At 38.1% G+C, this 57,671-nt stretch carries 51 protein-coding genes, 1 tRNA gene, 3 pseudogenes and 1 riboswitch (1 of these 56 only partly in view); of the genes and pseudogenes, 50 read left to right on the top strand and 5 right to left on the bottom strand.

Annotation, left to right across the window (positions count from 1 at the left end):
- The 20 genes and pseudogenes from ADH02_RS03815 to ADH02_RS03720 form a co-directional block, all read left to right on the top strand.
- Positions 1 to 699, top strand: the end of a protein-coding gene (locus tag ADH02_RS03815) for a phosphoketolase family protein (RefSeq protein ID WP_048782712.1). The gene continues 1,671 nt to the left of window position 1, outside the view; 699 of the gene's 2,370 nt are visible here — the last part of the coding sequence; its start codon lies off the left edge, out of view; its stop codon occupies positions 697 to 699.
- 853 nt (positions 700 to 1,552) lie between these two features.
- A riboswitch (Lysine riboswitch) is annotated at positions 1,553 to 1,696 on the top strand.
- 152 nt (positions 1,697 to 1,848) lie between these two features.
- A pseudogene (locus ADH02_RS03810) lies at positions 1,849 to 2,631 on the top strand (transporter substrate-binding domain-containing protein); the annotation flags it as partial.
- A gap of 314 nt (positions 2,632 to 2,945) precedes the next feature.
- Positions 2,946 to 3,710, top strand: a pseudogene (locus ADH02_RS03805) (amino acid ABC transporter permease); the annotation flags it as partial.
- Positions 3,710 to 4,447 carry an amino acid ABC transporter ATP-binding protein gene (locus ADH02_RS03800; protein WP_048782707.1) on the top strand — a complete coding sequence of 246 codons (738 nt, stop codon included), beginning with the start codon at positions 3,710 to 3,712 and terminating at the stop codon, positions 4,445 to 4,447. The pseudogene ADH02_RS03805 and the gene ADH02_RS03800, both read left to right, overlap by 1 nt.
- A gap of 87 nt (positions 4,448 to 4,534) precedes the next feature.
- The gene (gene tsaE, locus ADH02_RS03795) at positions 4,535 to 5,008 is read left to right on the top strand and encodes a tRNA (adenosine(37)-N6)-threonylcarbamoyltransferase complex ATPase subunit type 1 TsaE (RefSeq protein WP_048782706.1); all 474 of its coding nucleotides are present in this window, start codon (positions 4,535 to 4,537) and stop codon (positions 5,006 to 5,008) included.
- Positions 5,001 to 5,525 (top strand): GNAT family N-acetyltransferase, encoded by a 525-nt coding sequence (locus ADH02_RS03790; protein ID WP_048782705.1) that lies wholly within the window; start codon positions 5,001 to 5,003, stop codon positions 5,523 to 5,525. Before tsaE ends, ADH02_RS03790 begins: the two co-directional genes overlap by 8 nt.
- Positions 5,526 to 5,540: 15 nt before the next feature.
- A complete protein-coding gene (locus tag ADH02_RS03785) occupies positions 5,541 to 6,239 on the top strand; it encodes a 5'-methylthioadenosine/adenosylhomocysteine nucleosidase (protein ID WP_048782704.1) in 699 nt (232 codons plus the stop codon).
- A gap of 91 nt (positions 6,240 to 6,330) precedes the next feature.
- Complete coding sequence (murB, locus tag ADH02_RS03780; protein WP_048782703.1) at positions 6,331 to 7,242, top strand: UDP-N-acetylmuramate dehydrogenase; 912 nt, start codon at positions 6,331 to 6,333, stop codon at positions 7,240 to 7,242.
- A 16-nt stretch (positions 7,243 to 7,258) separates the two neighbouring features.
- Positions 7,259 to 7,798: an ECF-type riboflavin transporter substrate-binding protein gene (locus ADH02_RS03775; protein ID WP_048782702.1), complete on the top strand. Its 540-nt coding sequence runs from the start codon at positions 7,259 to 7,261 to the stop codon at positions 7,796 to 7,798.
- Between the two features lie 1,081 nt (positions 7,799 to 8,879).
- Complete coding sequence (locus ADH02_RS03770) at positions 8,880 to 9,707, top strand: HAD family hydrolase (RefSeq protein WP_065427009.1); 828 nt, start codon at positions 8,880 to 8,882, stop codon at positions 9,705 to 9,707.
- A gap of 19 nt (positions 9,708 to 9,726) precedes the next feature.
- The gene (locus ADH02_RS03765; RefSeq protein ID WP_048782700.1) at positions 9,727 to 11,196 is read left to right on the top strand and encodes an MFS transporter; all 1,470 of its coding nucleotides are present in this window, start codon (positions 9,727 to 9,729) and stop codon (positions 11,194 to 11,196) included.
- 58 nt (positions 11,197 to 11,254) lie between these two features.
- Positions 11,255 to 12,979, top strand: a complete 1,725-nt coding sequence (locus ADH02_RS03760; protein WP_048782699.1) for a glycoside hydrolase family 3 protein — start codon at positions 11,255 to 11,257, stop codon at positions 12,977 to 12,979.
- 15 nt (positions 12,980 to 12,994) lie between these two features.
- Positions 12,995 to 14,797, top strand: coding sequence for a beta-glucuronidase (uidA, locus tag ADH02_RS03755; RefSeq protein ID WP_048782698.1), 1,803 nt, complete (start codon positions 12,995 to 12,997; stop codon positions 14,795 to 14,797).
- Positions 14,798 to 14,888: 91 nt separating this feature from the next.
- Positions 14,889 to 15,569, top strand: coding sequence for a FadR/GntR family transcriptional regulator (locus ADH02_RS03750; protein ID WP_048782697.1), 681 nt, complete (start codon positions 14,889 to 14,891; stop codon positions 15,567 to 15,569).
- Positions 15,570 to 15,687: 118 nt separating this feature from the next.
- Positions 15,688 to 16,317 carry a bifunctional 4-hydroxy-2-oxoglutarate aldolase/2-dehydro-3-deoxy-phosphogluconate aldolase gene (locus ADH02_RS03745; RefSeq protein WP_048782696.1) on the top strand — a complete coding sequence of 210 codons (630 nt, stop codon included), beginning with the start codon at positions 15,688 to 15,690 and terminating at the stop codon, positions 16,315 to 16,317.
- Between the two features lie 2 nt (positions 16,318 to 16,319).
- The gene (gene uxaC, locus ADH02_RS03740) at positions 16,320 to 17,723 is read left to right on the top strand and encodes a glucuronate isomerase (protein ID WP_048782695.1); all 1,404 of its coding nucleotides are present in this window, start codon (positions 16,320 to 16,322) and stop codon (positions 17,721 to 17,723) included.
- Between the two features lie 13 nt (positions 17,724 to 17,736).
- Positions 17,737 to 18,789 (top strand): mannonate dehydratase, encoded by a 1,053-nt coding sequence (gene uxuA, locus ADH02_RS03735; protein ID WP_048782693.1) that lies wholly within the window; start codon positions 17,737 to 17,739, stop codon positions 18,787 to 18,789.
- A 10-nt stretch (positions 18,790 to 18,799) separates the two neighbouring features.
- Entirely contained in the window at positions 18,800 to 19,639 is an 840-nt protein-coding gene (locus ADH02_RS03730; protein WP_048782692.1) for an SDR family oxidoreductase, read from the top strand.
- Positions 19,640 to 19,717: 78 nt separating this feature from the next.
- Positions 19,718 to 20,722: a sugar kinase gene (locus tag ADH02_RS03725; RefSeq protein WP_048782691.1), complete on the top strand. Its 1,005-nt coding sequence runs from the start codon at positions 19,718 to 19,720 to the stop codon at positions 20,720 to 20,722.
- Positions 20,723 to 20,840: 118 nt separating this feature from the next.
- Entirely contained in the window at positions 20,841 to 21,548 is a 708-nt protein-coding gene (locus tag ADH02_RS03720) for an alpha/beta hydrolase (protein ID WP_048782690.1), read from the top strand.
- Positions 21,549 to 21,591: 43 nt separating this feature from the next.
- Here ADH02_RS03720 and ADH02_RS03715 read toward each other — a convergent pair.
- The 3 genes from ADH02_RS03715 to ADH02_RS03705 all read right to left on the bottom strand — a co-directional run bounded on the left by ADH02_RS03715 (position 21,592) and on the right by ADH02_RS03705 (position 23,319).
- Positions 21,592 to 21,665 (bottom strand) — tRNA-Arg (locus ADH02_RS03715).
- 443 nt (positions 21,666 to 22,108) lie between these two features.
- Positions 22,109 to 22,552 carry a threonine/serine exporter family protein gene (locus ADH02_RS03710; protein WP_048782689.1) on the bottom strand — a complete coding sequence of 148 codons (444 nt, stop codon included), beginning with the start codon at positions 22,550 to 22,552 and terminating at the stop codon, positions 22,109 to 22,111.
- Complete coding sequence (locus ADH02_RS03705; RefSeq protein WP_048712138.1) at positions 22,549 to 23,319, bottom strand: threonine/serine ThrE exporter family protein; 771 nt, start codon at positions 23,317 to 23,319, stop codon at positions 22,549 to 22,551. The genes ADH02_RS03710 and ADH02_RS03705 overlap by 4 nt, the downstream gene beginning before the upstream one ends.
- A 209-nt stretch (positions 23,320 to 23,528) precedes the next feature.
- Between ADH02_RS03705 and pta the strand changes: the two genes are divergently transcribed.
- From pta to queA, 5 genes are all read left to right on the top strand, one after another.
- Positions 23,529 to 24,518, top strand: coding sequence for a phosphate acetyltransferase (gene pta / locus ADH02_RS03700; protein ID WP_048782688.1), 990 nt, complete (start codon positions 23,529 to 23,531; stop codon positions 24,516 to 24,518).
- A gap of 550 nt (positions 24,519 to 25,068) precedes the next feature.
- Positions 25,069 to 25,608, top strand: coding sequence for an NADPH-dependent FMN reductase (locus tag ADH02_RS03695; RefSeq protein WP_048782687.1), 540 nt, complete (start codon positions 25,069 to 25,071; stop codon positions 25,606 to 25,608).
- A 142-nt stretch (positions 25,609 to 25,750) separates the two neighbouring features.
- Complete coding sequence (gene ruvA / locus ADH02_RS03690) at positions 25,751 to 26,338, top strand: Holliday junction branch migration protein RuvA (protein ID WP_048782686.1); 588 nt, start codon at positions 25,751 to 25,753, stop codon at positions 26,336 to 26,338.
- Between the two features lie 12 nt (positions 26,339 to 26,350).
- Entirely contained in the window at positions 26,351 to 27,358 is a 1,008-nt protein-coding gene (gene ruvB, locus ADH02_RS03685) for a Holliday junction branch migration DNA helicase RuvB (RefSeq protein WP_048782685.1), read from the top strand.
- 14 nt (positions 27,359 to 27,372) lie between these two features.
- On the top strand, positions 27,373 to 28,410 hold the full coding sequence (queA, locus tag ADH02_RS03680; RefSeq protein ID WP_048782684.1) for a tRNA preQ1(34) S-adenosylmethionine ribosyltransferase-isomerase QueA: 1,038 nt from the start codon (positions 27,373 to 27,375) through the stop codon (positions 28,408 to 28,410).
- 1,028 nt (positions 28,411 to 29,438) lie between these two features.
- On the opposite strand, the gene ADH02_RS03670 is transcribed toward queA, so the two are convergent.
- Positions 29,439 to 29,621, bottom strand: a complete 183-nt coding sequence (locus tag ADH02_RS03670; protein WP_048710128.1) for a YjzD family protein — start codon at positions 29,619 to 29,621, stop codon at positions 29,439 to 29,441.
- Positions 29,622 to 29,760: 139 nt separating this feature from the next.
- Between ADH02_RS03670 and ADH02_RS03665 the strand changes: the two genes are divergently transcribed.
- The 12 genes and pseudogenes from ADH02_RS03665 (at position 29,761) to ADH02_RS03610 (ending at position 42,547) form a co-directional block, all read left to right on the top strand.
- Complete coding sequence (locus ADH02_RS03665; protein WP_048782682.1) at positions 29,761 to 33,114, top strand: DNA polymerase III subunit alpha; 3,354 nt, start codon at positions 29,761 to 29,763, stop codon at positions 33,112 to 33,114.
- Between the two features lie 98 nt (positions 33,115 to 33,212).
- A complete protein-coding gene (pfkA, locus tag ADH02_RS03660) occupies positions 33,213 to 34,178 on the top strand; it encodes a 6-phosphofructokinase (RefSeq protein ID WP_048782681.1) in 966 nt (321 codons plus the stop codon).
- 24 nt (positions 34,179 to 34,202) lie between these two features.
- Positions 34,203 to 35,618, top strand: a pseudogene (gene pyk, locus ADH02_RS03655) (pyruvate kinase); the annotation flags it as partial.
- Positions 35,619 to 35,799: 181 nt separating this feature from the next.
- Complete coding sequence (locus tag ADH02_RS03650) at positions 35,800 to 36,663, top strand: CvfB family protein (protein ID WP_048782679.1); 864 nt, start codon at positions 35,800 to 35,802, stop codon at positions 36,661 to 36,663.
- 18 nt (positions 36,664 to 36,681) lie between these two features.
- Positions 36,682 to 37,131 (top strand): Fur family transcriptional regulator, encoded by a 450-nt coding sequence (locus ADH02_RS03645; protein ID WP_048710112.1) that lies wholly within the window; start codon positions 36,682 to 36,684, stop codon positions 37,129 to 37,131.
- A 3-nt stretch (positions 37,132 to 37,134) separates the two neighbouring features.
- Positions 37,135 to 38,019, top strand: coding sequence for a site-specific tyrosine recombinase XerD (xerD, locus tag ADH02_RS03640; protein ID WP_048782678.1), 885 nt, complete (start codon positions 37,135 to 37,137; stop codon positions 38,017 to 38,019).
- Positions 38,020 to 38,042: 23 nt separating this feature from the next.
- Positions 38,043 to 39,212: a phosphopentomutase gene (gene deoB, locus ADH02_RS03635; RefSeq protein ID WP_152903889.1), complete on the top strand. Its 1,170-nt coding sequence runs from the start codon at positions 38,043 to 38,045 to the stop codon at positions 39,210 to 39,212.
- 19 nt (positions 39,213 to 39,231) lie between these two features.
- Positions 39,232 to 40,047 carry a purine-nucleoside phosphorylase gene (locus ADH02_RS03630; protein WP_048782676.1) on the top strand — a complete coding sequence of 272 codons (816 nt, stop codon included), beginning with the start codon at positions 39,232 to 39,234 and terminating at the stop codon, positions 40,045 to 40,047.
- A 20-nt stretch (positions 40,048 to 40,067) separates the two neighbouring features.
- Positions 40,068 to 40,451, top strand: coding sequence for a GNAT family N-acetyltransferase (locus ADH02_RS03625; protein ID WP_239681729.1), 384 nt, complete (start codon positions 40,068 to 40,070; stop codon positions 40,449 to 40,451).
- Complete coding sequence (locus ADH02_RS03620; RefSeq protein ID WP_048782675.1) at positions 40,439 to 41,200, top strand: segregation and condensation protein A; 762 nt, start codon at positions 40,439 to 40,441, stop codon at positions 41,198 to 41,200. Before ADH02_RS03625 ends, ADH02_RS03620 begins: the two co-directional genes overlap by 13 nt.
- Positions 41,193 to 41,813: an SMC-Scp complex subunit ScpB gene (scpB, locus tag ADH02_RS03615; protein ID WP_048782674.1), complete on the top strand. Its 621-nt coding sequence runs from the start codon at positions 41,193 to 41,195 to the stop codon at positions 41,811 to 41,813. The genes ADH02_RS03620 and scpB overlap by 8 nt, the downstream gene beginning before the upstream one ends.
- 8 nt (positions 41,814 to 41,821) lie before the next feature.
- Positions 41,822 to 42,547: a pseudouridine synthase gene (locus tag ADH02_RS03610; RefSeq protein WP_048710091.1), complete on the top strand. Its 726-nt coding sequence runs from the start codon at positions 41,822 to 41,824 to the stop codon at positions 42,545 to 42,547.
- 66 nt (positions 42,548 to 42,613) lie between these two features.
- On the opposite strand, the gene ADH02_RS03605 is transcribed toward ADH02_RS03610, so the two are convergent.
- Complete coding sequence (locus ADH02_RS03605; protein WP_048782673.1) at positions 42,614 to 42,868, bottom strand: ferredoxin; 255 nt, start codon at positions 42,866 to 42,868, stop codon at positions 42,614 to 42,616.
- Positions 42,869 to 42,971: 103 nt separating this feature from the next.
- Between ADH02_RS03605 and ADH02_RS03600 the strand changes: the two genes are divergently transcribed.
- From ADH02_RS03600 to ADH02_RS03540, 13 genes are all read left to right on the top strand, one after another.
- Positions 42,972 to 43,934: a helix-turn-helix domain-containing protein gene (locus ADH02_RS03600; protein WP_160312860.1), complete on the top strand. Its 963-nt coding sequence runs from the start codon at positions 42,972 to 42,974 to the stop codon at positions 43,932 to 43,934.
- A 1-nt stretch (position 43,935) separates the two neighbouring features.
- Positions 43,936 to 45,309 (top strand): RecQ family ATP-dependent DNA helicase, encoded by a 1,374-nt coding sequence (locus ADH02_RS03595; protein WP_048782671.1) that lies wholly within the window; start codon positions 43,936 to 43,938, stop codon positions 45,307 to 45,309.
- A gap of 135 nt (positions 45,310 to 45,444) precedes the next feature.
- Positions 45,445 to 46,017 (top strand): SAG1386/EF1546 family surface-associated protein, encoded by a 573-nt coding sequence (locus tag ADH02_RS03590; RefSeq protein ID WP_048782670.1) that lies wholly within the window; start codon positions 45,445 to 45,447, stop codon positions 46,015 to 46,017.
- Between the two features lie 71 nt (positions 46,018 to 46,088).
- Positions 46,089 to 46,754: a (d)CMP kinase gene (gene cmk / locus ADH02_RS03585; protein WP_048782669.1), complete on the top strand. Its 666-nt coding sequence runs from the start codon at positions 46,089 to 46,091 to the stop codon at positions 46,752 to 46,754.
- Positions 46,755 to 46,885: 131 nt separating this feature from the next.
- A complete protein-coding gene (gene rpsA, locus ADH02_RS03580) occupies positions 46,886 to 48,079 on the top strand; it encodes a 30S ribosomal protein S1 (RefSeq protein WP_048782668.1) in 1,194 nt (397 codons plus the stop codon).
- Between the two features lie 84 nt (positions 48,080 to 48,163).
- Entirely contained in the window at positions 48,164 to 49,477 is a 1,314-nt protein-coding gene (gene der, locus ADH02_RS03575; RefSeq protein WP_048782667.1) for a ribosome biogenesis GTPase Der, read from the top strand.
- A gap of 163 nt (positions 49,478 to 49,640) precedes the next feature.
- Complete coding sequence (locus ADH02_RS03570; RefSeq protein WP_005605703.1) at positions 49,641 to 49,919, top strand: HU family DNA-binding protein; 279 nt, start codon at positions 49,641 to 49,643, stop codon at positions 49,917 to 49,919.
- A 141-nt stretch (positions 49,920 to 50,060) separates the two neighbouring features.
- Positions 50,061 to 51,332 (top strand): tetratricopeptide repeat protein, encoded by a 1,272-nt coding sequence (locus ADH02_RS03565; protein WP_048782666.1) that lies wholly within the window; start codon positions 50,061 to 50,063, stop codon positions 51,330 to 51,332.
- A 10-nt stretch (positions 51,333 to 51,342) separates the two neighbouring features.
- Positions 51,343 to 51,873 carry a YpiB family protein gene (locus ADH02_RS03560; RefSeq protein ID WP_065427008.1) on the top strand — a complete coding sequence of 177 codons (531 nt, stop codon included), beginning with the start codon at positions 51,343 to 51,345 and terminating at the stop codon, positions 51,871 to 51,873.
- The gene (locus ADH02_RS03555; protein ID WP_048782664.1) at positions 51,866 to 53,098 is read left to right on the top strand and encodes a CCA tRNA nucleotidyltransferase; all 1,233 of its coding nucleotides are present in this window, start codon (positions 51,866 to 51,868) and stop codon (positions 53,096 to 53,098) included. Before ADH02_RS03560 ends, ADH02_RS03555 begins: the two co-directional genes overlap by 8 nt.
- A 124-nt stretch (positions 53,099 to 53,222) precedes the next feature.
- Positions 53,223 to 53,696, top strand: a complete 474-nt coding sequence (locus tag ADH02_RS03550; protein ID WP_048711494.1) for a hypothetical protein — start codon at positions 53,223 to 53,225, stop codon at positions 53,694 to 53,696.
- 135 nt (positions 53,697 to 53,831) lie between these two features.
- The gene (gene glgA, locus ADH02_RS03545) at positions 53,832 to 55,250 is read left to right on the top strand and encodes a glycogen synthase GlgA (RefSeq protein WP_048782662.1); all 1,419 of its coding nucleotides are present in this window, start codon (positions 53,832 to 53,834) and stop codon (positions 55,248 to 55,250) included.
- Positions 55,251 to 55,267: 17 nt separating this feature from the next.
- Positions 55,268 to 57,664, top strand: coding sequence for a glycogen/starch/alpha-glucan phosphorylase (locus ADH02_RS03540; RefSeq protein WP_048782661.1), 2,397 nt, complete (start codon positions 55,268 to 55,270; stop codon positions 57,662 to 57,664).
- Positions 57,665 to 57,671: the final 7 nt, after the last annotated feature.

Here is a 57,671-nt window from a genome sequence, read left to right as displayed (position 1 = left end):
CCAGCGGATACAAACAGCTTGATGGCTGTTATGGCTGAAGCTTTAAGTTCAGAAGATAAAATTAACTTAATCGTTTCTTCAAAACACCCACGTCCACAATTCTACTCAGTAGAAGAAGCTAAACAATTAGTACGTGAAGGTTACAAAGTAATTGATTGGGCTTCAACAGTGAAAGAAGGAGAAGAACCAGACGTAGTTATCGCTGCTGCAGGTACTGAACCTAACTTAGAAGCATTAGCAGGTATTTCAATCTTGCACAAACAATTCCCAGAATTGAAGATTCGCTTCATTAACGTAGTAGATATCTTGAAATTACGTTCTCCAAAAGTGGACCCTCGTGGTTTATCTGATGAAGAATTCGACAAACTATTTACTACTGACAAACCAGTTGTATTCTGCTTCCACGGTTATGAAGGTATGATTCGTGACTTATTCTTCGATCGTCACAACCATAACGTTCATATCCACGGATACCGTGAAAACGGAGATATCACAACTCCATTCGATATGCGTGTATTATCTGAAATGGACCGCTTCCACGTTGCTAAAGACGCTGCAGTTGCTGTATACGGCGACAAAGCTAGCGAATTTGCTGCGAAAATGGACGAAACTGTGGAATTCCACCACAGCTACATCCGTGAACACGGGGAAGATATTCCTGAAGTTGTGAACTGGCAATGGGAAAACGTGAATAAATAATTCATCTAACAGGGTGCCTCAGAAATGAGGCACTCTTTTTGTGCTTAAAAGATAATTAAAGATAATTAATGATTACTTCGGAACCTTCGGTTTCTGAATAATCGCTGTAGTGGGGTACCGGTTCGAGCCTGAAGTCTCTCACCTTCAAAGCCTCAAAGTAGGAGTATGGAATAAATTCCTAACTCCTACTAATTCGCATTTGATACGATTCCCCACCACTGCGATTATAGAAACTCGAAGGTCCTTCGTAATCATTTATTTTTTAGTGCAGAAAAATGATCATTTCTAAGGCAACCTGGTAGTGGAGGAGGAAAGGAGAAAGTAATTACTCCAAATCCTTGCGGATTTTTTTATAATAGCTGTAATGTTGTACCGGCTCGAGCCTCTATGAGTCTCTCGCCTTTAAAGCCTCAAAGTAGAAGTAAGGAATAAATTCCTAACTTCTACTAATTCGCATTTAATACTAGTCACATTACTGCTATTATAAAATCCGCAAGTTTTTCCGTAATTAATATATCTATTGCTTCATCGACTCATATATAATGCTTTTCTGAGGCATAATGTTAGAGAATGTGGAGGGGGAAAAAGGGAGTAAGACAGAAGGAAAAATTGACTCACAGTGCGAGTCAATATAACTTCGTAGTCTTACCCCCGCAAGGCTGATTAGGATAAAGCAAATCACGAGTGATGAGGCTTTATCCAATCAGCTACTGCGTATAAGTCTATAAGCGAGTTTCGTTTGAAATATAATATTAATTATATTTTTGTTAGTCATTTTCAAAAAAATGAAAATATATGGGTTGACTTTCAAAAAAATATGTGTTAATTTATTTTTATCAATTAAATCAAATGGTTATTGAACTGAGGTGCGAATGACAAGAGTACAGGAAACTGGAAAGGGGATTTCGCCGAAACGTGAAAACGTTGGGGGCTGGTCATAATAGGTCAGTCACTGTCATGATATCTGCCCAGATACTCATGAAGTGCAATCAATTACCGGGCAAAAGAATGACTACTTATGACTTTTTATGGGGAATCACGGCTTTTGTTCGTGGTTCCTTTTTTGTGTGTTATGAGTGAACCAGTTTGATAATCGAGAAGGAGAGAAAGAAAATGAAAAAAATTTTAGGCGCAATTGCAGCTTTAGCAATGACAGTAGGTTTAGCAGCGTGTGGAACACCTGTTAGCCAAGGGACAGCAAACCAAAACCAATTAGTGGTTGGGATGGAAGCAGGTTACCCACCATTTAACTGGACTCAAAAAGATGACTCAAACGGTGCTGTGAAAATTCAAGGAACTGACCAATACGCTGGCGGTTACGACGTTGAAATCGCGAAACGTGTGGCTAAACAATTAGGAAAAGAATTAGTAATTGTAAAAACTGAGTGGGATGGCTTAACACCAGCGCTTGTTTCAGGTAAAATAGATGCGATCATTGCTGGTATGAGTCCTACAGAAGAACGTAAAGCAACAATCGACTTTACAGATTCTTACTATGATTCACAATTAGTATTAGTAGTTAAAAAAGGTTCTAAATACGCAAACGCTACTTCATTAGCAGATTTTGCTGGTGCAAAAGTAACAGCTCAATTAAATACTTTCCACTACTCAGTAATCGACCAAATTACAGGTGTTGACAAACAAGCTGCTATGGATAACTTCCCAGCAATGCGTGTAGCACTACAAGCAGGAACAATCGACGCTTACGTTTCTGAATTACCAGAAGCAATTTCTGCTCAATCAGCAAACAGCGACTTCGTAATGGTTAAATTAACAGATGGCTTCAAAACATCACCAGAAGACACACAAACAGCTGTTGGTGTTAAAAAAGATAGCACATTAACAAAACAAATCAACGAAGCATTAAAAACAATCTCTAGCGAAGAACGTCAACAAATCATGCAAGAAGCAATTAAAAATCAACCTGCAGCGGAATAACAAGGATACGAGGGCGAACGCTCAGGACTGAATCACTGGACCGAAACGACGGAAGGAACGTGAAACGTTCTGCGTACGTTTCGGGAAGTGGATGTCAGTCCTGTGAGCCCGAGTTCAACTACAGGATGTGAGACATCGCGTTTAGCCAATATTCACAGTGTGAATGTTGGGTGACGGAGAGCTCAACTTCACCACTGCGCAGGGGCACTCGCTAAATACAGAAAGCAAACATAACACACCGCCACCTCGTGTGGCGTATACATACACATTAAATACAGAAAGTAGGAAAATAAATGAGTATTGATTGGATTGTAAAAATCATTCAACAGAACTGGCAAATGTTCTTAACAGGTGCCTGGATTACACTATATATTTCAATTATTGGTACAATTATCGGAACATTAATCGGAATGTTCATCGGATTTGTTAAAACAATTCCACTACCAGAAAAAGGACCTAAACGTATCCTTTTAAAAATTGCAGTTATCATTTTAAACTGCTATACAGAATTCTTCCGTGGAACACCGATGATCGTACAAGCGATGGTAATTTACTACGGAACAGCATTAATGTTTGGAATCAACTTAGATGTAACATTCGCTGCAATCTTCATCGTATCGATTAACACAGGGGCTTATATGTCAGAAATCGTTCGTGGTGGGATTATTTCTATTGACCAAGGACAATTTGAAGCCAGCCAAGCTATCGGGATGACTCACTGGCAAACAATGCGTTATGTTGTTTTCCCACAAGTACTCCGTAACATCCTTCCAGCAGTAGGGAACGAGTTCGTTATCAACATCAAAGATACTTCTGTATTGAACGTAATTTCAGTATCAGAATTGTACTTTGCGACAAAAACAGTTGCGGGACAAAACTTCCGTTACTTCGATACATTCTTTGTAACATTAATTTTATACTTCATCATGACATTCACAGTGACTCGTATTTTACGATACTTCGAGCGTAAATTAGATGGTCCAGATAACTATGAAGTGATTTATTCAGATCCATTGAACTCAAACTCAATGTCAGCAGTCGAAGAAAAAACTAGACAGAAAGGAAATGCATAATGAGCGAAGCAGTAATTTCCATTCAAAACTTAAGTAAAACTTTCGGTACTAATGAAGTTCTTAAAGATATTTCTTTTGAAGTAAAACGAGGGGAAGTAGTAACGATTATCGGTTCCAGTGGTTCTGGTAAATCAACACTTTTACGTTGTGTGAACTTACTTGAAAAACCAACTTCAGGCGAAATCTACTACGATGACCAAAATATTCTTGAACATGACAAGAGCATTTACGAATATCGTACTCACGTAGGAATGGTGTTCCAACAATTTAACTTATTTAACAACTTGAACGTGTTAGAAAACTGTATTGTTGGACCGATGAAAGTGTTGAAACAATCAAAAGAGGAAGCAGAAAAAATCGCAAAAGAATTCCTTGAAAAAGTAGGAATGGCTGCGTACATCAATGCAAAACCTCGTCAATTATCAGGTGGTCAAAAACAACGTGTGGCTATTGCTCGTGCATTATCAATGCAACCAGATGTATTGCTATTTGACGAACCAACGTCAGCACTTGACCCAGAAATGGTAAATGAAGTGTTAGAAACAATGAAGAGCTTAGCGCATACAGGGCTAACAATGATCGTTGTAACGCACGAAATGGGATTTGCCAAAGAAGTGAGTGACCGTGTTGTCTTCATGGATAAAGGAGTTATCGCTGAAGAAGGAACTCCAGAACAAATCTTTGAAAACCCACAAGTAGACCGTACAAAAGAATTCTTAGGACGCGTTCTAAAATAAGCAAAATATGCTATAATGAGCTAAGACAGTTTGTCTTGGCTCTTTTTTTATGCCAGACAACAGAAACAAGTTTGAAGGAGTAGCATCATGTTTGTTAGACATACATCATCACAAGAGGAGACAATGGCGCTAGGACAGCGTTTAGGTGAAGCGTTATTTGAAAATAGCTGCGTCATTCTAGAAGGCGATTTAGGCGCTGGAAAGACGACTCTTACAAAAGGAATCGCTGTTGGTTTAGGCATCGACCGTGTCATTAAGAGTCCAACGTATACATTGATTCGTGAATACCGTAAAGGCCGCCTTCCGCTATTTCATATGGACATGTATCGTATTGAAGAAAGTGGCGGCGCCAGCGAAGTAGGCCTCGAAGAGTACTTCTATGCGGGTGGTGTGTGCGTCGTTGAATGGGCGCAGTATATCGAAGATGAACTTCCTTCGACTTTCTTAAAAGTACAAATCGACCGTGTAGGGGACGGAGAGTCTGAACGTGTGATTCGTTTAGTTCCACACGGAAAAGAGTACGAAGAATTTATCAAACAATTGGAGGCAACAGATGAGTAAAGAACGAGAAATTACATTTGCACTTCCAGTCAAAGACGATGCTAAAGCGTTATTAGATTATAGTAAAAAAGTAGGGAGCGAAACCGATTTTCTTTCTTTTGGACCAGAAGGATTGAAGTATTCTGTGGCTCAAGAAGAATTGTTTATTGAATCGCTCTACGAGAACGAAAACCAATATATGTTACTGGCAAAAGATGGAGATGAAATTATTGCCGTTGGTTCCATTGCAGGTAGCTTACATCCTAAATTCTCACACCGAGGAGAGTTAGGAATTAGCGTATTGAAGTCCTATTGGGGGCAAGGCATTGCGACCGTAATGATGGAAGAAATGCTGGATTGGGTCGCGGAATACTCAACGCTTAGTCGTGTTGAACTTGAGGTCGTAGCTGTGAATAAGAAAGCACGCCGACTTTATGAGAAGTGTGGATTTGAAGAAGAAGGCCGCCTTAAAAACGGTGTAAAAATCGGTAACGGATACGAAGATATCGTCTTGATGGCGAAACAGATTGAACGATAATAAAGAGGTGAAAGAATGAAATTTGGAATTATTGCTGCAATGGAAGAAGAGAAACGTCTGCTCGAAGAAGAGATGACGATTGAAAAAAGAACAACTGTTGCCAACTGGGAATTTATTGAAGGTACCCTTGTAGGAAAGACGATTGTCCTTGTCCAATCAGGAATCGGAAAAGTGATGTCTGCACTAGCTGCAGGAATCTTAATCGACCGTTTCGGAGTAGACTTGGTCATTAATACGGGTTCTGCTGGTGGCTTTGGCACTTCTCTTGAAATCGGAGATATTGTCATTGGAACAGAACTTGCGTATTGTGATGCTGACGTGACAGCCTTTAATTACGTTTACGGGCAAATGCCAGGCATGCCAGCGCGTTTTGCCATGAATCAAGACTTTTTACCGTCTATTGAACAAGCAATTGCTAAGGTGGATTTAAAGAGCCATACGGGCCTGATCGTTTCTTCAGACAGTTTTATTCATACAAGTGAGCAAAGAAGCCATATTTTAAAACACTTCCCAGATGTGATGGCTTCAGAAATGGAAGGGGCAGCGATTGCCCAAGCGTGTCACGCGTTTGGAGTTCCATTTATCGTGATTCGTGCCATCTCAGATATTCCAGAACGCGGAACATCTGCAGTTGATTTTGATACGTTTATCGTTCAAGCTGGGAAACGTTCTGCGCAAATGGTACACCAACTATTGCAAGAGTGGGAAGCGTAGCTAAAGGAGTCCTAGTGTAAGGGCTAGCTTTCATTTGACGTAATCGTGTTAGAATAGTAGTATTAAAAGCATTACGAATAAGGAGAATAATATGGATTATACTGTATTTTCAACAGAGTTTCCGGATGTAAAAGTTTTTTACAACGAACCACTTAAAAATTATACATTTACAAAAACAGGTGGCCGTGCTGCCATTCTGATTTTTCCAAAAGATAAAAAAGAAGCAAGCGCAGCGATGCATTGGCTTCGCGAAAATAATATTCCGACGACGATTTTAGGAAACGCATCAAACGTTATTATTAAAGATGGCGGTATTAGTGGTGCTGTGATTATGTTAAACGATATGTCTCATTTAACCGTATCGGGTACACAAATCGTTGCTGAAGGCGGAGTAGCTTTAATTGATGTGTCAAAAGCAGCAGCTGAAAATGGATTGACAGGCTTAGAATTTGCTTGTGGCATTCCAGGAAGTGTCGGCGGAGCGATTTTCATGAACGCTGGGGCATACGGCGGTGAAGTGAGTGAAGTCGTTGAGTACGTGGAAGTGATTACTCCGGATGGGGAATTCAAAACATACACAAACGAAGACTTAAACTTCAGCTACCGTCATAGCCATGTTCAAAAAACAGGCGATCTTGTGATTGAAGTTGGGTTCCGACTAACTAAAGGCGTACAAGAAGAGATTGACCAAAAAGTAGCGGAATTAACGCATTTACGCCAAAGTAAACAACCGCTTGAGTACCCTTCTTGCGGCAGCGTGTTTAAACGTCCCCAAGGGCATTTTACAGGAAAACTAATCCAAGACGCTGGACTTCAAGGCTATCAAATCGGTGGCGTGCAAGTCTCTAAAAAGCATGCTGGATTTATGGTGAATATTGATAACGGAACAGCAACGGACTATATGGATTTAATCCGTTATGTTCAAAAAGTGATTTTAGAAAAGAACGACGTTGCTCTAGAACCAGAAGTACGTATTATTGGAGAAGAGCCAACATCGAATTAGGCAAAGGAGGGGTATTGTGAAAGACGGACTGTTTAAAACAATTCTCTATACCATTCTTGGGATTGGAATTATGACAGCGTTAATGACATTAACGTCGATTACAACACCAATTGAGGGAGTATATATACAATTGGCATATGGCTACCTTGCGCTCTTTGCAGGTGTTGCAGGCGCGATTCCAGCGGCCATTGTCGGTTTTACAGGACATGTATTGTTTGATTTGATCTATACGGATCACTTGTGGCTTTCTTGGGCACTCAGTACGGGTGCGCTAGGGTTTGTATTTGGATTTGCGATTCGTCGTAAAAGCTTACGCCAAGGAGTATTTTCACAACACGATATGATTCGATTTAATGTCGTACAAGCGGTAGTCAATATTGCCATTTTCGGATTGATTGCGCCAACGCTCGATGTATTGTTCTATCAACAATCCACAACGATTGTGTTTACACAAGGCTGGATTGCAAGTATCGTCAACTTACTTACAGTCGCTGTGTTTGGAACGATTACGTTAAAACTATATGCAAACTACAAATTGAAACAAAATAAACAGTAAAAATACGAAATCCCGAAATTCACTTATAAGTGAATTTCGGGATTTTTGTTTTTAAGATAAAAATGTTGATATATCAACGAAAATCGGTGTTTTTATGTAAAAAAGGGGCTAAAAAAATTAAAAATAAGTTTTCTGAAAGAAATAAGAATAATTCCCGTTGTTGAACTTTTCGAATATAAATAACAGAGTTTCTATATAAAAAAGATTGTAACGATTAAACCAAATAGGGGAGTTCTATTCTTTTGAATTTTGAAAAGTACTGTAAGTGATAGATCATTATAAGTGTTGGTTTGACGCGAATTTTAGAAAAGTAGAATCGGTTTGACGCAATAATTTATGACTAAAAATATATATTTTTCAATGACGTTATTCACTATTTGAATAGCGTTTTTTTAGTGCAATTTTTTTTGAAAAAAAAGTAAAAAGTAGCATATATGTTACAGTAACAAATTTGTTACTTTTGGAAATTTAAATTACAACTATTTAATAGAGAAATATTTAGAATTTAATCCAATTTGACAGTTTTTACACCGAACTTTGCCAGAAAGTTCACTGTTCCCTCTTAATAAAGTGCCACAATAAAATGAGAAACTTCCACAATGTTCTGGAAAAAAGTTGGTTTAATATTTGTTTCCAATAAAAATATAATGAGATTGTGGAAATAGATGGAGGGGATACAGTGAATAAGAGACAATCGGATATACTGAATTGTTTAATTCATGAAGACATACTTTTAAAGAGATTATTTCTCTGAACAATATATATTTATCAATCAACAGATGACTTTAAAAAGTCGTCTGTTGATTTTTTATTTCCTTATTATATTTAATAAAACCTTTATTTAAAGGGAAATAAAGTTATTTAAAAAAGTTTGAAAAATTTTTAATTTAGGTATTTATTTTTTGATTCATATCTGATACAATGAATACATCAGATGAATTCACTGCAAAACATCACATCATTTCTAAAAGAAGAGATGATTTTATTTTTAAGCACTAATGTAAGCGAGTGCATAGAAAGTCATCTAACAAAATCATCTGCAGACTTTAGAAAATGATTATATTTTATGAAAGGAGAGCATATGGCTTTAACAGATGAAAGTCCATTCGTGGTATGCATCGACTCTGATGGCTGTGCAATGGACACAATGGATATTAAGCACATTCGATTCTTTGGACCGATAGCTGCAAAGTTCTTCGAGATTCAAAATCAAGAAGTCTACTTAAAAGAATGGAATCGTGTCAACTTATTCTCTGAAACGAGGGGAATTAATCGCTTCAAAGGATTGCTACTTAGTCTCGAGTTTGCTAAAGAACATGGCGAATCAATTGAAGACTTTACAGTATTTGCTAACTGGTGCAATCATACAACTTCTCTTTCGAATCAATCACTGGAAGAGGAGATTACAAAGCGTAATGATCCTGTTCTAGTGAAGGCGCTCGAGTGGAGCAAAGCTGTAAATCATGGCATTGAAACAGAACTTGTTGGCGAAGACAAACCTTTTGAAGGAGTGAAAAGTGCTTTAGAAGAAATTAGTAAAGTAGCACAGATTGCGATTGTTTCTTCTGCCAATAGCGAAGCGGTTAATAGCGAATGGAAACGTCATGGGTTAATGCCATTTGTTTCAGAATTCTTCGGACAAGAACGGGGAAGTAAAGCGGCAGCGATTAAAGAAATCAAGTCTCTCGGATTCGAAAAAGAGAAAATCTTAATGGTTGGAGATGCACCTGGAGATTTAGACGCTGCAAAAGTTAATGAAGTACATTTCTATCCAATTTTATTTGGAAAAGAAAAAGAGTCGTGGGAAACGTTAGTTGCAAAAATTCTTCCAGAATTTATCGGCGGACATTACAACGACATAGAGTATCAAGCAATTTATCATAATCATTTATCACAATTTAAGTCATAAAAAATAAGGAGTTATTAACATGGAAAACACAGGAATTCATAGAGCGAAAACGTGGCAAATGGCGTTATTTGCTTTAAATAATACATCAACAAACTTATGGCTAGTTCTATTGAACTTCGTTGCTTACTATTTAACAGGTTATGTTGGGGTAGCGGTAGTAATGGCTACTTCTGTAATGACATTCATGCGTATTTGGGACGCGGTTACAGACCCAATCGTTGGTTATATTGTAGACAAAACAGATGGAAAATTTGGTAAAAACCGTCCGTTTATGGCAGCTGGTAACATCGTGTTACTAATCACTACTTTCTTAATGTTCTTTACAACTCACCATTTACCAGAACAATATAGATTCATTTATTTCTTAGTGATTTATTTAATCTACATTATCGGTTATACCTTACAAACAGTAGTAACAAAATCAGCTCAAAGCTGTTTAACAAACGATCCTAAACAACGTCCAACATTTGGTATCTACGATGGTATCTATAACGCTACATTATTCGCATTAGTACCAGGGTTTGTTGCTCAACACTTAGTGCCAAAATATGGTGGCTTTACTGCTGAATTATTCCAAGAGTTATGGTTGTATATCGCTCCTGTAACATTTATCTTCACTTGGTTAGCAATCTTCGCGCTTAAAGATAAAGACCGTACAGAGTTCTTCGGTACTGGTGAACCTGTTAAAGTTACTTTCAGAGACTACTGGGATGTATTAAAAAATAACCGAGCTATCCAAATGCTAGTAGTATCTGCATCAACAGATAAATTAGCAGCTTTGGTTACTACTAATGCTACAGTATCGGTTATTATCTTTGGTATTATTTGTGGAAACTATAAATTACTTAATACATTTAACCAATATACATTAATTCCTAAGATTTTAATCATGATTCTTGGAGTTAAATTTATTGCACAAAAACTTGGACAAAGAAAAGCATTATTATTAGGTTCATGGGCTGGTATTATTCTTTATGGATTACTATTTGGGTTATTCTACGTAGCAGATCCTTCAACGTTCTCACTACCAGGAGCTGAAGGGTTCACAGGATTATCATTCTTCACAATTGCGTTCTTAACATTATTTATCTTAGCTCAAGGTGCGAATGGTTTAGCAGGGACAATGGTAATTCCTATGACAGCTGACTGTGCGGACTACGAAGTATATCGTTCAGGGCGTTACGTTCCTGGTTTGATGGGAACTTTATTCAGTGCAGTTGATAAAATTGTTTCTTCATTCGGTTCTGCATTTGTAGGTATCCTATGTGCGTCTATCGGTTTTACTGAACAATTACCTCAAGTCGATACACCATTAACACCAGAATTGAAATTTATCGGTTTAGTGATGTTCTGTGGATTCGTTATATTTGGATACATCTGTAACATTATCGCAATGAAATTCTACCCATTAAACAAAGAGAAAATGGAAGAAATTCAAAGTGAAATTGCTCGTATCAAAGCTGAAACATTAGCAAAACAAAAAGCATAATTAATCAACGCTCCGTAAGCTAAAGAGTTTACGGAGCTTCATTATAGGAGGAAGTAAAATGGCAAGATTAGTAGATTTATCAAAAAAACCTTACAACTTGAACCCGAATCAAATTGAATGGGTTGAGTCAACAATTAAAGGCATGACAGATGAAGAAAAAGTGGGACAATTATTTACAAACTTATTTTTCTTTGGAGGAGATGCTTTTAGTGGAAACAACTTAAGCAACAAAGAAATTCTTGAAAAATATCATATCGGTGGCGTCCGATATATGAACGGTAGTCCAGAAGATGTTCAGGGATTGATTAATAATCTTCAATCTCAAACAAAAATTCCATTATTAGTGGCTGCAAACTGCGATTCAGGTGGTGACGGTGCCGTTAAGGGCGGTACTTATATTTCTTCTGGTGCGCAATCCGAAGCAAGTCGTGACACATGGGTTCCTTATCATGCAGGACTTGTATCTGCTCGTGAAGAAACGGCTCTTGGTGTAAATGTTAACTTTGACCCATGTGTAGATATTTTACAAAACTGGAGAAATACAATCGTTAATACTCGTGCGTACGGTACAACTGCTGAAGATGTAATTAAATATACAAACGCATATGTAGAAGGATTAAAAGCGGAACGAGAAGTCGTTTGCTGTGTGAAGCACTTCCCTGGAGATGGAACTGAAGAACGTGACCAACACTTAATATTAGGTGTGAATGAACTTTCAGTAGAAGAGTGGGAAAATTCTTTTGGCAAAGTATATCGCAACCATATCGAAAATGGTGTTGAAATGATTATGGCTGGACATATTGCATTGCCTGAATATCAAAAAGCGCTTCGTCCAGGCCTTGAAGATAAAGATGTAATGCCAGCAACACTTGCTGAAGAATTAATTCAAGACTTGCTAAAAGAAAAATTAGACTTCAACGGAATGGTGATTACAGATGCCAGTCACATGTTAGGGATGACAAGTGCGATGCGTCGTGAGGATTATGTTCCAGGAGCTATTGCTGCAGGCTGTGACATGTTCTTGTTCTTCAACAATATGGAAGAAGACTTTAACTTCATGTTAAAAGGATATCACGATGGAGTCATTACTGAAGAACGTATGACGGATGCATTACGACGTATTTTAGGATTGAAAGCAAAATTAAATCTCCCTGAAAAACAAGCAAATGGTACATTGTTGAAAGATAAGAAAGAGTTAGAAGTCATTGGTTGCGCTGAACACCTAGAATGGCAAAAAGAAGCAGCTGACCGTGGAATTACTCTTGTTAAAGACACACAACAGAACTTACCAATTAATCCTGTAGATCATAAACGTGTACGCTTGTATTACTTAGATGGTGAAAAAGGTGGAATCATGGCTAATGATGATTCAGTTTTAAACCGTTTCGTAGATGAATTAACAAGTCGTGGATATAAAGTAACCGTTAATGATGGAAATAGTCGTATCAAAGGTCGTACACTAGAGTATAGAGATACAGTTGATTTAGCATTAGTAGTTGCAAATGTGATTGGGTATGGTGCACAAAATAATTACCGCATCCAATGGAAGACAGCAATGTCGAATGAGGTTCCTTGGTATGTACATGAAGCACCAACTGTATTTGTGTCTACAAACTTTACAACTCATTTACATGATGCAACAATGGTTAAAACATTTATTAATGCTTACCACGGTAATGAGAATACAGTTAAAGTTGTAATTGACAAACTTGAAGGGAAATCTGAATTCAAAGGAACTCCTAATGAGTTAGTGTGGACAGAAAAATGGCAAGCTAGATTATAGAAAGAGGGATGATACATGTTATATCCAGTTTTAAATGCAAAGAGAAAACGTTATTCGTTAGATGGAATTTGGAACTTTAAGCAAGGTGAATACGTTCCAGGGGTGGATGCGCGCCTTTCTGCTGAAGACTTAATGGTGGTACCAAGTTCATTTAATGATGTAGCAGTGGAATCTGAAAAAAGATATTTTATTGGAGATAACTGGTATGAGCGTACTTTTAGAGTACCTTCTTTCGAATCAGATGAAGAATTAGTGCTTCGTTTTGGTTCTGTAACACATCAAGCAAGAGTATATGTGAACGGTCAATTATTAGGAGAACATATCGGTGGTTTTACGCCATTTGAAGTTCGTATTCCTGAGGAATTGACAATTGAAAAAGAACTATTGATTAGTGTTTGTGCTAATAACATTTTAGATCATACTACTTTACCAGTCGGTAACTACTCTGAAGAATTATTGCCGGATGGTTCTGTGAAAAAGAAAGTTTCAGAAAACTTCGACTTCTTTAACTATGCAGGGATTCAACGTCCGGTTCAATTATTAGTCCTTCCTAAAGCGCGTATCGAAGATATTGTAGTAACTTACGATATTCATGGAAATGATGCGACTGTAAAGGTAGCGGTAGAGAATACTGCTAATGGAGGAAATGCAACAGTAACAATTTTAGACGAAAATGGTGAAGTTGTGGCAAAAGGTGAGGCAGGAGCTGAACTAGAAATTGCTAATGTTCGTCGCTGGGAAGTATTAGATGCGTATCTCTATACAGCAAAAGTTGAATTGTTTGCTGGAGAAGAATTAGTAGATGAATACGAAGAACTATTTGGAGTTCGTACCATTCGTGTTGAAAAAGGTCAATTCCTAGTAAATGACAAACCGGTATATTTCAAAGGGTTTGGAAAACATGAAGATAGTTATGTTAATGGTCGTGGTTTTAACGAAGCTGTAAACTTGATGGACTTGAATTTAATGAAAAACATGGGGGCAAATTCATACCGAACAGCCCACTATCCATATTCAGAAGAGATGATGCGTTTATCAGACCGTATGGGATTCTTAGTCATTGATGAAGTTCCAGCTGTTGGTTTATTTGCAAACTTTACGGCTGCTTTAAGCATGAATAGAGGGGAATCTAAACCGATTAAGACATGGGAATATTATGAAACCATGGAAAACCATAAACGTGCACTTAAGGAACTTGTTGCTCGTGATAAGAACCATGCGTGCGTAGTCTTATGGAGTGTAGCGAACGAGCCAGATGGTGCTGGAGAAGGTGCCGATAAATACTTCGAACCTTTAGTCAAATATGTGAAAGAGTTAGATCCGCAAAACCGTCCAACAACGGTAGTGAATATTATGATGGCAACTCCAGAACGTGATTTAATTTCACCATTGATTGATGTGCTTTGCTTAAATCGTTATTACGGTTGGTATGTCAACCATGGGGATATTGAAGGAGCACGCGAGGGTCTTCGTAAAGAGTTGCTTAAATGGCAAGAAAAATATCCAGATAAACCAATCATTATGACGGAGTACGGTGCAGATACATTACCTGGATATCATTCAAATTGGGATGTTCCGTATACTGAAGAGTATCAAGAACGATTCCATCAGATGAGTCATGAAGTATTTGATGAACTCCAAAACTTTGTAGGTGAACATGTTTGGAACTTTGCTGACTTTGAAACAAATAGTTATGCGTTAATTCGTATCCAAGGAAACCACAAAGGATTATTCACAAGGAATAGAAATCCAAAATCAATCGTTAAATTGTTTAGAAACCGTTGGAACGCTATTCCAAACTATCATTACAAAAAATAGTGAGTACTTTTCGAATGCTATTCTAATGGTTTGAGCTATAGTGTGAGAACTGTTAGAATAGGTTCGAAAAAGTGTCGAATGGGGAATAGAGATGAAAGAGAAAACAGTTTCTTTAGTGGAACAAACCGCAAATCGAATTATTGAATATTTTGAAAAGAATGATTTAAATGTTGGGGATAAGTTGCCAAATGAATATACATTGGCTCAAGACTTAGAAGTGGGACGCAGTACGTTACGTGAAGCAGTGAAAATGCTAGTTTCAAAAAATATATTGGAAGTTCGCCAGGGGTCAGGTACTTATATCACTAGTCTAACAGAGACAATCAAAGATCCTTTAGGTTTTGGTGAGATTGATAATCATATGAAACTAACTCAAGACTTGTTTGAGGTTCGTTTCTTAATCGAGCCACAAATGGCAAGCCTTGCAGCACAGCATATTACGGATGAAGAGGTAGCTGTTTTAGAAAGACTTGAAAAGGCATTGGAAAAAGAAATTCATTCAGAAGGAGATATCCATTTTAGATTGGATATTCAATTTCATAGTGCCATTGCGGAAGCTAGTAGAAATGTAGCGATGCAACAACTGATTCCAATTATTATTCAATCGATTAAATTATATAATGATTTCTTTACAAGTGAGCAGAGCAAAGCGAACACAATTCGTGCTCATAGAGAGATTGTAAAAGCGATAAAGAAACGCGATGCAGTCGGAGCTAGAGATGCAATGTTATTACACTTAGCGGATAATCGTCGTACCTTATCTTATAACTAAGTCATCTGACGAAAGTGATGCTTAAAAACAGAATATTGTCATTGACACTAAAAGTCATCTGATGTATCATAGAGATAACAGATGACTTTTATTTTTTTACTAGAAGGAGAAAAAGCTTATGTCAAGTGTATTAGATCAATTAAAACAAAACTATATTTTTGCAGTTATACGCGGGAAATCATCAGATGATGCAATTGAAATTTCAAAGCACTCAGTATTGGGTGGTATTAAAAATATTGAAGTAACTTATACAACACCTGATGCTTCAAAAGCTATTTCAGAATTAAAAGCATTCTATGCGAATGAAACAGAAGTAGTGATTGGTGCTGGAACGATTATGACAGTAGAATTAGCTAAAGAGGCGATTGCTGCAGGAGCAGAGTTTTTAGTAAGCCCTCATTATGATGCGCATATTCAAAAAGTCGCTCATGAAGCTCATATCGATTACTTCCCAGGATGTGCAACAACAACTGAAATCGTACAAGCGATGAATGGTGGAGCAAAAATTATTAAATTATTCCCTGGTGGAGTTTTAGGACCTTCATTTATTAAAGATATTCATGGTCCAATCCCAAGTGTGAATTTAATGCCTTCGGGTGGAGTTTCTCTTACAAATATTAAAGAGTGGAAAGAAAAAGGTGCGGTTGCTGTCGGTGTCGGAAGTGCGCTTGGAGCAAAAGTGGCAACTGAAGGCTATGAAAGTGTAACACGCATTGCTAAAGAATTCGTCTCTGCGTTGGAGGACTAATCATGACATTTAATCGAAAAAATTTTTTACTACAAAGTAAAGTGGCGGAAGATTTGTACCGATTGGTTGAAAAACTTCCAATTGAAGATTTCCACTGTCACTTATCACCTCAAGAAATTTTTGAGGATAACCCATTTGAAAATGCTGTACAAGTATGGCTGGGTGGTGATCATTATAAATGGCGTTTAATGCGTGCAAATGGCGTGAATGAACGTTTGATTACAGGAGATGCAACTCCTGAAGAAAAATTTGAAGCATGGGCCAAAACGTTGGCTAAAGCTTTTGGAAATCCTTTATATCACTGGAGCCATTTGGAACTAAAACAAGTTTTTGGCATTGATGAGTATGTCACTCCTGATAATTGGAAAATGATTTATGATCGTATGAATCAAACAATTGCAGAGGAAGAGTTGAGTCCAAGAAAATTGATTAAACGTGCAAATGTAGAATTTATTGGAACAACTGACCATCCTCTTGATTCGTTAGAATGGCATAAAAAGATTGCAGAAGATGCATCTTTTGACACAATTGTTGCACCAACATTCCGCCCTGACGAAGCCTTTGTGTCACATCCAAAATTTGCTAGCTTTGTGACTAGACTACAAGAAGTAACTAACGTAGAAGTTCGTTCGTTTGATAGCTTTGTGGAAGCTTTAGAACAACGTATCGAATTCTTTGTAGCAAACGGATGTAAAGCAAGTGATATTAGCTTTGGAGAAATCTTGTACAAGAGAGCTTCAAAAGAAGAATTAGATGCAATTTTTGCTAAAGTGATTCGTGGGGAAGTGCCTACTCTTGAAGAAATTCAACAATGGCAAACAGAAGTGTTTATTGCCTTATGTGGGTTATACAAGAAACACAATCTAGTGACACAAGTTCACTTTGGTGCAGTCCGAGATACAAACCGTAAGTACTTTGAAAAAATTGGTGTAGATGCAGGTTTTGACTCAACAGGAGATCAAACGCATCTAGCACTGGCTTTAAACCAATTATTAAATGCATTAGAAGAATCGAATCGTCTTCCAAAATGTATTTTCTATAACTTAAATCCTTCGTACAACGATATTTTGGCCAATACACTAGCCAACTTCCAAGCAAACGAAGAAGGGATTAAAGGTCGTTTACAATTTGGTGCAGCTTGGTGGTTCTCTGATACTGAAAAAGGAATGAGAGAACAAATGCTAGTCTTAGCGAACCAAAGTTTATTATGGAATTTTGTAGGCATGCTGACTGATTCAAGAAGCTTCTTATCGTATCAAAGACATGATTACTTCCGTCGTATTTTAGTGTCACTTGTGACTGAATGGATTGAAAGTGGTCGAATCCCTTATGACGAAAAATTAATTACAGAGTTCTTAGAAGCAATTTGTTATAAAAACGCTAAAGAATTTTTTGAATTGAACTAAAGGAGGAATAAAAATGGAAATGACATTCCGTTGGTATGGACATGATGATCAGGTAACTCTAGAGAATATTAGACAAATCCCTGGTATGAAAGGTATTGTAACAGCAATTTATGATGTGCCAGTTGGGGAAGTATGGAGTCGTGAACGTATTCGTCAATTAAAACAAGACGTTGAAGCTTCAGGATTAAAATTGTCTGTCATTGAAAGTGTTCCAGTTCATGAAGATATTAAACTTGGAAAACCAACAAGAGATCATTTGATTGATAACTATATTCAAACTATCAAAAACTTAGGAGCTGAAGGTGTTAACATTGTATGTTATAACTTCATGCCAGTATTTGACTGGACACGAACTGATTTAGCATATGATCTTCCAGATGGGTCTAATGCATTAATCTTCGATGAAGAAGTGGCTAAGAAAATGGACCCTGTAAAAGGGGAATTATCTCTGCCAGGTTGGGATTCAAGTTATACAAAAGATGAAATGAAAGCTATCATGGATGAGTATTCTAAAGTAGACGAAGAAAAACTTTGGGAACATTTAGAGTACTTCATTAAACGTGTTATTCCAGCAGCAGAAGAAGCTGGTGTGAAAATGGCAATCCATCCTGATGACCCACCTTATAGCATCTTTGGATTACCTCGTATCATTACTTGCAAAGAAAACCTTGTAAGATTTGTGGAATTATATGATAGCCCAAATAATGGGGTAACCGTTTGTGTAGGATCATATGCTTCTGATCCAAACAATGATGCTGTTGAAATGTTAAAAGAAATGTTGAAACGTAATCGTGTAAACTTTATGCATGCTCGTAACATTCGCTTAACAGGAAAAGGTAAATCATTTGAAGAATCAGCACACCCAACAGAATACGGTTCAATTGATATGTATGAAGTGGTTAAAGCTCTTCATGATGCAAATTGGGAAGGACCAATCCGTCCAGATCATGGCCGTATGATTTGGGGAGAAACAGGTCGCCCAGGATATGGATTATTTGACCGTGCTCTAGGAGCTACTTACCTTCATGGATTAGCTGAAGCAGTAGCAAAAAATGCAAAACAATAGGAGAAAACCCATGACACAATTTTTTGATTTTACAAATAAAGTCGTAGTAATTACAGGTGCCGGCGGAGTGATTTGCGGAGAACTCGCAAAGAACTTTGGTAAACAAGGTGCAAAGGTAGCTTTACTAGATTTAAATGAAGAAGCTGCACAAAAATTTGCAGATGAAATTATTGCTGAGGGCGGTATCGCAAAAGCATATAAAGCAAACGTACTTGAAAAAGAATCATTAGAAGCTGTTCGCGAAGCCGTGAATAATGATCTTGGTACAGTAGATGTTTTAGTAAACGGTGCTGGAGGAAATAACCCTCGTGCGACAACAGATAATGAATTTCATGAAGTAGGATTAAGTGCGGAGACAAAAACATTCTTTGACTTAGATAAAGCGGGAATTGAATTTGTATTCAACTTAAACTATTTAGGTACATTATTACCAACACAAGTCTTTGCACAAGATATGGTTGGAAAAGAAGGAGCGAACATCATCAATATTTCTAGTATGAATGCTTTCACTCCTTTAACAAAAATTCCAGCATACTCGGGGGCGAAAGCAGCCATTAGTAACTTTACTCAATGGTTAGCGGTTCACTTCTCTAAAGTGGGAATTCGTTGTAATGCAATTGCACCAGGATTCTTAGTGACAGCTCAAAATGAGCGATTACTATTTGATGAACATGGTAATCCAACTCCACGTGCGGATAAAATTTTACGTAATACACCAATGGGACGCTTTGGTGAATCAAATGAATTAGTAGGGGGAGTATTCTTCTTAGCTGATTCAACTCTTTCAAGCTTTGTAAATGGCGTTGTTTTACCAATTGATGGTGGTTTTGCAGCCTATTCTGGAGTATAATTTAAGAATATAAGAAGAATCGGAGTGAAAGCTTCGATTCTTTATCTATCATTGAAAAATTGGAGAAGAGATACAGAGATGAAAGTTATAACTCTTGGTGAAATTTTGTTAAGATTATCGACCGCAGATGATGTACGATTAAAGAGTGCAAAAGAGTTTAGAGTCTGCTATGGTGGAGCTGAAGCAAATGTAGGGATTTCCTTAGCGCACTTTGGCCATGATGTTTCTGTTGCAACGGTTCTACCACAAGATAATCCTTTAAACGATGCTGTAAGTTCAAGATTACGGATGAATGGAATCAATACGAATTTAGTAGCGACAGAATATGGAAGATTAGGAACATACTTTTTAGAACAGGGGAATGCAGGGCGTGCTACTCGTGTTACATATGATCGATTATATTCTAGTATTTCAGTGCTAGAAACCCTCTGCTGGGATTTGGATGAAATCTTTAAAGGTGTCGATTTATTGCATATCTCGGGGATTTTACCAGCACTTTCGAAAAAATGGCAAGAATGGACTGTTGAAGTCGTTCGTAAAGCAAAAGAATACGGATGTCGTGTCAGTTTTGATATGAACTATCGTAGTAAGTTATGGAGTTATGAGGAAGCTTATTCTTGTTTCCAACAAATCTTGTCATATGTGGATATTCTTTCTGCTGGTAGATTAGATGCGATTCATTTCTTGAAAGTAGTATCAGAAGACGAAGATATTTCACTAGAAGAGATTTACAAGCGAGTTCAAGCAAAATATCCAAATATTAAAGTGTTGTATTCAACAAAACGCAATGTATTTTCAACGAACCATAATGAATTACAAGGATTCTTTGTAGGTGAAGATGGAGTATTTGTAGAATCAAAACTCTATGATATTAATCCAATTATCGACCGAGTTGGTGGAGGCGATGCTTTCGCAGCTGGGATTTTAAACGGCGTTCTAAAAGGTTGGGACAGCCAACAAATAGTCGACTTTGGAACTGCAAGTTCTGTCTTAAAACATACCGTCTTTGGTGACTGGAACCCATTCAATGAAGAAGAAGTCTTTGAATTTATGAATCAAAAATCAGGACAGATTGTCCGTTAAATTTATTTAACAAATATTAGACGTCAGTGTTTATCTCTGTCGTCTTTTAATTTGGGCTTATCAAGCGCTAGGAAAACTGTTAAAATAGTGGAGAATAAGCAGTAGAAAGGAAAGCACCATGGTTAAAAATTATGTATGGCTCTTACAAGAAATTTGTGGAGTAAAATTATATATTTATCGTTCCAACGTCCAAAACGCTACGACCATTTATTTTTTAGATGGGGATCAATTTGAAGAAGCCTTCAATCATTGGATTACCAATCATCAAGCAGCGCTCAATTTTGTACTCATAGCTTCTAATAATAGAACAGCCGATTATACACCTTGGCCTCTCCAGGCGTCTGAAACCATGCCGATAGATTTCGGGGGAAAAGCGGAAGAACATCTTTCTTTTATCACGACGCATGTGATTCCATTTTGTGAGAGTGAATATGGTTTTGCTTCAAGCACAGAAAAGAGAGTTATGGGTGGTTATTCGCTAGGTGGATTATTCAGCCTGTATGCAGCGGTGAACACTGATTTTTTCGGAACTGTCCTTAGTTGTTCTTCTTCGCTTTGGTATCCGGGTTTTCTGGACTATTTAAAAGAACATCCCTTTAAAGCTGCTCATCCAAAATTGTACATGAGTGTGGGGGATCAAGAAGGAACGACTGCGAAGAATTTAACAGCAGACCAAACTCTAAATACGCTAGCATTAAAAGACTGGATTGAGTCGAAATTTCAAGCAGGTGATTTCCAGTTTACGTTGGAAGAGGGAAATCATGGAAATAATATCTCTAGACGTGTCGAACGTGCTGTTGAATGGGTAGAAGAGAATTGTAAATAATCAACAAAAAATCCACTGGTTGAACCAGTGGATTTTTTTCTAGCGGTGCCAAAGGGTCTCGAACCCCCGACCTAGCGTTTAGGAAACGCTTGCTCTATCCAACTGAGCTATGACACCCTGATACATTTATTGAACCACAGAACCCGCTATCTGTCCATACGAAGTTACATAATCTTAAATTAAATGAGCAGTAGCAATCTTCATCATAGCAGCAGATTTAAATAATAAAAATACAATATTTTTTGGTCTACTCAGAAGGTTTAGAGAAAACCGATTCTATGAAAGAAGATGGAGTCCCTTAGGATTCTATGGTAGGAGTAAGAGCGAGAGGTAACTGATGCGAATATGAGACTCTAGGAATTTATTCCGTAGAGACTCATTGAGGCTCAGTAGGTGAGAAACTTCGGCTCGAACCGGTACAGCTCTTATCCCTACCATGAAGATATCCCAAAGGGACGGAATCTAAAGTTTTTAATAGCAATGAATTTAATCTCAAAACCTTCGATTTAAGTATAAAAAAACCACCAAAGAAAATCTTTGGCAGTTTCGAGTTCATTTATTTAGTTTGCTGATTGACGGCGTGAAGATTGCCAATGCGAATACAGACGGAAAATCGAATCGACCGTAAAGATAGCGAGTGCAATCATCCCGGCGGTAATCATTGTTTGACCGAAGAAGAATTTTCCTTTTTCAACATCTCCTACAAAGAAGGCATATACGGTACGATACATGCCTGCACCAGGAACGAGTGGGAAAAATCCAGGGATAAAGAATACCGTTACGGGAGCTTTAAAATAGCGTGCTGCTAAGTGCGATAAAAATGCAATTGTAAGGCCGCTATAGTAAGTAGCTAGTTGTAATCCAGAGCTGTCCAAGAAGAAGAGATATAGAAACCAACCAATGCCTCCAATAATCGAAATATGAATGAGGAGTCGTTTTGGTGCTTCAAAAACAATACAACTGAAGTAGACAGCGATGAGAGCACTAATCACTTGATAAATCATAAGGGGTTTGCACCTCCTGCTAAGACGAGTCCCAAAGCAACAGCAATTGCGACGGAAAGAGCCGTCACAAACGCTTCAATTGCCCGAGCTGCTCCTGAGTTGTAGTCTCCGCGTAATGTATCGCGAATGGCATTTGTAATGGCGGTTCCAGGAACGGCCGGCATGATTAATCCTACAATGGAGATACCGATTCGAGCGTCCGGAACGAAATGTTTCTGAATCAAAATAATAATGACAATCGCTGGAATAATCGAGATGAGGTTCAACACGAATGTTCCTAATTTAAATTTCGGATCTAACTTATAAACAAATGGCATGATAATCGCTGCTACTGATGCAATGACGAGTTCAATTGGCGTTGCTCCAAATAGAGCAGCGTAGAACCCACACATCAGAATAAGGCCTAAGTCTTTTAACCACTGTGGATATTCGGATTCTTTTAAATCTTGTAATCGTTGATAAGCTGTATCGAGGTCAATTTCTTTTGTCACTAATTGACGAGAGATTGCGTTGACTTTATAAATACGGTTTAAGTTTGTGTCTCGATTTGGAACACGGCGGATTTCTGTAATAGAATCGATGCAGTCATCATCGAGCGTTGCAAAGATTCCAGTCGCCATTGCGAAGGCTTCGCAAGTTTCAAAGTTAGATGTGGAGAGAATATAGTTCATCGTTTCTTCCACGCGATACGATTCCGCATTGCATTCGAGCATGATTTGACCAGCAAGAATAGCGGTATCCATTAATTTTTTTGCATATGATCGCACAAAGCCTTCCTCCTTACTAAAATACTCTCTAAGTATAGCATACTAGCGGTGTTTTGCTAAGTAGAAATTTTTATGAAATGAAACTGTACTATTTTCATATTGCTTACAAATTAGTACAGCTGTTTTTTTGATGATTGTTTTAACATTGTACTGTTTTTTTAAAAGTATTTAGTGTATTATTAAGATAACAAATTTTTGGAGGGATATCCGTGGAATTATTTGAAGAATTATCACTTAAAGTGAAAGGGAAAGACGTTAAAATCGTATTTCCAGAAGGAGATGAACCAAGAATTATTGGTGCAGCTGTTCGTTTATTAGCAGATGGACTTTGCAAACCAATCTTACTTGGGAATGTAGACCAAATTAACGAAGTAGCAAATGCTCGTGGATTTAACATTTCTCATTTAGAAATTATCGATCCTGAAACTTATGCAGACGATAAATATGCAGAAATGGTAGCAAGCTTTGTAGCACGTCGTAACGGTAAAGTATCTGAAGAAGATGCTCAAAAATTATTACGTGACGTAACTTACTTCGGAACAATGATGGTATACATGGGCTTAGCAGACGGTTTAGTATCTGGTGCGGTTCACTCAACAGGGGACACTGTACGTCCAGCATTACAAATCATCAAAACAAAACCAGGTGTCTCTCGTACAAGTGGTGCGTTCATCATGATCAACAGCGACAAATCTAAGAAATACTTATTCTCAGACTGCGCAATCAACATCAACCCTAACGCACAAGAATTAGCTGAAATCGCAGTTGAATCTGCTAAAACAGCTGAATTATTCGGTATCGAACCAAACGTTGCAATGTTAAGTTTCTCCACAAAAGGTTCTGCTAAATCTGAAGAAGCATTAAAAGTAGCTGAAGCAACTAAAATAGCTCAAGAATTAGCTCCAAACTACAACATCGATGGAGAATTACAATTCGATGCTGCCTTCGTACCAAGCGTTGGTAAACAAAAAGCTCCAGACTCACCAGTAGCTGGACAAGCAACAGTATTCGTATTCCCAGAAATCCAATCAGGAAACATCGGATACAAAATTGCACAACGTTTCGGTAACTTCGAAGCAATCGGGCCAATCCTACAAGGATTAAACAAACCAATCTCTGACTTATCACGTGGATGTAACGAAGAAGACGTCTACAAATTAGCGATTATTACAGCTAACCAAGCATTGATGGAAAACTAGGGAGAAAGACAGAAGACAAAAAATGACTCGCAGTGCGAGTCATTTTTGCTTCGTCGTCTTTCCCCCTCAAGGCTTATTAGATGTTCTTGAATCACGAGTGATGAAAAGAACATCAATAAGCTACTGAGCGATGCGAGACTTCGCGATTTCTGCGATGGCGAACTCAACTACAAAAAAACGACTCCTAGTGAGTCGTTTTTCAATTTATATAGGCTGATTAGGTGCGAGAGGGACGAGTCCGGATATTCTGGGAAGCAAAACTTCTCAGTGCGAAGTTTTGGGCCTGCGATGGCAAAGTCAACCAAACTTTTGGAATTCTATTTTACTCAAAATTTTTATCATTATAACGTATACATTATAATGATTTATTTATTTTTGCTTTTAGAACATTGTAATATCAACGATTGTAGGACTTTTTTATTAAAGTAGAATAAAATTTTTTTGTGAGCAGATAAATTGCTTTAACGTTTAAGTGATGATAATCTAATGACAGTTCCAAGAGAGAAGACGTCACTTTCTTGGCTGAAAAAGATGAAAAGAGGATATGAATATGAAAAACATTTTATTTGTTGTAGGTAGCTTACGTAAAGGTAGCTTCAACCACCAAATGGCTGAAAAAGCGGAACGTATTTTAGAAGGAAAAGCAACAGTCACTTACTTAGATTACTCAAACCTTCCATTAATGAACCAAGACTTAGAAACTCCAGTATTACCTGAAGTACAAGCAGCAAGAGACGCATTCGGTAAAGCAGATGCTGTATGGATCTTCTCGCCAGCGTATAACTTCGCAATTCCTGGAACAGTGAAGAACTTATTAGACTGGATGAGCCGTGCGTTAGATTTATCAGATACACATGGACCATCTATTTTACAAGATAAAGTTGTAACTGTATCAGCAATGGCAAATGCAGGACATGAACCGTTATTTGCGGCTTATAACGCATTATTATCATTCATCCGTATGCAAGTAGTTGGTGATTTCACATCTGCTACAATTAATCCTGAAGCTTGGGGAACAGGCGTTGTTACATTAAGCGAAGAAGTAGTAGCAGGACTTGAAAAACAAGCAGAAGCATTATTAAATGCATAATGAAAACTAAAAACTTAACTTTGAAAAGCAGTCTCTTTCGAAAAGGGGCTGCTTTTTTGAACAATATACGAACAGACATTTGCCCTAGACCTTCTTGTTATGCTAAAATTGTTCTGATATAGACAAAAAAGGAGCATCATTCATGTATGAATATTTAAATGGAGAGTTAGCGCATATCTTACCAACAGCCATTGTTGTCGATGTGCATGGCGTAGGGTATCAAGTGGTCTTTGCCAACCCATACCGCCTACAAGATTCTCTAAAAAAACAAATTAAAGTATTAGTGCAACAAGTGGTTCGTGAAGATTCCATTACATTATATGGATTTATCTCAAGCGAAGAACGCGAATTATTCCAACGTTTAATTAGCGTTTCTGGTATTGGACCAAAGAGTGCGATGAGTATTTTAGCCAATGACGATACAGAAGGATTCGTGAATGCTGTAGAAAGTGGCAATGTCACTTATTTAACAAAATTCCCAGGTGTTGGTAAGAAAACAGCACAACAAATTATTTTGGACTTGAAAGGGAAGTTTGAAGCTGTCCCAGAAGAAACGACGAAAGCTGTTGTTTCAACAAACCAAGCAACACTGGAAGAAGCGAAAGAAGCCTTACTGGGCCTTGGTTATTCTGCAAAAGAAATTACGAAGATTTGGAAGTCGCTGGAAGCAGCTGCTCCAAGTACGACGCAAAAGGCATTAAAAGTAGCCTTTAAACTATTGATGAAATAATGGAGGATTATCGTGGAGGAAGAACGTTTTATTGACGGAAACCCGTTGGACGAAGGGGAAGTACAAGCCGAATTATCACTGCGCCCACAGACGTTGCAACAATATATCGGTCAACAAAAAGTAAAAGAAGAGCTTGCCGTCTATATTCAAGCGGCTCGCAGTCGTTCCGAAGCCTTGGATCACGTGTTACTATACGGACCTCCAGGACTTGGGAAGACGACACTTGCGATGGTGATTGCTAACGAATTAGAAGTCGGCATTAAGACGACAAGTGGACCAGCGATTGAACGTCCAGGAGACTTAGTGGCGCTTTTAAATGACTTACAAGCAGGGGATGTCTTATTTATCGACGAGATTCACCGTTTACCACGAGTTGTGGAAGAGATGCTGTATTCAGCGATGGAAGATTTCTTCGTGGATATCGTGGTCGGACAAGGACCAACTGCGCATCCGGTGCATTTCCCATTGCCGCCGTTTACGTTAATTGGTGCGACGACTCGTGCAGGGGCTCTTTCTGCACCGCTTCGTGACCGTTTCGGGATTGTGGAACATATGGAGTATTACGATGAGTCATCTCTAGCTGAGATTGTTAAACGAAGTGCGAATGTTTTTGATAGTGAAATTAAAGAGGAAGCCGCTCTTGAGATTGCGCTTCGTTCTCGTGGGACACCGCGTATTGCCAACCGTCTCTTGAAGCGTGTACGTGACTTTTCTCAAGTATACGAAGAAGGCATGATTTCAAAAGAAATTACGCAGCAAGCTCTAAAAGTCTTGCGAGTAGACGCTAAAGGGTTAGACCATATCGACCGTAAACTATTGACGGCAATGATTGATTTATATGATGGCGGTCCAGTTGGACTTGGAGCCATTGCGGCGAATATTTCAGAAGACGCCGAAACTATCGAAGATATGTATGAACCATATTTATTACAAATTGGATTTTTAAAACGTACATCACGCGGTCGTGTGGTGACGCCTGAAGGATATGCTCACTTAGGACGCTTATATCCCATGTCGTAAGGAAGGAAATAGAAATGAACTATACAACGAAAGATTTTGACTTCGATTTACCCGAAGAATTAATCGCTCAAACACCATTGAAAGACCGTACGTCTTCACGTTTATTAGTGGTGGATAAAACAACACATAGCATTGAAGATAAACATTTTTCTGATTTACTAGATGAATTAGAAGAAGGAGATACACTTGTTGTGAATAACACGCGTGTACTCCCAGCACGTCTTTATGGAACGAAAGAAGAAACAGGAGCTCATATTGAAGTCTTACTATTAACGAATACAGAAGGCGACAAGTGGGAAACACTTGTGAAACCTGCCAAACGTATAAAAGTTGGTAGTGTGGTTTCTTTTGGAGATGGTCGACTTAAAGCAACAGTTGTCGAAGAATTAGAACAAGGTGGACGTATCATCGAGTTTTCATACGAAGGAGTATTCCTAGAAGTTTTGGAATCTCTTGGTGAAATGCCATTGCCACCATATATCAAAGAACGTTTAGAAGATAAAGAACGTTACCAAACCGTTTATGCGAAAGAAAATGGATCTGCAGCAGCACCTACAGCTGGATTGCACTTTACGGAAGAATTAATGCAAAAAATCCGTGAGAAGGGCGTGAATATTGTTCCAGTTACATTACATGTTGGTCTTGGAACCTTTAGACCTGTTTCTGTGGATTCGCTAGAAGACCACAAGATGCATTCAGAGTATTATAATGTGTCAAAAGAAACTGCAGACATGATTGAAGCGACTAAAAAAGCTGGCAAACGTGTTATTGCCGTTGGTACGACTTCGATTCGTACGTTAGAAACAGTTGCCAGAGACAATGATGGGCATGTGGTGCCTGCGAGTGGTTGGACGGATATTTTTATCTCACCAGGGTATGAGTTCCGTGTGGTGGACGCGTTTGTAACGAACTTCCACTTGCCAAAATCAACGCTTGTTATGCTTGTCAGCGCGTATCTTGGACGTGAATTCACACTAGAAGCGTATCAGCACGCCATCGAAGAACGTTACCGCTTCTTTAGTTTTGGCGATGCAATGTTTGTGCATAAATAAAGGGAAAAGACCTTCGGTCTAACTACGAACCATAGGGATATCTTCATGGTAGAGATAATAGCTGTATCGGATTGAGCCTTGAGTCTCAATCCTACCGAGCTTCAAAGATTCTCTAGAAAATAAATTTTCAAGAGAATCTAATTCACATCGGTTACTAATCGCTATTACTTCTACCATAGAATCCCTATGGTTCTTCGTTTGCCCACGGTCTTTTGTGCAATTTATACATAAACATTTCTAAAGAGGGAACGTTCTTAGTGAGTGCTTTCTAGTGTGAATTTACAGGCGATGGAATTGGACTGTGCTGAGATTTGACCTCGGTCTTTTGTGCGATCTATACAGTAACCTTTCTAAATGAGTAATAACTGAAAATAATCGAAGCTAATTGAAAGAAAATTAGCTTCGATTAATTTTTTATAAAATATAAACCGAGAGAGAAAATTAGTGTTTGCCAAGCTACAGTTAATAGATATGTTGAGAATATACCAGTTAGGTTAAAAGAAACAAAGTAATGTTGTTGAAAGTATAGTATCAATTGTGTGAGCGTAGAAATAAACATGAACGAGAGTAGAATTTTTACGGTGGAAATTTGTTTATTAATGGAAATTAGTGGGAATAGTGGTAGTAAGTATATTCCACTCAAAATGAAATAAAGAATTATGAAGTTCGATTCTGAAATTAAACTATTATAATTATCAGGTTTAGGGGGATCCATTACTAAAGCTATAAACGATAATATTATCCAAAAAAAATGATATGCAACACAATAACTAACAAATTCTTTTATAGAGTTTAATTTTTTCATAGATATGTTCTCCTATCATATTTTTCAAAATAACTATACCGCTATCATCACTGAATAACCACTGTATTTAAGAAAAATTAATGATTCTCTTGAATATTCAGTTAATGTACGGGACTATGTGCTGACCAAAGAAAATAAGAGAGATAGAATTGCAACGTGCGAAAGTTGGTCTAACTTCGAAGCGCTAAAAATAAATAAAAAAACAGAAGTTAAGGTTCAACTCTTAACTTCTGTTTTCTTTTGATTTCATAAATACGTGTTGGATGATAAAGATAGCTGCGGTTACGAGCACTCCTACGATTACGGCGCTTTGTACGTTGTAAGGTGTTTGAGAAAGTGCACTTCCTAAATAATAAGTAACTTGGCTAAGTATCAATCCCCATATGATGGTAACAATATATTTCACGGACAACCCTTCTTTCATTTCCCATTATAGTACAAGCAAGATTCTTTTGACAATAGATGGGCCAAAAATCTTTCCAAATGGGAGCGTGAAAGGGGAAGATATGCTATAATAAGACGACTAATACGAGAGGAGGAGCCCTATGCCATTTACAACTTTACAAGTATTCAGTAGCTATTCATTACTCAAGAGTACGATTCGTTTAAATGAGTATGTAGAAACTGGAAAATTATTAGGTTATAAGCAACTTGCCTTAACGGATGATGGTGTATTGCATGGCGCAGTGGAATTTTACGAGCGCTGTATTCAAAATGGAATTCAACCGATTCTAGGATGTACATTCGAGGTTGCCTGGAAGAGTGATGCTTCTAGAAAAGAAATGCTTATCGTCTATGCAAAAGGCGCTAAGGGATACGAATCCCTCCTGAAACTTTCAACCCTTTATCAACAAGGGCTTACTTGGACACAGGAGATGACAGAGTGGATTGTCACTCATAGCGAAGACGTGAAAATCGTTCTTCCTCCAATGGACAGTGAGTGGGTTGCGGCGCATTCAAAGGGCAGACTTGAAGCAGTTCTTGGTGCGATGAAGGAAGAATTTCTTGGCGTTGAAATCGCCGTAGGGATTACTCGTGAAATGGTTGAACGCGGTGAGTTTGACACGATGCGTGAAGGGATTGAAGCTGCTGGTGTCATTCCAGTTGCCTTTAGTGTCTCTCGTTATTTAAATACAACTGACTATTTCCCATGGAAAGTATTACAAGCGATTCGACTAGGAGAAACTCTCTCGTTTACACAAGAAGATGCAACAGGGAGCGAATCCTTACCTGAAGCGACTTCGATGACGAAGCTGTTCCAAGCGGCAATAGGTGGAATCCTTCTTACGAACTTAGAACAATTTACAAAGGACTTAGTGGTGGAAATTCCTCTAAGAGATACGATGCTTCCTAAATTTCCAGTGCCAGGTGATAAGACGAGTGCACAGTTCCTTTATGAATTATGTGAAGCCGCGATGCTTGAGATGGGAGTAACGACACCTGTTTATGTAAATCGCCTTAAAGAAGAGTTAGCTGTGATTCATGAAATGGGATTTGATGATTACTTCCTTATCGTTTGGGATATTATGCGACACGCACGAGAAAAAGGCATTCAAACGGGTGCTGGTCGTGGATCTGCGGCAGGATCTCTTGTTGCGTACCTCTTGCATATTACAGGCGTTGATCCGATTCGCTATAACTTGCTATTTGAGCGTTTCTTAAACCGTGAACGTTATACGATGCCCGATATCGATTTGGACTTCCCAGATGATAAGCGTGAAGATATTTTAGCGTATATTGTTTCGAAATACGGGAACCAAAACGTAGCTCAGATTGTGACTTTTGGTACGCTTGGGGCGAAGCAAGTGATTCGTGATGTATGTAAAGTCTTTGGCGAAAACATCATTACGGTTCAGAAGTTTTCAAACAATATCGCTCAAGGGAAAGTGACGCTAGAGCAGACTTATAAAGAAAATAAGGCGTTTAGAGAACATGTGGAAAGTAGCGAACGCAATCGCAAGCTCTATCAAGTGGCGCAAGCTCTTGAAGGTCTTCCACGTCATTCATCTGTTCATGCGGCCGGAGTCGTGTTATCTCAAGACGCGTTGACGAAGACCGTTCCTTTAATGAAACGAGACAAAGGGTATTCGGCGTCACTGCAGGAAGCCGATTGGATGCTTACGCAATATGCCATGCAGGCTGTTGAAAAAGTGGGTCTTCTTAAGATGGACTTACTTGGGTTAAGTAACCTGACATTGCTTCATAAGGCGATTCAACAAACGCAAAAGATTACGAAAAAAGAATTAGATATTACGAAGATTCCTTTAGACGATGCGCGTACATTTGAGCTTTTCCAGAAGGCGCAAACAAATGGGATTTTCCAATTCGAGTCAGACGGGATTCGTCGCGTCTTGAAGGATATGCAACCAACAGCGTTCGAAGATTTAGTAGCAGTTCTTGCACTTTATCGTCCAGGTCCAATGGAGCAAATTCCTCACTTTATTAATCGTAAAAAGGGGACGGAAATTGTTCAGTATCCTCACACGTCGCTGCAAAAGATTCTTGAACCGACATACGGTATCTTGGTTTACCAAGAACAAGTTATGCAGGCGGCTAGTGAAATGGCTGGCTTTACTCTAGGAGAAGCCGATATTTTACGCCGTGCCATCGGGAAGAAGAATAGTGATGCGATTGCTGCACAAAAAGAAAAATTTGTGCACGGGGCACTTTCAAAAGGGTATAAACAAGAAGATGCCGAGACGGTATATGACTATATCGAAAAGTTTGCCAACTATGGATTTAACAAATCACACGCGGTCGCTTATGCGATGTTGTCTTATCAATTAGCTTACTTAAAAGCAAATTATCCAACAGCATTCTTTACGGCTTTATTCCAGAACGCGAGCGCGAAATCAGCGAAGTTGCAAGATTATCTTGTAGAGGCGCGCCAATTAGGAATTAAGATTTTGCCACCAAGTATCAATCGTAGTTTTGCAGACTTTGTGGCAGACGATAGTGGTGTTATTGTCGGACTCAATAACATTAAGGGGATTCGCCGAGACTTTGTAGAAAGTATCGTGAAGAATCGTTATGAATATGGACCGTTCAAAGGTTTCCAAGACTTTGCTTACCGAATGGGCGCTCAATATACGAAAGAACCGCTATTACTCGCGTTAATTAATGCAGGAGCTTTTGATGAATTTGGTGAAACAAGGGCAACGCTGAAGGCAAATGTGGATGCTGTAGCTAAGAGTGTGAAGTTCCACGGCTTGAATTTATCGCTAGAAGATGACTTAGAAGTGGCGTTCACTCATGTGGAAGAAGAACCACTCCTGCAACGAATTGAAGAAGAAATCGAGGTGCTTGGATTTTCAGTTTCTCCTCATCCTTCCTCAAAATATGATCCTCTTGTCAAGAGTGGATGGATTACTCCGATTCAAACCGTTTTTGAAGAAGTGTATATGCGATTTGTAGGGATGATTGTGGACATTCGTAAAATCTCGACTCGTAAAGGAGAGCAGATGGCGTATGTCACACTTCAAGATGCGTCTGGAATGATGGATGTTGTCGTCTTTCCGTCTACGCTTGCCGAAGTCTATCAACACCTTCAACAAAATACGATGGTTTTGGCGGAAGGCCGTGTGAAGAGAGGGCAAAAGGGACAGTGGCAATTGCAGTTGAATCGTATGTATCCGATGAGTTTTGCAGATAAATTGCTAGAAGACTCAGCAAAAAGATTGCAAATAGCAATTCGTCCAGAGAAACACACACCTGAAGTGTATGCCGAAATTAAGCAACTCGTCACGAAATTTAAAGGAGTGACACCTGTTGAATTATTCCTTGTGAATAGTAAAACGCTTGTAAAGAATTCTTTTGCAAACGGTGTAAACCTTGAATCTAAGCTAATCCCTAGTCTTATCGACATTTTAGATAAAGAATGTATAAAAATTGTAAAATGAAAAAGTTTATGAAAATGAAAGACATTTGTCTAAAAAAGTGATAAAATAACTACAAATGGGCTTGTTCCAGTAAAAATAAATCTAAGAGGTGAATCTTTGTGAAACGCATTGCTGTTTTAACAAGTGGAGGAGATGCTCCAGGGATGAATGCCGCTGTACGTGCAATTGTACGTAAGGGTATTTATGAAGGTTTTGAAGTCTACGGAATTAACTATGGTTTTGCCGGTTTAGTAGCTGGTGATATTCGTAAATTAAATCCGTCAGACGTGAGTGATTTAATTGGTCGTGGGGGTACATTCTTGTATTCTGCACGTTATCCAGAATTCGCAAACCGCGAAGGACAAGAAAAAGGAATCGAACAATTAAAGAAATTCGGTATTGAAGGTCTTGTTGTTATCGGTGGTGACGGAAGCTATCAAGGTGCTGTTGCCTTAACAAAACTTGGTTTCCCAACAGTTGGGGTTCCAGGAACAATTGATAATGATATTCCAGGTACGGAATATACAATTGGTTTTGATACTGCAATCAATACTGTATTAGAAGCGCTAGACCGTCTTCGTGATACTGCTACATCACACGTTCGTACGTTTATCGTAGAAGTTATGGGTCGTCGTGCTGGAGACATTGCACTTTGGACAGGGGTTGCCAGTGGTGCAGAACAAATTTTGATTCCAGAACAAGATTTCGATTTAGAAACTGTCGCTAAAGAAATCAAACAAGGACGCTTGAATGGTAAGAAACATACATTAATCGTTCTTGCAGAAGGCGTAATGTCTGGTGAGGAACTTGCTAAGAAACTACGTGAATACGATAGTGATTTCCACACTCGTGTTACAGTACTCGGACACGTACAACGTGGTGGATCTCCAAGTGCTCGTGACCGTGTTCTTGCAAGCCGTATGGGTGCTAAAGCAATCGATTTATTAAAAGAAGATATCGGTGGCGTGTGCGTCGGTGTTAAAGCTGAAAAAATTATCTATAGCGATATCGTTGAAACATTAGCAAACGGCAAACATTTACCTAACTTAGAGTTGTATCAACTAAATAAAGAAATTTCATTCTAAAAAACAAAAGGAGTCAAGGACAAAATGAAAAGAACTAAAATCGTATGTACAATTGGACCTGCCAGTGAAGCACCAGAAAAATTAGCAGCTTTAGCAGAAGCAGGAATGAACGTTGCACGTTTAAACTTCTCTCATGGTGACCATGCAGAACATTTAGAACGTATCAACGCAATCAAAAAAATCCGTAAAGAAACAGGCCGCGTTATCGCGATTCTTTTAGATACTAAAGGACCAGAAATCCGTACTCATGATATGGAAAATGGTGCGATTGAATTCCACACTGGTGACGTTGTTCGTATTTCAATGACTGAAGTGCTAGGAACAAAAGAAAAATTCTCTATCACTTACCCAGAATTAATCAACGATGTTAAACCTGGATCAATTATCTTAGTAGATGATGGTTTAGTAGGGTTAGCAGTTACTGAAGTGGACCACGCTAATGGCGAAATCGTCTGCGTAGTAAACAACAGTGGTGTTGTTAAAAACAAAAAAGGAATTAACGTTCCTGGCGTTAAAACAAAATTACCTGGTATTACTGAAAAAGACCGTGCAGATATTATCTTCGGTATTGAAAATGATATCGACTTTATCGCTGCAAGTTTCGTTCGTCGTGCTTCAGACGTTCAAGAAATTCGCGATTTATTAAAAGAACATAACGCAACTCACATCCAAATCATTCCAAAAATCGAAAACCAAGAAGGTATCGACAACATTGACGAAATCTTAGCGTTATCTGATGGTTTAATGGTTGCTCGTGGAGACATGGGTGTTGAAATCGCTGCGGAAGAAGTTCCAATCGTTCAAAAAATGTTAATCAAGAAATGTAATACATTAGGTAAACCAGTTATCACTGCTACTCAAATGTTAGATTCAATGCAACGTAACCCACGTCCAACACGTGCGGAAGTTGGTGACGTAGCGAACGCTATCTTCGATGGTACAGATGCAGTTATGTTATCTGGTGAATCTGCAGCAGGGGACTACCCAGTTGAAGCTGTTCGTACAATGGCTAACATCTGTGTTCGTACAGAACAAGAAATCCGTGTACGTGACAAATTCAAATTAAAAGCATTCGATGAAACTGATGTGGCAGAAGCAATCGGCCGTTCTGTAGCTCATACAGCTAAAAATTTAAAAGTGAAAACAATCGTTGCTGCAACTGAATCAGGACATACTCCAAAAATGATTTCTAAATTCCGTCCTGACGCAACAATCTTAGGTGTGACTTCTTCTGAACGTCAACAACGTGCAATGGCATTAATCTGGGGTGTTAAACCAGTAATCGTTGAACGCGCACAATCTACAGATGAAATGTTCGAAATCTGTATGCAAGCCGTTCGCGAAAACCACAATGCTCAAGAAGGCGATTTAGTGATCATCACTGCTGGTGTACCTTTAGGAATTAAAGGAACAACAAACATGATGAAAGTTGCTCGCGTATAATTCATTTAAATTATAATAAAAAGCTTGAACATACCGTAAAAAGTTGTTCAAGCTTTTTTGTGTTGTGAAGTCATTTCATAAAATAAAGAGAAATCGTTAGAAATACAAGGATATAAATGACTGTAAGCCCTATTTTGTGGTAAAATAAAAGGACAAATGTAGAAGAAGGAGGTTTGTTATGACAAGTGAATTATCGACCGTTGTTCAAGCCGTTATCACGGATGAAAATGAAAAGTACTTTTTCGTTCAAAAGAGTGGAGAAACATTCCGTCTAAAAAAAGACGACGCTACTGAATCACTAAAGATTGGTGATGTAGTAACGGGATTCTTATATGAGAATTCTTCGCGTAAAAAAGTCTTTACGCTCCGCATTCCTGAAGTAACAAATGAAAGTTATGGATGGGCAAGCGTGACACAAGTCAGAAAAGACTTAGGCGTATTCGTGGATATTGGTTTAGAAGATAAAGATATGGTAGTTTCATTGGATGAACTTCCAAGTATGAAAGAGTTATGGCCAAAGAAAAATAATCGTTTATATGTCACTTTAATTAAAGATAAAAAGGACCGCACATGGGCAACGATGGGAGACGGTCAAGCATTAAATGAAAAAGTTGTTCGTGGTCATAAAGGATTATTGAATAAAGATTTAACAGGAACAGTGACACAAGTAAAACTTGTGGGGACAACGATTTTCACACCAGAAGGGTATAAATTATTCTTGCATCCTTCAGAACGACTGTATGAACCAACGCTTGGGGAAGAAATTACAGTACGTGTTATCGGGCTACGCCCAGATGGTGTACTGAATGTTTCGATGCGTCCACGTGCGCACGAGGCCATTGGAGACGATGCAGAGATGATTGTAGCGATGCTGAAAAATCGTCCAACGCATACACTTCCTTATTGGGATAAAACAGATCCAAAAACAATTAAAGAGATTTTTGGAATTAGTAAAGGGCAATTCAAACGTGCCATTGGTAATTTATTAAAAGCAAAACGAATTACACAAGAAGAAGGATTTATCCATCTGATTGAAGAATAATGAGTGGAGGCGAGTCGCTTGTCATCTATTTCTATTGAAGGGATTCAAAAGAAATTACAAGAAGAAGGTTTTAAACTGACCCTGCAAAGACAGGCAACGGTTGAAATCCTTCTAGAACATCTGAATGAGCTCTTAACGGCTGAAGAGATTTACATGTACGTGAAGCAGAAGTATCCAGACATTGGACTAGCTACGGTGTATCGAACATTGGAGATTTTAACCGACTTAGGAATCATTTCTAGGAATCTGTTTGATGATGGCATTGGTCGTTATCATCTAAAACAAACCGTTAATCGTCATTTTGCGCATCATCTTTTATGTGTGAAATGCGGACAGATTCAAGAAGTCGAAGAGGATTTACTCGTTGATGTTGAACAAAAAGTATTAGAGCAATTCCAGTTTCAAGTGCTCGATCATCGTCTAACGTTCCACGGAATTTGCAAAAATTGCCAGCAAAAGGAAGGGTAGAAGATGAAAGAAATACACTACTTCCTGGATAGCATTGCCGTTCAAGGGCTATCCGATAATACCGTTAAAAGTTATAAACGGGACTTGGAGAAGTTTTCTCAGTTTTTAGAAGAACAGAAGGTGACACGTCTTCAAGATGTGGATCATACAACGATGGTACTGTTTCTTCAGAAATTGAAAAAAGATGAATATGCAGTAAGCTCAACAAGCCGCATGATTAGCTGCTTGAAGAAGTTTTTCCAGTTTCTCGTACAAGAACGAATGGTAGAAAAAGACCCAACGCAACAAATTCATCCGCCAAAACCGAAGAAGCAGTTGCCAAAAGCGCTCAGTATCGATGAAGTGAACCGGTTGCTTGAGGTACCAGATACCTCGACGGTTCTAGGCTTAAGAGATAAAGCAATGCTCGAACTCTTGTATGCAACTGGGATGCGTGTGAGCGAACTGATTAGCATTGAACTCAGTGATTTGCATTTGGAACTTGGATTCCTACAAACAATTGGGAAAGGGAATAAACAACGCATTATCCCAATCGGTCAAGAAGCAACCAACTGGATTCAAAACTATTTAGAGTATGCACGGCCTGCTTTAGAAGACGAGAAGAAGTTATCGAATGTCTTGTTCTTGAATCACAGAGGTGGACCGTTTACGCGTCAAGGTTTCTGGAAGAATTTAAAGAAAATTGTTCAGACGGCCATGATTACAAAGGAAGTGAGCCCCCATACATTGCGCCATTCCTTTGCAACACATATTTTAGAAGCGGGTGCCGACCTTCGAATCGTGCAGGAATTACTTGGGCATTCGGATATTAGTACGACACAAATTTATACACATATTACAAACGAACGAATGAAGGAAATTTACAAACAAGCACATCCTCGTTCGTAATAAAGAAAATGGAGATGGAAACTATGAAATTTAAAAGAATACATGTCATTGTAATGGACTCTGTAGGGATTGGAGAAGCACCAGATGCTGCAAAATTTGATGATGCAGGTTCACATACTCTAGGTCATATTTCTGAAACTGTGGGCTTAAATGTGCCAAATATGCAACGTTATGGTTTAGGAAATATCGCACCTTTAAAAACAGTTCCACCAGTAGAACATCCAGAAGGAAGCTATACTAAACTGGAAGAAGTTTCTGTTGGTAAAGATACAATGACAGGTCACTGGGAATTAATGGGATTAAATATTAAAACTCCTTTCCGAGTATTCCCTGATGGTTTCCCACAAGAATTATTAGACCGTATTTCTGAGTTCTCAGGACGAGGAATTGTATGTAACTTACCATACAGTGGAACTGCTGTTATTGATGACTACGGTAAACACCAAATGGAAACAGGCGATTTAATCATTTATACTTCTGCTGACCCTGTAATGCAAATTGCAGCTCACGAAGAGATTATTCCGCTAGAAGAGTTATACCGTATTTGCGAATACGCTCGTGAAATTACAAAAGACGATCCGTATATGATTGGTCGTATCATTGCTCGTCCATATGTGGGTGAACCAGGCAACTTCCAAAGAACTTCAAACCGTCATGACTATGCGTTAAGTCCATTTGGCGAAACAACATTAGACTTCTTGAAGAAAGATGGATTTGATGTGATTGCAATTGGTAAGATTAACGATATCTTCAACGGACAAGGAATTACTGAATTCGTTCGTACAAAAGACAATATGGATGGCGTGGATAAATTAGTGGAAGTATTGAAGAAAGATTTCACTGGTATGAGTTTCTTAAACTTAGTAGACTTCGATGCGGTTTATGGACACCGTCGTAATACAAAAGGATACGGAGAAGCGCTTGAAGCATTTGATGCTCGTATTCCAGAAATCGTTGAAAACATGCAAGAAGATGATTTATTAATTATCACAGCTGACCACGGAAACGACCCAACATTCAAAGGGACAGACCACACTCGTGAGTACATTCCAGTGTTAGCCATCAGCAAATCATTGAAACACCCAACTCACTTACCAGAAGGCCACTTCAGTGATATCGCAGAAACAATCAGTGAAAACTTTGGTGTAGCATCAACTGGAAACGGAACAAGCTTCTTAAAAGAATTAAACTAATATAGAAAGAGGGAACAACATGAGCAAATACGAACAATTAGTTGAAACAAAAGCGTTTTTACAAGAAAAAGGTATTGGTCACATTGATTTCGGAATGATTTTAGGATCAGGTCTTGGTGAACTTGCTGGAGAAGTGAAGAACCCATTAATCTTTGACTACAAAGATATTCCAAACTTCCCAGTTTCTACAGTTGTCGGTCATGCTGGCCGTCTTGTATATGGTGAATTAGAAGGGAAACAAGTTCTAATCATGGACGGACGTTTCCACTACTATGAAGGTTACGATATGGAAACAGTAACGTTCCCAATTCGTTTAATGAAATTATTAGATGTTGAAACGATTATTGTGACAAACTCAGCTGGTGGTGCAAACCCAACATTTGAACCAGGGGACTTAATGATTATTACAGACCAAATTAACTACACTGGTACAAACCCACTCATCGGACCTAACGATGACCGCTTTGGACCTCGTTTTCCAGATATGAGCCATGCATACCATGAATACGGACAAGAAGTGGTTCGTAAAGCTGCGAAAGAATTAAACATCAATATTAAAGAAGGAGTATACATGGGATACTCTGGACCAACTTATGAAACACCAGCAGAAATCCGCTTCACACAAGCTATCGGTGGGGATGCTGTAGGAATGTCAACAGTTCCTGAAGTTATCGTAGCAAACCACGCTGGTATCAAAGTGATTGGTATTTCATGTATCACAAACTTAGCTGCAGGAATGCAAGCAAACTTAAACCACGAAGAAGTGGTAGAAACAACACAACGCGTTAAAGAAGTGTTCAAATCATTGGTTCGTAAAGTTTTAGTTTTATATTAAGAGACGAACCTCTAGGAGGAATGAATTTGTTAGTACCTTATTCAGCAACGAATAAAAAAATTGTGATGGGATTACTTTCTTACATCCCTGAATTCAAGGACTTTAAACGATTGCAAGAGGAAATTGAAGAAATCGCTACAAATCCATCGATTAAATGCTGGCTTTTTAAAGAAAGCGACAGTGAGAATTTTATCGGATTGATTGGTGGAGAAAGCACAACAGACACGATTGTCATTAAATACTTATCGGTGTCACCTTCGTTTCGTGGGGAAAATATTACATTCCAAATGTTAGAAGATTTAGCAAAGATGGAAGATAAAGTATTGAGTGGAACAATTGAGACGAGTGTGATTCTCGCAAAATGGAATAAACATCGTGTAAGTGAGGAACCATGGAAGATTTAACAATTAAAGTAGCTGAATACGAAGGACCGATGGACGTCCTCTTGCATCTGATTCGTGAGATGAAAATCGATATTTACGATATTCCGATGAATGAATTAACGAAGCAATATTTGAACTTCATTCATTCCATGAAAACTTTGGAGTTGGAAGTGGCAGCCGAGTATTTAGTAATGGCATCAACATTATTAGAAATCAAAGCAAGATTGCTTCTTCCAAAACCAAAATTGGAAGAGTTGGATGAAGACGGGGAGCCAATCGTGGAAGACCCTCGTGATCAGTTAGTGCAACAACTATTGGAATATCAACAAATTAAAGAAAATGCTAAAAAGCTTGAGGAGCTCTCTTTCCTAAGGGGATTACACTTCGGGAAAGAGGCGAGTGACTTATCTTCGATGCAAGAGATTATTCCATTAAAAGAAGGAGAAGTGACGACTCAAGATTTATGGAATGCGTTAAAGAAATTAGCGCGTAAGAATATTGCGAAGATGCCGCTGAAGGCCAATATTCAACATGAAACGCATACGGTTGAAGAATTAATGGATTCGATTATTTCAAAAATCGAGCATACAGATAAGAAACAAGTTCCGTTCGAGGAATGTTTCCCAGCGTTCAACAGGCATGCGATTACAACGACGTTCTTAGCGATGTTACAGCTCGTTCGGGAACATCGTGTCCGTTTTATTCAAAGTTCTCCATACGAGGATATTTTGATTGAGAAAAGACAAGAAAAGGAGAAACAGAGTGACTAATTACATTTCAGTATTAGAAGGCTTACTATTTGTTGCTGGAGATGATGGGATTACATTAGAAGAAGCAAGCTATATTTTAGAACTCGAAAGAAGTGCAGTTCGTCAGTTACTAGATGAATTAAAGAAACGCTTAGAGGACGAAAATAGTGGACTAGAACTTCTTCTCACAGCTTCTCATTATAAGCTTGTGACAAAGGCAAGTTTAAAATCATATATCGAAAAATATGCGGTTTCTCCATATTCTTCTCAATTGTCTCAAGCTTCTCTAGAAACGTTGGCGATTATCGCGTATAAGCAACCTGTCACACGTGTGGATATCGAGTCGATTCGTGGCGTTCAAAGCAGTGGTTCGATTCAAAAACTATTGCTAAGAGATTTAATTGAAGAGGCTGGAAGATTAGAGACTCCAGGACGTCCAAAATTGTATAAGACAACAGCTTATTTTATGGATTACTTTGGATTAGAATCGCTGGATGCATTACCAGATGCTTCCGATTTATTCGATTTAGATTCTGAAGAAGCTAATCAATTATTTAGAGATAATCATGATTTGTTTGAAGAGCTGGAAATGCTCTCTAAAGAACATCATGAAGTAGAAGAAGAGAAAGAGTAGGTTTTTTTGTGGAAAGATTACAAAAAGTAATGGCGCACGCTGGTGTGGCATCCCGCAGAAAATGTGAGGCATTTATTCAAGAAGGCCGTGTGAAGGTCAATGGTGAAGTCGTAAGAGAACTCGGCTTTAAAGTAGGTGCCAATGATAAAATTGAGGTAGATGGTATTCCGATTTATAAAGAAGAACCTGTGTACTTCATGTTTTATAAACCAAAAGGCGTGCTTTCAAGTGCAAGTGACGATAAAGGAAGAACCGTTGTGACGGACTATTTTAAAGATGTGGAACAACGCGTGTATCCAGTGGGACGTTTGGACTACGATACAACAGGACTTCTTTTGTTAACGAATGATGGTGAGTTTTCAAACTTAATGACGCATCCAAAGCATCACGTAGAGAAGAAATATATCGCCAAAGTTAAAGGAATTCCAACACCAAGACAAATGCGTCAATTGGAACGTGGAATTGTCTTAGATGGCAAGAAAACGTCAAATGCTAGAGCTCAAATTTTATCAGTGGATACAGATAAAGGAACAGGGATTGTCGCTTTAACGATTCACGAAGGATGGAATCATCAAGTGAAGCGTATGTTTGAAGCAGTTGAGTTACCTGTTATGAAATTAAAACGTGAAGAGTTTGGATTTTTAACGTTGGAAAACTTACGCCCTGGAGATTATCGTGAATTGCGCTCGTTCGAAGTACAGAAACTAAGAAAGCTCGCTTTAGACGAAAAATAGATTTCTATTAGGGAGTCATACAAAAAGAAAAACGGACTCATACTGTTGTGGGTCCGTTTTGTTTATTTAGTCTTCATTAAATGGGCTATTTTTTCGTTTAATGGCACCAGTTGGACAAGCTGTATAAGCATCTTTGAACTTTTCTAGCGTATCTTCTGGTAGTGGAACTGTTCCGGTATTGTTGTCTTGTTTTACAAAGGCAATGCCTTCAGCATCGTACTCGAAGATCTCAGGAGCACGTAGTTGACAGATGCCACATGCGATGCAAGACTCGCAATCAACTTTTGTATAAATTTTTGAAAGAGAGGATTTTTTATCCATGAGTCAGTACTCCTTTTATCAAATTTGGATATTACATGCGATCAAGTCGTATGGTGTGGTTCCGTTAAATCGATTATATCGTATTTTAACGGGAAATCGTACCATGTCGACTTTAATTGGCGTGACAGAAGATAAAACTGAAGTGTTTTTTGCTAGTTTACCTCATTTAAAAGAAGAGTACTTTCATCAATTAGTAGATGGATTCTTCCGTGAAGGAATAGTTAGCGAAAATGAATCGGGCATAGTGCTACTGAAAGAAATTCCAGAATTTTCGCTTGTGACAAACGGAAGCCATCCTGTCAATTACTTGATGCATCCATATTCGTTTGTGCAATTACGAGATGTGACAAGACTCTGGATTGAATGGATTAGTTATCACTGCTACGAAGAAACAAACTATCGTCCTCTTATTCAAAATGTGTGGTTACAGCAATTATTTAAACGATGGTATAAAGAAGAAAAAGAGAACATTACGTCCGTTTGGTTTAGTAGTGTTGTTGAAGAGTTCAAGGTTTGGGCGGATAAACAAGATGAATCTGTGAAAGGACATTGGGTAGGGCTTTTTAATGGAGCTAAGTCGACAGCGGCTCTAGAAGACGAGCTCGTTTCGTTATGGGAATTTACCATAGTTGAAGACTGTGAACCTCTCTCAAGATTAGTCTTAATGAAATGGGTGAGTGATGTCTTTGAGGAACCTGAAAATTCTCCAATCACTTATGGATGGTTTTCTAAAATGTTTGAATGGATTTCTCATGAAACGAGTTCCGTTCAAGAAACAGTTCGTCTATTTGAAAAAGGATTAAAACGAACGGAGATTGCACGTCTACGTAAACTCAAAGAGAGCACGATTAATGATCATCTCTTAAAGCATTTATTACTTACAAAAGATGCATTTTATAAACGTGTAGAAGAAACGAAGGCTGCCGTGGCGTACAAAGAACTTTTCGAAAACGAGCAGTATCCAAAGTATAAAGAGGCTAAAGACCAGTTTGAAGCAGAAGGGAAAAAACTGGATTTCTTCTTATTCAGATACTATCAAATCAAGGCCTTAAAGGAGCGTGAATGATATGGATCCAATATTGAATCGATTCGGATATGACGAGTTCAGGGAAGGGCAACAGGAAGTCATCACGTCTCTTGAGGAAGGGCATGATGCGATTGCGATTTTACCAACAGGAAATGGGAAATCATTTATTTATCAATATATTGGTGTCAAAGAAAAGTGTAGAGTCGTTATTGTGTCTCCTCTAATTGCATTAATGGCCGATCAAGTTGCTAGTTTAAAACAGCTAGGAATTCATAGAGCGGTGGCCATTACGTCTCTTATGTCAGAGTCTGAGAAGAATTATATTTTAAGTACGTTAAATGAGTATCAATTTATTTTCGTTTCACCGGAGATGCTACAAGCACCAAGATTCTTTAAGCAATTATCAAAACTTGAAATTGGATTACTTGTTGTCGATGAGGCGCATTGTATTTCACAGTGGGGATATGATTTTAGAAGTGATTACCTATTTATTGGTAAGATGAGAAAGAGTTTAGGAAATCCAAGAACATTAGCGTTAACGGCAACGGCGACAACTCAAGTCATTCATGATATTTACACTTTTTTAGGATTAAATAAAGAGGATACGACTTATTTCCAAGGGCATGCTTTCTTGAAGAATCGTGAAATTGATGTTATTTCGGTTGAAGGACTTCGCAGTAAGATGCTTACTGAATTGTTGAAGCGTGTGGAATATCCTTGTATCGTGTATGCCTCAACAATTAAAGAGATTGAAGGGTTAAAAGAATCGCTCCAAGAGGAAGGATTTACAAAAATTGATACCTTTCACTCTAAGAGACATAGTAGTGATCGACAAACCATCCAGCAGAAATTCTTTAGAGTCGAACTCAATATCTTATTAGCGACAAGTGCTTTTGGAATGGGAATTAATCAGTCGAATATTCGTACAATTATTCATTACCAACTTCCTCAAACGCTTGAAGATTATGTGCAACAAATCGGTCGTGCGGGTAGAGACCTGCAGTTTAGTCGTTGTATCGCTTTTGTTCATCCAGACGATTTTTCCGAAATGGGACGTAAAATTGAACGGTCGTATGAAGCAGGTGACGAGGAAGAAACGGAGCTTCATCAAAATATTAAAGAGATTGCGAATGCATTTCGTTGGAATAATGATCAAAAGAATGAATTTATCAAGATGCAGCGGGGGCGTAAATTAAAGCAAGTGGGGCAAATTGAAGAGTTTGCGACTACGAGTCAGTGTAAAGAACAGTACTTAGCACAGTTCTTCGGAGAAAATCGGAAAGAGCCGTGTGGAAAGTGTAGCAGTTGCAGGCATCTTGATTTATTTTTACTGGATGTAACAGAAAATTGGAATGAAGAAGAAAATAGCAAAAACACCTTCGAGGAAAGCTTTAAGAAATTATTTAATCTATGATTAAATAGAGTGATTTTTTGAGAAATTATGCTACAATAGTACTAAAGTAAAAGTTTGCCCTGAGTGTAAGAATATGCTATATTGTGTAGTGAATTGACTGAGGATAGCATTGGGTCAAATTAGGAGGATTTTTGAATGAGCGATAACTTTAATAACAATGAAGATTTAAATCAAACAGAAGAACAACCATGGGAAAGAAAATTTGGAGAAGATGAGAATTTAAAGAATCGTCAATTCTCTCGTAGTGCTAGAAACTCAGGTGGGAAAGCAGTAGCACCATTATCAAATGTGTTATTATTTGTGTTCCTTATTGTAATTGTTGCACCAGTATTATTTATGATGTGGTTCTCAATTAGCAATAATAGTAACCAAGTAAAACCAAGAACAGCTGACGATGTAATGTTAACGAAGACTGTTGAAACAACAACAGCTACTCCGGAAACAACAGCAGCTACAACTAAACAAGAAGCTACTACTACAGCTAACGAAGCTACAACAACAGCTCCTCGTCAAGCTGAAACAACTCAACAAACACCAACAACTCAAGCGCAACAAAATGGTAACTATGGAACATACACTGTTAAAGCTGGGGATACTTTATACCGTATCGCAGTAAACCATGGTATGGACGTCGCGACATTAAAACAAATTAATGGTCTTACAGGAGATAACATTGCTCCAGGAACAACATTAAAAGTTGCACAATAATACAGAACTATATTAGCGGAAGTCTGAGACGCAAGACGTTTCAGGCTTTCTTTTTGAGAAGGAGAGAGAATATGCAAGTTGCTATTGATGGACCAGCTTCGTCTGGGAAAAGTACAATTTCAAAATTGATTGCCAAAGAAACTGGTTTTCTTTATCTAGATACTGGTGCGATGTATCGTGCTACAACATTGGCATTTTTAAGAAATAATATTTCAGTAGATGATGCGTCAGCAATCGATGAATTGCTCGAAAACTTAGTCATCAGTTTTAAAAATACTGAAGATGGCCAACTCGTTTTCTTAAACGGGGAAGACGTGACTCGTGAGATTCGTGATCTTGAAGTGACACGAAATGTATCGGAAGTTTCCGCGATTAAAGCAGTTCGTGTAAAACTTGTGAAGATGCAACAAGAGATTGCTGAGAACCATTCCATCATTATGGATGGTCGCGATATTGGTACAGTAGTGCTTCCAAATGCTGAATTGAAGATTTTCTTAGTTGCGTCTGTAAAAGAACGTGCGCTTCGTCGATTCAGAGAAAACCAAGAAAAGGGCATTGAATTATCCCTTGAAAAATTGGAAGAAGAGATTGCTCACCGTGACTTCTTAGATAGTACTCGTAAAGAGTCTCCTTTGAAAAAAGCGTATGATGCAATTGAAATCGATACAACAAGCCTATCAATTCAAGAAGTCGTTTCTAAAATTACGAATCTTATCCAAGAAAAGTTAACGAATTAACCAGATTTTACACAAAAACACTAGAATTCGTTTTCATTTAGTGGTATGATTGTAAGTGGATAAAAAGTTTTATTTTGCACAAAAATCAAACTTGATGTTCGCATGAATTGTCGCGCTTAGGAGGAAGTCACATGTCAGAATTACAAACAATGCAAGATGCGCTAGATATCGTTAAAGATATTCAAATCGGAGATTTAGTACAAGGTGAAGTATTAACTCTACAAGATAAACAAGCCATCGTCGGAATTATCGGTGGAGGAGTTGAAGGAGTTATTCCTTTCAATGAATTATCTACATCACCAGTTGAACGTGTAGAAGACGTTTTAGCTGTAGGAGATGTTGTTGATTTAGTAGTCATCAAACAAATCAAAGATAAAGAAAATGGAAGTTTCTTACTTTCTAAAAAACGTGTAGATGCACGTAAAGTTTGGGAAGAAATTCAAGCTAAATTCGATAACAAAGAAATCATCGAAGCTCCAGTTGTGGATGCAGTTAAAGGTGGTTTAGTAGTGGATGCAGGAGTTCGTGCTTTCGTGCCAGCTTCAATGGTATCAGATCACTATGTTGATAACTTAGCTCAATTCAAAGGCCAAACATTAGCTTTTGAAATCGTTGAAATCGAACCAAGCGAAAATCGTTTAATCTTATCACGTAAAAACTTAGTTGCAGCTGAAAAAGCAGCTAAGCGTGCAGCTGTATTTGAAGCAATTCAAGAAGGTTCTGTAGTGACTGGTAAAGTGGCTCGATTAACAAACTTCGGTGCGTTTATCGACTTAGGTGGTGTGGATGGTTTAGTTCACATCTCACAAATCTCTCACGAGCACGTTGCGAAAGCAAGCGACAAATTAAAAGTTGGCGAAGAAGTTCAAGCAAAAGTAATCTCAGTAGATCCAGAAAGCGGACGTGTATCATTATCAATCAAAGATACATTAGCAGGACCATGGGATAACATTGAAGAACGTGCAGCAGTTGGTTCTGTATTAGATGGTTTAGTAAAACGTCTAACTACATTTGGAGCATTCGTTGAATTATTCCCTGGAGTAGAAGGATTAGTTCACATCTCTCAAATCGCTCACCAACATATCGCAACACCACACGAAGTTCTTAAAGAAGGTCAAGAAGTTCAAGTGAAAGTCCTTGAAGTTCATCCAGAACAACAACGTATTTCTTTAAGTATTAAAGCTTTACAAGAAGCTCCAAAACCTGAAAAAGAAGAAGTTGAAGAAGTGGTTGAAGAAACTTACGAATTACCTGAAGAAGATGTTTCGTTCTCTTTAGCAGATCGTTTAGGTGATCAACTTTCTGAATTAAAAGTTGAAGAATAACATTCAAATAAAAGTTAAGTGGAAATAGTCTGGACTGGTTCCAGACTATTTTTATGATAGAATTAGAGAAAAAGGAGGAATAGTATGTCAACACCAGTTATTGCCGTTGTAGGAAGACCAAATGTCGGAAAATCTACAATTTTTAACCGTATTGTCGGAGAACGTATCTCTATCGTAGAAGATATTGCCGGAGTCACTCGTGACCGTATCTATTCTGAAGGTGAGTGGCTAGGTCACTCATTTAATATTATCGATACAGGTGGAATTGATATTACGGATGAACCGTTTATGTCAAACATCCGTATGCAAGCAGAGATTGCGATGGAAGAAGCAGATGTGATTATCTTCCTTACAAGTGTGAAAGAGGGCGTGACAACGACTGACGAACACATTGCAAAATTACTCTATCGTACAAACAAACCAGTTTTACTAGCTGTTAATAAAGTCGACAATCCTGAATTGCGTTCAGAAATTTTTGATTTCTATGCATTAGGATTCGGTGAACCATTCCCAATCTCAGGAAGTCACGGACTAGGTCTTGGAGACTTATTAGACGCAGCTGTTAAAGCTTTCCCTGAAGATAAAGGAGACGAAGAGGATAAAGACATCATTAAGTTTAGTTTTATCGGCCGTCCAAACGTAGGGAAATCAAGTTTAGTGAACGCGATGCTTGGAGAAGAACGAGTGATTGTATCGAATGTTGCCGGAACAACTCGTGATGCCATCGATACGACATTCGAAGATGAAGAAGGTACTGTCTTCAAGATGATTGATACTGCCGGTATTCGTAAGAAAGGTCGTGTCTTCGAATCAACTGAAAAATATAGTGTACTTCGCGCCTTAAGAGCGATTGAACGAAGCGACATTGTTTGTGTGGTCTTGAATGCTGAAGAAGGTATTCAAGAACAAGATAAGAAGATTGCGGGATACGCTCATGAAGCCGGTAAAGGTGTCGTTATTTTAGTGAATAAATGGGATACGCTTGAAAAAGATAATTCAACGTATAAAGAGTTTGAGGATAAGATTCGTCAAGAATTCCTATACTTATCATATGCTCCGATTATTTTTGTATCTGCAAAGACAAAACAACGTCTTTCAAAAATCCCACCAATTCTAAAAGAGATTCATGAAGTTCGTTCACGTCGTATTTCATCATCAGTCTTAAACGATGTATTAATGGATGCGATCGCGATGAACCCAACTCCAACGGATAAAGGGAACCGCTTGAAGATTTACTATATGACGCAAGTGGCGATTCAACCACCAACATTTGTCACCTTTGTAAATGACGTTGAATTGATGCATTTCTCATATGAACGATTCTTAGAAAATCGAATTCGCTCAGCATTTGGATTCGAAGGAACACCAATTCATATGATTACGCGTCAAAGAAAGTAAAAAAATTCATAGCAAGCTTATAAAACAGAATATAAAACGTTGAAACTATTGAGGTTGAATGGTATAATTTAGAGGAAATCAAAACTAATTTTCGATTTCCAGATAAGTTGGACCACTCAACGAACTCTGATAGAAATTCTTATTTGACGGAGGTGAAACTAAAATGGCTAACAAAGCAGAATTAGTAGATCGCGTTGCTAAAAAAACGCAATTAACAAAGAAAGATGTTTCAGCAACAGTTGAAGCGTTATTCGAAACAATTCAAGAAGCTTTAAAAGCAGGTGAAAAAGTTCAAGTTATCGGATTTGGTAACTTCGAAGTTCGCGAACGCGCTGCTCGTAAAGGACGTAACCCTCAAACAGGTAAAGAAATCAAAATCAAAGCTTCTAAAGTTCCAGCATTCAAAGCTGGTAAAGCTCTTAAAGATGCAGTTAAAAAATAATTCCGATGAATTATTTTTCATAGCATGAAGTTTTAATTGGTGTTATATTAGAGTTAACTCTATATAACACCTTCTTTTTTTGGTGTAAAACTTCAATAGATACATTATACTACTCGCAGTTCATCTGCAAAAGGAGACATTATGACACAAGTAATCGAAGCGATTGAACAAGCCTTACAAGAACAAGATATTGATAAAGTCTATGAACACTACCATCGTTTTTTTGACAATTTTAACCCAGAAAAAGACCTTCAAGAAATGGCAGATTTAGCGACTTATTCTGTATCAATTGGATTCTACGAAGAAGCCAAACGTGCCTTGTTACGACTCACCGAAGTGGAACCAGACGAAGCGATTTGGACGATTTTATTAGCCGAGATTTTAGTGGCTGAAGGAGAAACAGATCAAGCGTTATCGATTCTGTACGATATTCCTGAAACAGATCCAGACTACCCAAGTGTGTTAGTGGTTCAATCGGAAGCGTACCGTGAAGAGGGAGATTTCGACTTAGCAGAGAAGAAACTCTTAAAGGCGAAAGACTTGGAACCAGACGAAGCGATTATTGATTTTTACCTTGGAACTTTATTATTTGAAGCGGGAAGTTTCGAACGTAGCGCATTTTTCTTGGAGCGTTTCTTAAAACAAAATCCAGCAGAAACTGGGGAAGAAGAGCGTGCGCAAGAATTGTACGTTGAAGCCACTTTAAGAATGGGCGATAAAGAGCCATTAGAGCAATTTATTGGCGAAGAAAGCATTGACGGCCTCTCAAGTGATTTATTGTTCCAGATGGCCTCATCTGAGTCCATTGAGGGCAACTATGAGAAAGCTCTCGAGTACTATATGGAACTTTTAGAACGTGAACCTGAAAATAGTGAAGTGACACTAAATGTGATTCAATGTCTTTTAATCTTGAAACGAGACGAAGAAGCAAAAGACTATGCGAAAAAATGGATTGCTTTCGATGAATTGAACGATGAAGCACACCGTATTCTTGGCCAAATCAAAATCGCAACAGGGAATCCAAAAGTTGGATTACAAGAATTAAAAGAAGCGGTGAACATTAACAGCGATTCTTTACTTAATGTGACAAGTTATGTTGAAGCTTTAAACGATGAAGAAGAATATGAGGAAAGTATTGCATTCCTTGAAAGCTTAGAAACCAAAGAAGATGCAGTGATTCTTTACTTGTTTGCGAAAACGTATGAAGCAATGGAAGAGTACAACGAGGCATTTACGAACTATCAAAAAGCCTATGAAGCCGGGGAAAGTTCTGTTGAATTCTTAGAAGATTATATCCGCTTTATGATTGAAGAAGGACGTAAAGATTTAGCAGCACCAGCCTTACAAGAAGCATTGAAGGTAGATCCGTTTAATCCTGAATTTATCCGTTATACATTTATTTTTGAAGAGTAGGAGGGATACTTTGTTTAACCCAAGTTTAGAAACGAAGAAGAAATTTATTTCGTGGTTCATTTCAAATCATTCTTTGAAAAGAAGAGAGTCATTGTGGATTCTGAACTACTTGTTAAACCATGAGTTATTGTTGAAACAAATTCATTTCGTGGAGCATGTGGAAGCTACTCCAAAAGGAATGCTATTTTCAACGATTAAACCTGCTCAAGAATCTTTCCTCTTTTATAAAGAAGGAACCAAATTTGATAATCCAGAAGTAGCCTTTCATGATATGCGTCTTCATTGGAAAGAAGATTGCTATGTGGAATTAGATTTTCCAAACGCTTATAAAAGTATGGTGAGTTTTGCCGTATTAGAGAAAAATCCTTACTATATCTCTGAAGTCGAAGAGATGGAAGTAGTAGAGGATGAATTAGATAGTATTCAAAAAGAAGTGTTGATTTCGCAATTAAAATCAGAAATCAATGACGCTTTAGAATCAATGGAGTCTCAGCGTTTTATGGAGCTAACAAATCGATTAAAGGAGTTAGAAGATGAGTGATTTTAAACGAACAGTTGATATACAATCGGTACCGCTTTTCGTTAGTGCACTCCCTGTTCTTCAAACGTTAAAAGAAGCTGGACACGAAGCTGTTTTTGTGGGTGGTTCAGTCCGTGATTTGGTTCTTGGAAAAGAGATTTCTGATGTGGATATTGCAACGAGTGCAACCCCTGAAGAAGTGAAGAGTCTCTTTTCTCATACGGTAGATGTGGGAATCGAACATGGGACCGTTCTTGTACTCCATCATCATGATAGCTATGAGGTGACAACATTTCGTACGGAAGGAACGTACCAGGACTTTAGACATCCGGATTCCGTAACCTTTGTCAGAAGTCTGGAAGAGGACTTGATGCGTCGTGATTTTACGATTAATGCACTTGCTGTAAACGACAAAGAAGAAATTGTCGATTATTTTGGTGGGATTGAAGACTTAGAGAGAGAAATCATTCGCTGTGTTGGAAATCCTATGGAACGCTTTAATGAAGATGCCTTACGGATGATGCGTGCAGTCAGGTTTGCAGGGCAATTAGGATTTTCGATAGAATCTGATACGTTTAATGCAATTCGAACTTTAAAAACCAACCTAGAGCGAGTAGCGGTGGAACGTATGAAAGTTGAGTTTGAGAAGATGATACTGAGTCCACATCGCGCTCTTGCCTTTAAAGCGTTTGTAGAGAGTGAGTTATACCATTCTTGTCCTGACTTTAAAGAGGCCAAAGAGACACTCTTAAAATTAGGAGAATTCCCGTTAGAAAAAATGACGATTACTCAGGCGTGGATCTTATTTGCGTACTATGAACGATTAAGTATTCCACAGTTAAGAAAAGTACTGAAAAATTGGAAATCATCGAATGACCAAATTTCTACTATATTAACAGGCTATCAAACATTGCTTGCTCGTCTTGAAAAAGAGTGGGATGCATTTCTCGCTTATGAATGTCCAGAAGATTTGGCTGTCGAAGTAGAACAGTTGTTACCAGGAATTGGCCACAGTGAACAATTAGTAGAGTTAGATAAAGTGTATCAACAATTACCGATTCGTTCGATGAAAGACATTCAAATTGATGGGTTTGGAGTAAAAGAAGCACTTGGCTTAGAGAAGATGGGGCCTATTATTGGCGAAGTCTTACAAGCTCTTCAAACAGAGATTTTATCTGGTAGTTTAGCCAATGAAAATACTGAGTTAGTTTCATGGATTAGAAATAATTTCAATGAAAGTAAATAAAGTTTCATTGAAATGAAAAACAATTTATTGAAAGCCATTTAATTTAATATAATTCTTGAATGAAAGGCGTTTCAATGGTATTATCATTTTGTAAGCAATAATTTATTTTAAGGAGTGACCCTATATGAAAAAGGTTATGTCAGGTTTACGTTTTGTATTTAGAAATGGAGAAACATGGACGATTAATCGCCGTTTGATTGGTGACTTATGGATTAAAAAAGTTACAACATCATTTGGACGTATTAACGGTGGCGAATTCCAAGAAATTCACCCATGTGAATCATTACGTATCGAAATCTTCCCTGAAGCAGACCACGTTATGTCAGAAGACATCAACTTAGGTGGTTTAGAACTAGGAATGTTCGAACGCGTTAAAAAATATAGCGATATCGAATTAATGGATATTTTATATGTTGATGGAAATCATCCAAAATCAGATGTAATTGTTGACAAAGATCGTGTTTATTTCCCATACAGCCCAGTAGATGAAGATGGAAATGACAACAAATACCAAAGTTCAGCAATTGGTTCACACGGTAACTTATTCATCGTGATTGACCCAGAAAAATCTGTGGAAGATATCTACCCAGAAATTTAATTGCCAATTGAACCTAGGACATTTGTCCTAGGTTTTTTATTTAGTTCAAATTATTAATTTTATTATATAAGAAGTCTAGTTCTTTTCATGATTTCAAGGTATAATAAACGTATCACAAGTTAAAGGAGAAAGTGTATGAAAGTTTGTTTTATTGCAGCTGAAGCAGCTCCCTTTGTTAAAGTAGGAGGGTTAGGAGACGTTATTGGTTCTCTTCCAAAAGCCCTTCGTGAATTAGGCGTAGATGCACGTGTTATTTTACCTTTGTATTCTAGTATTGACCGCGAACGTTTTGGCTTAAAATACAAAGCATACCAATTTGTTGATTTAGGTTGGAGACATTCGTATTGTGGAATTTTCGAGACTGAAGTGGACGGAGTTCCTTGCTATTTTGTAGATAATGAACAATATTTTAATCGTGACAGTATTTATGGACAAGCAGATGATGGAGAACGTTTTGCTTTCTTCTCAAAAGCAGCTCTTGAAATCTTACCAGCTCTTGATTTTAAACCAGATGTTGTGAATGTAAACGACTGGCATACAGCACTTTCTGTCATTTACTTAGACGTGTTGAAGAGTCGTGAAGCAGAATTCTATAAAGATATGAAGAGTGTGCTTTCGATTCATAATATCGAATTCCAAGGTCGATTCAACCCATATGAAATGGGAAATCTATTTGGTTTAGAAAATAAATATTTTGATGCTCTCATTTACAATGGTGACGTGAACTTACTTAAAGGTGCGATTCAATTGGCGGACCGCGTTAATACAGTAAGTGAAACATATGCTCGTGAAATCTTGGATCCTTATTTCTCATATGGACTCGACAAGATTTTAACTGTTGAACAAGGAAAATTAAGAGGAATCTTAAACGGAATTGATGTAGATAAATTCAATCCAAAAACAGATCCAATGATTCCTGTAAATTACGACTTAAAAACATTTGAAGATAAGGTTCAAAATAAATTAGCATTCCAAAAAGAAATGGACTTAGAAGTGAATGCCGATATTCCTTTAATTGGAATGGTAACACGACTTACTCATCAAAAAGGAATTGACTTAATTTTACAAGCAAGCGAAGAAATTCTTAAAACAGGCGCACAATTAGTCATTCTAGGGACAGGAGATGCTCATTATGAGAGTGCCTTACGTTCACTAGAACATTACAGACATGATCGTGTACGCAGCATTTTATTATTCTCTAATGAAATGTCTGCAAAAATCTATGCGGCAAGTGATTTATTCTTAATGCCTTCTAAGACAGAGCCTTGTGGATTGTCACAACTCATCTCAATGCGCTATGGTACAGTTCCTGTTGTTCACCGTGTTGGTGGATTACGTGATACGGTTATTCCATTTACAGGAGTAGAAGGAAATGGGTTCACGTTCGAAAGCTTCCAATCTGGCGATATGATGGATGCGATTTACCGCGCTGTGACATGTTTCTACCAATCACCTGATGAATGGAAACAAATTATTAAGAACAATTTACAAAAAGACGTAAGCTGGGAACAGTCCGCTAAGAAATACTTGGATCTTTACCATGAAGTAGTATAAAAAAAGGAGGCTCTTAAATGGTCGAAAAAAGTTTAACAAGTCGTGTAGAAACTTCATTAAAGAACCAATTTGGTGTAACCATCTCAAACGCAAGTAAACGACAAGTGTACGAAGCGATGATGAGATCTGTTCGTGATATTTTAATGGAAAAGAAATTCAGCTATGAACAAACATTAAAACAAACTCGTCAAAAACGTGCGTACTATATGTCAATGGAATTTCTAGTAGGACGTACACTTTGCAATAACTTGTTCAATTTAGGTATTGAAAAGGAAGCAAAAGAGTTCTTGAGCGAAAACAATTTTTCACTCGATGAAATTTACAATATGGAACCAGATCCAGGTTTAGGAAATGGTGGCCTAGGACGTCTTGCGGCTTGTTACTTAGATGCCTTAACAAGTAATGAATATCCAGTTACAGGATTCTCAATTCTTTACGAATATGGTATTTTCAAACAAGTGATTACAAACGGTTGGCAACAAGAATTCCCAGATCAATGGTTGGATCTTGGAAAATATGGCTTAGTGTACCGTAATGACGAAGAAGTTGAAGTGCGTTTTGGTGGAGAATTAGAGCAAGTCATGACTGAAACTGGCTTAAAAGTGAACCACAAAAACTATACTTCGATTCAAGCGGAACCATATGATTTATTAATCTCTGGTTATGATGCTTCAGCTGTAAACACATTACGTTTATGGGAAGCAAAGGTAAAAACTGGTTTCAATATGAAACTGTTCGAACGCGGCGAATATTCTAAATCATCCGAAGCAGAAGCGATTGCGTCTTCAATTTCTAAATTATTATATCCGGCCGATGTCACAAACGAAGGTAAAGAGTTACGTATTAAACAACAATACTTCTTCATCAGTGCGTCATTACAACAATTAGTGAAGAACCATTACCGTGAATTTGGTACATTAGAAAATTTCTCTGAACACGTAGCGCTTCACATTAATGATACTCACCCTGCGATGGGCGTTGCTGAATTAATGCGTTTATTAGTGGACGAGTATGGCTACGGATGGGATAAAGCGTGGGATATCACGACGAAGACATTTGCGTATACAAACCACACGATTATGGCAGAAGCATTGGAAAAATGGCCAGTATCTTTATTCCAACCAATTCTTCCACGTATTTACTCAATTATTGAGGAAATTAATAGACGTTTCTGCTTATGGGTCATGGAACAAGGAAAACAATATACATTACGTGATACAGCGATTATTTATGACGACATGATTAAGATGGCAAATCTTTCTATCGTGGGTAGTCATTATGTAAACGGGGTATCAAAATTGCATAGTGATATTCTTGTTCGTGATACATTTAAAGCCTTCAACGATTTATATCCAGGAAAATTCGGAAATGTGACAAACGGGATTGCGCACCGCCGTTGGTTAGGTCAAGCAAACACAGAACTTGCTACTTACTTAGAAAATTTAATCGGAGATGACTTTATTAAAGACCTCTCTGGCATTTCTAAATTGAATGCCTATAAAGATGATGAGAAAGTGCTAAAAGACTTACAAGCCATTAAGTTAACGAAGAAAGAGCAACTAGCGACTTACATTAAAGAAACGCTTGCGATTTCAGTAAATCCTCATTCAATCTTTGACGTTCAAGTGAAGAGATTACATGAATATAAACGCCAATTATTAAATGCGTTACATATCGTATATCTTTACCATGAAATTAAATACAATGGATTACGACCAACTCCACGTACATTTATTTTCGCTGCGAAAGCTTCTTCAGGCTACCAAATGGCGAAAAACATTATTAAATTCATCCACTCAATTTCTCAAATGATTGAAAGTGATGAATTAGTACGTGAGTACATTAAAGTGGTATTCATTCCAGACTACAAAGTGACTCTAGCAGAAATCATCTTGCCAGCTGCTGATGTGAGTGAACAAATCTCTCAAGCGGGTAAAGAGGCGAGTGGTACTGGTAACATGAAGCTGATGTTAAACGGTGCAGTAACTCTTGGGACAATGGACGGAGCTAACGTGGAAATCTACGAAGCTGTTGGAGAAGACAATATTGTTATCTTCGGTTTAGAAACAGAAGAAGTAGATGCGTTATATGCAAAAGGCTATAAACCTTGGGAATACTATAATAATTCACCTAAGATTAAGACAGTTCTTGATTTCATTCGTACAATGACGGTTGGTGGTATGAACTTCAACTTCATCGTGGATTACTTATTAACTCAAGATCACTATATGTGTCTTGCCGACTTTGATAGCTATGTTGAAGCGCAAGAACGTATTGAAAAGGACTATAATGATTCATCTAAATGGATGAAGATGAGCCTTGCCAATATTGCAAATGCAGGTATCTTCTCAGCTGACCGTTCAGTTAAAGAATATGCAAAAGACATTTGGCACATCAAACCTGTTCAAGGTTAAACCAATA

Origin of the sequence: Streptococcus sp. 263_SSPC (assembly GCF_001071995.1) — a bacterium.
Classification (GTDB): Bacteria; Bacillota; Bacilli; order Lactobacillales; family Aerococcaceae; genus Granulicatella.
The sequence above is the reverse complement of the archived record's forward strand: the minus strand, read 5'-3'. Positions and strand labels throughout refer to the sequence as shown.

What these genes read in the sequence shown, in the direction of transcription:
- ADH02_RS03555 (WP_048782664.1), top strand. Translation starts at nt 51,866, where the DNA reads ATGAGTGATTTTAAACGAACAGTTGATATACAATCGGTACCGCTTTTC.
- ADH02_RS03665 (WP_048782682.1), top strand. Translation starts at nt 29,761, where the DNA reads ATGCCATTTACAACTTTACAAGTATTCAGTAGCTATTCATTACTCAAG.
- ADH02_RS03710 (WP_048782689.1), bottom strand. Translation starts at nt 22,552, where the DNA reads ATGATTTATCAAGTGATTAGTGCTCTCATCGCTGTCTACTTCAGTTGT.
- ADH02_RS03650 (WP_048782679.1), top strand. Translation starts at nt 35,800, where the DNA reads ATGACAAGTGAATTATCGACCGTTGTTCAAGCCGTTATCACGGATGAA.
- ADH02_RS03620 (WP_048782675.1), top strand. Translation starts at nt 40,439, where the DNA reads ATGGAAGATTTAACAATTAAAGTAGCTGAATACGAAGGACCGATGGAC.
- ADH02_RS03565 (WP_048782666.1), top strand. Translation starts at nt 50,061, where the DNA reads ATGACACAAGTAATCGAAGCGATTGAACAAGCCTTACAAGAACAAGAT.
- ADH02_RS03590 (WP_048782670.1), top strand. Translation starts at nt 45,445, where the DNA reads ATGAGCGATAACTTTAATAACAATGAAGATTTAAATCAAACAGAAGAA.
- ADH02_RS03770 (WP_065427009.1), top strand. Translation starts at nt 8,880, where the DNA reads ATGGCTTTAACAGATGAAAGTCCATTCGTGGTATGCATCGACTCTGAT.
- uxuA (WP_048782693.1), top strand. Translation starts at nt 17,737, where the DNA reads ATGGAAATGACATTCCGTTGGTATGGACATGATGATCAGGTAACTCTA.
- ADH02_RS03725 (WP_048782691.1), top strand. Translation starts at nt 19,718, where the DNA reads ATGAAAGTTATAACTCTTGGTGAAATTTTGTTAAGATTATCGACCGCA.
- ADH02_RS03790 (WP_048782705.1), top strand. Translation starts at nt 5,001, where the DNA reads ATGAGTAAAGAACGAGAAATTACATTTGCACTTCCAGTCAAAGACGAT.
- cmk (WP_048782669.1), top strand. Translation starts at nt 46,089, where the DNA reads ATGCAAGTTGCTATTGATGGACCAGCTTCGTCTGGGAAAAGTACAATT.
- ADH02_RS03720 (WP_048782690.1), top strand. Translation starts at nt 20,841, where the DNA reads ATGGTTAAAAATTATGTATGGCTCTTACAAGAAATTTGTGGAGTAAAA.
- ADH02_RS03630 (WP_048782676.1), top strand. Translation starts at nt 39,232, where the DNA reads ATGAGCAAATACGAACAATTAGTTGAAACAAAAGCGTTTTTACAAGAA.
- ADH02_RS03540 (WP_048782661.1), top strand. Translation starts at nt 55,268, where the DNA reads ATGGTCGAAAAAAGTTTAACAAGTCGTGTAGAAACTTCATTAAAGAAC.
- ADH02_RS03785 (WP_048782704.1), top strand. Translation starts at nt 5,541, where the DNA reads ATGAAATTTGGAATTATTGCTGCAATGGAAGAAGAGAAACGTCTGCTC.
- murB (WP_048782703.1), top strand. Translation starts at nt 6,331, where the DNA reads ATGGATTATACTGTATTTTCAACAGAGTTTCCGGATGTAAAAGTTTTT.
- rpsA (WP_048782668.1), top strand. Translation starts at nt 46,886, where the DNA reads ATGTCAGAATTACAAACAATGCAAGATGCGCTAGATATCGTTAAAGAT.
- ruvA (WP_048782686.1), top strand. Translation starts at nt 25,751, where the DNA reads ATGTATGAATATTTAAATGGAGAGTTAGCGCATATCTTACCAACAGCC.
- ADH02_RS03600 (WP_160312860.1), top strand. Translation starts at nt 42,972, where the DNA reads ATGTCGACTTTAATTGGCGTGACAGAAGATAAAACTGAAGTGTTTTTT.
- queA (WP_048782684.1), top strand. Translation starts at nt 27,373, where the DNA reads ATGAACTATACAACGAAAGATTTTGACTTCGATTTACCCGAAGAATTA.
- ADH02_RS03745 (WP_048782696.1), top strand. Translation starts at nt 15,688, where the DNA reads ATGTCAAGTGTATTAGATCAATTAAAACAAAACTATATTTTTGCAGTT.
- ADH02_RS03550 (WP_048711494.1), top strand. Translation starts at nt 53,223, where the DNA reads ATGAAAAAGGTTATGTCAGGTTTACGTTTTGTATTTAGAAATGGAGAA.
- der (WP_048782667.1), top strand. Translation starts at nt 48,164, where the DNA reads ATGTCAACACCAGTTATTGCCGTTGTAGGAAGACCAAATGTCGGAAAA.
- ADH02_RS03800 (WP_048782707.1), top strand. Translation starts at nt 3,710, where the DNA reads ATGAGCGAAGCAGTAATTTCCATTCAAAACTTAAGTAAAACTTTCGGT.
- ADH02_RS03730 (WP_048782692.1), top strand. Translation starts at nt 18,800, where the DNA reads ATGACACAATTTTTTGATTTTACAAATAAAGTCGTAGTAATTACAGGT.
- ADH02_RS03570 (WP_005605703.1), top strand. Translation starts at nt 49,641, where the DNA reads ATGGCTAACAAAGCAGAATTAGTAGATCGCGTTGCTAAAAAAACGCAA.
- ADH02_RS03765 (WP_048782700.1), top strand. Translation starts at nt 9,727, where the DNA reads ATGGAAAACACAGGAATTCATAGAGCGAAAACGTGGCAAATGGCGTTA.
- xerD (WP_048782678.1), top strand. Translation starts at nt 37,135, where the DNA reads ATGAAAGAAATACACTACTTCCTGGATAGCATTGCCGTTCAAGGGCTA.
- ADH02_RS03605 (WP_048782673.1), bottom strand. Translation starts at nt 42,868, where the DNA reads ATGGATAAAAAATCCTCTCTTTCAAAAATTTATACAAAAGTTGATTGC.
- ADH02_RS03625 (WP_239681729.1), top strand. Translation starts at nt 40,068, where the DNA reads ATGAATTTGTTAGTACCTTATTCAGCAACGAATAAAAAAATTGTGATG.
- uidA (WP_048782698.1), top strand. Translation starts at nt 12,995, where the DNA reads ATGTTATATCCAGTTTTAAATGCAAAGAGAAAACGTTATTCGTTAGAT.
- ADH02_RS03595 (WP_048782671.1), top strand. Translation starts at nt 43,936, where the DNA reads ATGGATCCAATATTGAATCGATTCGGATATGACGAGTTCAGGGAAGGG.
- tsaE (WP_048782706.1), top strand. Translation starts at nt 4,535, where the DNA reads ATGTTTGTTAGACATACATCATCACAAGAGGAGACAATGGCGCTAGGA.
- ADH02_RS03695 (WP_048782687.1), top strand. Translation starts at nt 25,069, where the DNA reads ATGAAAAACATTTTATTTGTTGTAGGTAGCTTACGTAAAGGTAGCTTC.
- deoB (WP_152903889.1), top strand. Translation starts at nt 38,043, where the DNA reads ATGAAATTTAAAAGAATACATGTCATTGTAATGGACTCTGTAGGGATT.
- ADH02_RS03750 (WP_048782697.1), top strand. Translation starts at nt 14,889, where the DNA reads ATGAAAGAGAAAACAGTTTCTTTAGTGGAACAAACCGCAAATCGAATT.
- glgA (WP_048782662.1), top strand. Translation starts at nt 53,832, where the DNA reads ATGAAAGTTTGTTTTATTGCAGCTGAAGCAGCTCCCTTTGTTAAAGTA.
- uxaC (WP_048782695.1), top strand. Translation starts at nt 16,320, where the DNA reads ATGACATTTAATCGAAAAAATTTTTTACTACAAAGTAAAGTGGCGGAA.
- ADH02_RS03760 (WP_048782699.1), top strand. Translation starts at nt 11,255, where the DNA reads ATGGCAAGATTAGTAGATTTATCAAAAAAACCTTACAACTTGAACCCG.